The following is a 57671-nucleotide window of genomic DNA, read 5'->3' on the forward strand; positions in this document are numbered from 1 at the left end:
CACGCCATGGGCAGCCTGTTCTTATTCTATAAAGTATTGCTTCGACAAAATTTCTCAAATTAGATTTGAAATAGATATCAAAATTTCGGAAAATAGAAAGTAACTTAGACCAGTGTTGATCATTCAGTGATCCTAGACAAAATAATGGACAGCACATCCCTCTAAAGATAACGTAACTTTAATCTTTGGAGATTCAAGAAATGGCTAAACGTTTTAGTCCCGAATTTAAACAGCAAGCGATTGATTATGCACTTTCAAACTCACACGAGTCTGTAGCTGCAATCGCCCAGAAATTAGGTGTGGGTTATTCAACATTAGATAAATGGATTCGTGAAACCAATCCGGCAGGTTCAAGCAAACGTCAACTTTCACCAGAACAACAGCGGATCGTGGAATTAGAGAAAGAAGTCAAACAGCTCAAGGAAGCCAATGACATCTTAAAAAAAGCGCATGTGTACTTTCTAACAGATCATGCCAAGAAAAGTACACGGTAATTCAAGATCTAGATATGAATGAAGTCACCGTATCTTCTGCCTGTAAATACCTAGGTGTCAGCACTTCAGGCTATTATGCCTGGCGAAAACATCAAGCCAATACGGCACAGAAATATAATGACTTAAAAGCCGTATATTGGCAGCATCATGCACGATTGGGTGCACCTTCATTAGTACATGACATGCATGATTTAGGTTACAACATGAGCGAACGTACTATTGGAAGGATCCTAAAAAAGCTTGGTTTACGTAGCAGGATTGCACGTAAATACAAGCATACGACTGATTCAACCCATCGTTTGCCTACAGCACCCAACTTGTTGGATCGCCAATTTACAGCTACTCAGCCTAATAAAGTCTGGACAACAGACATTACCTATATCCGCACTAAAGAAGGTTGGTTGTATTTATGTGTGATGCTAGATTTATTTAGCCGTCGTATCGTGGGGTGGCAAACCAGCCATCGAATAGACCGCCAGTTGGTGTGTGATACGTTTAACTATGCAATGGCTCGTCAGGGTTATCCAACTGGTGTTATGGTTCATTCGGACCAAGGCTCACAGTACTGTAGTCGTGATTTTAGAGCGCTGTTACTGAAAAATGATTGTACTCAGAGTATGTCTAGACGTGGAAACTGTTGGGATAATGCAGTGACTGAAAGCTTCTTTCATACATTAAAAGGTCATGTGGTACATGGCAGTGTGTTTTCGACTCGAAAAGAAGCGAATGCTGTCTTGTTTGACTATATTGAAATTTATTACAATCGAGTCAGAAGACATTCTGCAAACGGCTGGTTAAGTCCAGAAGCCTTTGAACAGAAATATATTAAAAGTTTAGAGGGGCTGGTTGTCCACGATACTGTCTAGGATCACAGCATTGTACGAGGCATAGCGAGAAGTAAATTTGGTTTGGCGATTAAATTTTACTTTCTCGCTATTTTTTTGAACAGAAAATGTCAACAGACCCTAATAAAATTTCAGATAACTTTAAAGATAATTATTTCAATTCAGCACTACTTTCGGCTAGATATTTAAAAAAATCATTTACTAAAAATGACGAACCATCTGATAAATTTAAAAATATTATTCATGAAATACTATATAAGACCAATAGAGTTAATCGCGATTCAAAACTTATCGAAGTTATTGGTAGATTATGCATTCCTACTAGACTAAGAGCACATATAGATTCTATTATCACATATAATTTTGATGACTTAATCGAGCAAAAACTAAACTTACATCATCATGTAATTCCAAATGAATTAGAAACTTATAGTATAAAAGAGCTACCCATTTACCATGTACACGGATTTATCCCTGAGAATCCTAATAGCTATGATGATTATGTTGGAAATGAAATAGTATTCTCTGAAGATGGATATCATAAGATGTATTCAGATTCATATCACTGGTCGAACTTAGTTCAATTAACCCATCTTAGAGAAAAAAGTTGCTTAATGATTGGGCTATCAATGGATGATCCTAATTTAAGACGTCTTCTAGACATCGTTTCTAATCCATCTGTAGAAAGTAAACATTACGCTATACTTCAAAGAGTTAAAGAAATTTCTTTAATCAATGATACATCAACTAATGAAGAGATCAATTTAGCTAGAAATTTTTTACTAAGTCATCATCAACTACAAGAGGCAATATTCAAAGATTTAGGTGTAAATATTATTTGGTACGAAGAATACTCAGAAATCCCTGAAATCTTAGAAATGTTATTACATTAAATTTACTACCCTCACCCCAGCCCTCTCCCACAGGGAGAGGGAGCGCCATTTGATTTAGTGTCTGCATGGATTTCACAATGGAATTCCCTCTCCTCTCAGGAGAGGGTTAGGGAGAGGTGCTTTTATCCAATTAAAAAACCCTCTTCCCCCGCCTTCTCCCACAGGGAGAAGGAGCTTTCATCCTTTATTCACTTGCAATTCAATGCACACTTGCCATAAGTGTTCTAAAACCACATCCGTCCGCCCCAACACATCATGATTCCAATACCTTACAACGGTTAAACCCAATGCCTCTAAAAACTTGGTTCGTTCATCATCATATTCCACAGCATCATCCGCTCCATGCTGACTACCATCCAACTCAATCACTAAACCAATTTCATGACAGTAAAAATCTACAATATACGGCACAATCACGTGCTGACGACGGAACTTCAGATTCATAAAACGCTTGGCACGGAGTATTTGCCACATCATATTTTCAGCATCGGTGGCGGTGTGGCGCATGGTTTTGGAGAATTGTAATAGTTGGGGATCGAGCTTTTTATTCATAGGCTTATGTTTTTATTATTTTCTTTAGATTAGCAAATTTTATAACCTCTCCCTAGCCCTCTCCTAAAAGGAGAGGGAACGTTCATTATTAAATTAATTGATGGCATCTAATCAGTTACGACTCCCTCTGGGAGAGGATTAGGGAGAGGTGAATCTTAAAATAGCCCTCACCCTTGCGCACTCAGAATATATTCTGAGGATGCTCATCTCCCAAAGGGAAAAATCTTAAAGTATCCCATGCCTTAAAAACATCTCTAATCCACTCACTTTCTTGATATATTTTAACCGTTCCTTTTCTACTTTAATCTGCTGCTTTATGGCCAAAGTATCTTCATCAATCTGCTTATACAGGTCAGCAATTTGAACTTTCCCTTTCGCCTTTTTTACTGCAATTCTGGTTTTCGATGACCAAACTAACCTATTGATCAATGTATCAATTTGACCTTGTAATGTCTGACTTTGCGCATCTAACGCCAGTTGATAAAGCTTCATTTGCTCTGCAGTTAAACTCTTTTGCGAAGGATCTCGGTCTTGTTCAATCTGAAGCTGCATTTTCAATAAAGCAAATAAATCCTGCTTTTCATAAGCCTGATTGGCATGCTGCAACAACTCTGTCTTTTTTATTTTCTTGACATCATTCGCTTCACGGTCAGGATGAATGGCCGCAGCAATTTTTAAATACACGGTTTTCAATGACTGCTCTGCCAGCATTGCAGCCTGCGCTTGTTTTTCCTGCTGACGTTTTAATCTGGCTTGCTCACGTACGTGTTGAAAATGTTTACTATCCCATTCTTCAAATATATCTGTGTCGGCCTGATCGAAACCATTTTGATCTTCGGAAAACTCTTCTGGTGCATTGGTCTTTTTCTGATTTTTTCTGAGTTGGACATGTTCATTGAGCTGCTGATAGTAACTATCAATTTCATTGACCTTATGCGCTTCCTGCACCGACATTGCCTGTGAATCTTTTAAGTAAGCCGCCAGGGATTGAATTTTTTCATCCAGTACGACGATCTCGGCCTTGGAAAATTCTGCCTCATGCAGATGCTGCCACAATTGTTCAAGCTGCTCGAACAAAACACCATGCAATTCATGATAGACCGGTATGAAATTTTGCTGTGTATATTGTCGAATCTCTTCTTCAGCCTGCTGCCACTGTGCCAGCTCAAGCTTCTGCTGTTCAATTCTATCAATCAGGCGATCCAGCTTTTTCTGCTGTGTCGAAAGCGCTGTGAATGGCTGAATCATGGTTTTTAAATTGAAAGACATGATATTCAAAATAAGCAGGACAGATTATTAAGTTTAACGGTTTTATGAGACAGGTGTATGCCAGTTATCGACACAAATATACACCTTATGCAAATAAATTTTGTTTAATATCAAACAATATAACAATAACTTAATTTGTGACTGTGCTGAAAGGAGATTCAGATGGCAACTCAGGCAGATTTAATCTTTAATCAGGAACTCGCTGCATGGGTACAAGCGCTAGGATCTGTGTTTGCAATTTTTGTCGCCATTAGTGTGCCCTTATATTTAAATCATTTGGCACAAAATCGTGATAATGCCTTACAAGACATGCAAAAACAAAAATTCTTTGTCACGATGCTGCCGACACTTTATCGTATTCGCCGTTATAGTGCTGACTTCATTAAACAAATGCAGTTACATCAGCAAAGTACTCAAAATATCTTACATACGCTAGAAACTGAATATCTGGAATTAATTCCGGTCTTTTCTAAAGAACTGCATATATTTGTACATAGTCAAATTTATGACCCAAACCTGAATCAATTGGCATTTGAACTGTTTCATTCCGAGGAAATTCTGCAACAACATTTATTACAGCCTAAAAACCAGAAACAGCTCAAGCATCAAGCTTTACTGACCCAACATAGCCAGTATATTCATGATGCGAGCCATCAGTTAATTAAACAGATTGAAAAGAGCCATCACCTACAACCTTAAATTGCCTTTTCAGGCCATCAATGTGTAGGCGAATGGCGCAAACAAAATGATTATTCCACAATGACACGACCATTTAATGGCTGTACCGGACGGTTATTCGGATGCCCCATTAATTTGGAAAATTCAGCGATCTGTTTGGCTGAAGCCTGCTGGATCTCTTTTAGAATCAGCCAGCGCACACCTTCTGAGCAAGGTGGCGTGGTCAAAGAACCACTAAAGCGATAATAATCCAGATTTTTAGGCAGCAACTGATTGACAGGCTGTGGTGTTTTTAACACGACTTTTTCCCCCCGCTTTTTCGGCAAACGCTTCCACATCTGTTTTAGCATCTGGCTGTCCTGCCCCTGCTCAAACATCATGCCAACCACTGCCAGCTCACCATCAGCATTGGCATGGACAAAATGAATCTCTAAAGGATAACTTTTACCTTGAATCAGGTTCTCACTCGGACTATGCAAATGGAACTGTTTCAGTTCAAAACGCTCCCCATCCAGCTCCAGCTCACCACCTTCGGCAAAGTCCACCTGAATGGTATGACCTTTATTTTCAATGGCGTGAATCATGGTGTTATAACTAAATTTCAGCGGTTCCAGTTGTGCTTTTACCGTCCGCTCAATATTAATTGGCGACTGATTCGCACCATCACAGGCAGTATATTTCTGGCTTAAATTCGACCATTGTTCAGGCTGCATATAGCCCCAATTGGCATCTGCATAGCCTGCCGTACTCAAACCAAGCACTGTTAAAAATGTGAATATTTTTTTCACAATATTGTCCCTCTTAGAACCGTAATCAATAATTTTTCATTTAGAAAACAAATTTTTAGGCTTATGACTGCCTCATTTTTCAGAGCACAAACTACAGATTTTTACTTAATTTTGGTGAATCAATTACAAATTTCCAAACACTTAAGTCTATGAAAAGATAGAGTATTTATAAATTATTATTTAAATTTCAATAAGATAATCATTTTAGTGTGTTAAATCAACTTAGAATAAAGTGTGAGCTGAATCACAATTAAAGTGGTGAATATTTATGCAATATCTACATGAAACTTCTAGTTAGCTCATAAATAAATCTGATTATAAATTCGCTCTATTTTTCAATAATATATTTTATATTCAAAAGCTTACATAAAAACAGCAGTAAATAAACCTGCCACATTGCTAGACTCAGCTCAACACGTTATATAGGAACAGCTTAATGGATTGGGTCTCGATCTTTATTCATGATACGACTTGGAGCTTTGCATCAGAGATTTTGCTGCGTTGTATAGTCATGTATATCATGATTATCCTGTTTTTACGGCTGACCGGAAAACGTGGTGTACGACAGCTTTCCATCTTTGAAGTCGCGATCATTCTCGCCCTGGGCTCAATTGCCGGTGACCCGATGTTTACCGAAGATGTTCCCCTGATTCAGGCAGTTCTGGTGATGTCGGTGATTATCCTGATGTATCGCCTGACCACTTGGCTGATGATGAAATACCAATGGTTTGAAGACCTACTGGAAGGTAAACCGATTTATATTGTGGAAGATGGCCTGCTGGTCATTGAAGAAATTAAAAAAGGCAAAATGTCACATGATGAATTCTTTGCCGAAATGCGCCAGCAAGGCGTAGAACATCTGGGTCAGGTGCGTACCGGTTTACTGGAAACAGACGGTAAGTTCAGTATCCTGTTTTTCAAATCGGATGAGGTTCAGCCTGGGCTGCCACTATTTCCTAAAACCTGTTCGATCGTGGAGCAGGTGAAAGCAGACCGTTTATATGCCTGTATTTATTGCGGTCAGGTTCAAAACCTCTCCACAGCTGCACAACAATGTCCTCGCTGCAAATCAGCACAGTGGGCTGAAGCGATTAATTGTTTACGCATCACTTGAATTAAAGCTGATTCAGCCGTTGTAAATGCGTGAAAATTTCAGGTAGCTGCTGGATTTTATATTGGATTTCTTCGGCATCAGGATGAAAGCCCTGCATCCACAAGGCATGCATTCCGGCATTTTTTGCCCCTTGTATATCATTGATTGGATGATCGCCAATATATAAACAATGTTCAGGCAAGACGCCTAAACGTTGTGCAGTAATCTGGAAAATTTCTGGCTGTGGTTTGTTAAAACCCACTAAACCCGAACTGATGATTTCCTCGAAATAATCGGCAATGCCTAAACCTCGAATGGTATTTAAACGGGTGTCATGTCCACCATTCGAAACAATTGCCAATTGATAGCCTTGAGATTTTAATTGCTCTAGCACCTGCTTGACATCCGGTATTTCTACAGCGCAGCGACCAAACTGGCTAAACCAGAACTGTGCCAGCTCATCTATGCTGGGTGGATTTAACCAGGATAGCTCTCCTGTAATAATGCATAAGCTGCCGATGCACCAATACTGCCATGCGTTAGCAATTCCTTTTTAGGATAACCGCCATTATCGATGCGTCTTACAATCTCGATAATTTTTTCTGGTTCGACCTGTGCAAATGCAGACGCATAATATTCTGCCAGATAGCAGCTATAAGCTTGGGCCGTTAGATCACGATGGGTCAAGGTGTTGTCGAGGTCAAATAATACAGCTTGAATAGGCATAATTTTCAAAACGAAATGCTGAAACTTTCATTCATGGTAACAGCCCGAAACTTATTAGATCAGACATAAAATTGCTAAGTTTTGTTGTTTTAAGCATAAAAAAAGCGATGCCGAAGCACCGCTTTTAGCTTGTTATAAAATTAGAACTTGTATTCTAGACCTGTGCCAAGTACAGGCTGTTTAGTCTCTAATGAACCTTGTTCAAGCGTTAGATAACCAGCATAACCATATGCTTTGACTTGTTTAGAGAAAGCATAGTCTGCACCAACAAGAATTTGTTGAGCTTCAAAATCTGCTTTAGCAGTAGTGAATTCAGTGGTACTTTGACTATATTGACCTTTTACTGTCCAAGCTTTTGCATTTGGAAGGTTGTATTCCGCACCAATTAACCAAGCGTGTTGATCATCAATCAATGCAGCAGCAGCGTCATTACCTGCAACGGCTTCAACTTCGGAAGTTTGATAAAGTGCTTTAAGTGCTAAACTATTATCGAGGTTGATACGGCCGATTGCACGAATTGTATTTGCTGCTGCAAATGCACTGCCTGCCGCTCCTCCTGTAACTTCTGGAGCAGAAGCATTTACAAAGCCACGACCTGCGAAGTTCGATGGAATTGCTTTATCGTAACCAATACCTAAAACAACAGGTTTACTGTCATACACTACAGATGCTGACCATGCATCACCTAAACCACGACCTGCAACTTTAGCACCACCTTTAGAAGAGCTAATGCCACCAGCTTCACCTGTTGCTAATAGTGCAGTTGCTTTTAGTTTACCTTCACCGACTGCAAAGGCAGGCGCTTCATAGACTACAACATTATCAATACGGTTTTCGCCAGTAAAAATACCTGCAACATCTGCTTTATTGGCTACATAGTTATTGAAAGTATCAACTACTGAAGAAAGCTGTTTTACTGGCGTATCAATTTTACCCAGCTTTACTGTACCTAATTTTTCATCTTTTAGACCAACTAAAAGATTACGCGGTACAAAGGTATCAGTACTACCACCATTATCTACATAGAAGGTAAATTCAGCTTGATACAGTGCACTTAAACGGTCAGTTAGTTTTTCATCGCCTTTAAGACCAATAAATGAGTTGTTGCTGTTCAGTTCGACAACATCCCGATCAGACGCAGGTGACGCATTATCTTCAGGTAAGTAATCTACTGTCGCATCAATCTCACCATAGAAGGTTGGTGCTGCAAAAGTAGTCCCCGCCAAAAGGCTGAATGCGATTGCTGTTGCTAACTTAGTTTTCATCAAAAAGAATCCTTTAATTTATTTTGTAACAAATCATACACACGGTGCTTATATTACAAAATTATTAAAATTATATTTATATATTCCTTTTAGTACTTTAGGCTAATATTTAACCAAACGATTGATTATTTAGAAATTTTACACTTTTTCCTCAGCTTTCATCCATCGGAATATTGGCATCAGGCAGAAAAAGGCAATGATTAGGATACAATTTAAATAGGTTTGATAGCCCAATCTATCTCCTAAAATTCCACTGAGGCTATAAAGTCCACCACTGATCGTCGCCATAATTGAGACTTGAAAAGTAAAATCAGTCCCGGCCAGGTGCTTACGGCTGTATTGCATAATGAGCGTCAGCATCACCACCAACAACATGGCTGAAACCAGATCTTCTGCTGCATTAATAGTATAAATCAGCCAGTTTTCGACTTTAAGCTGGGCTTCATATTGTGCTGCCAGCCAGGCATAGGCCATTAAGCTCAGTATTTTGAGAATCGAAAAAGACATCAAACAAGAGCGACGCGAAAAAAACTTCAGGCAATAACCTGCCAAACCGGCCCCGATCAAGGCGGCACCTGCACCCAGCATGGTCACATATACGCCGATCTGGCTGAAACTCAGACCGAGATCGACCATTAAAGGCTTCAGCAAAGGGCCAGACAGCCCATCTGCAACTTTAAATGTCAGCAAGACCAGCAGCCAGCAACGCAAGCCTGGATGTGTATAAAAATACTGAAAATAGGCTTTGATTTTTATTTTACTGGAAGCGGTAATTTGCTCAGATGCGATCGAGCGATGCTGTGGCTCTTTAAATTTTAAAACAGGCAGTGTGTTTATAAAAACCAGTGCAGCCAAAAGCAAAAAAGTGCTTTGCCACTGCAACAGATCTAAAAACAGTAAAATCGCACCACCACCGACAATGAAACCCAAACGTGATCCAATCACCTGAAAAGTATTGCCCCAGTGCTGCTGTTCATTTTTCAGAATATTGACTGCCAGTGCGTCGGTGGCAATATCCTGTGTCGCCCCCACCCCATTCATAAATAATAACGCAATAAAAAAGGCCAATAGATAAACCGGCTGATCTAAAGCCTGAATGGGCAAAAAGGACAAGGCGATCAGCACTGCCACCGAGAGCAATTGCAGCGGAATAATCCAGCTTCGATAATGCCCTGTAGCTTTAGAGCCATAACGATCGACCAATGGCGCCCAAAACACCTTGATTGACCAAGGCAGCATGAGCAGGCCAAAACTACCGATCTGTGCCAGCGACACTCCTTCTGCCCGTAAGATCACCGGCAAAGCATGGGTCATAAATCCGACTGGCAATCCTTGCGCCCAATACAGGGAAAACAACACAATGTAAGTATTCCGCATATTCGGCATGCTGGGTCCTTAATAGGCAAAAGAAGCAGAAATCATTCAACAAGCTGGACATTTTGCCAATGAAAAAACCAAAGTAAAAGCCTAATATCATTAAAAATAAAGAAAAATATGTGTCAGGAAGAGAATTTAAGCATGACCAAAAAGCACTTTCCAGAATTACCTCCCTTGGTGCCCAGTCGAGGCAATCGACTCAGCCGTTATTTTTTTAAACGGATCTTTTTAGTGCAGGGCTGGCAGCTTGAAGGTGAGTTTCCCAATTTACCAAAAGCCGTTGCGATTATTTCTCCACATACGTCCAATATTGATGCCTGGTATGGTTTTATTGCACTCTTAGCTATCGGGTTAAAGGTCACTATTTTTGGTAAAAACAGCCTGTTCCATACCCCATTAAAGCCCTTACTTGAATGGATTGGGGTGATTCCGGTGGTTCGGGATAGTCCACAAGGTCATACCCAGCAGATCGTGGAAATCATCAAGCGAAAACCCCAGATTTGGGTCGGCATGGCACCCGAAGGTTCACGTAAAGCGCCAGAAAAAATCCGCAGTGGTTTTTATCATATTGCCGATCAAGCCGGCCTGCCTATTGTCATGCTGGCTTTTGATTATGATATTAAAACCATTCATATTCTGGGTGTCTATCAGCCGACGGGCGATTATGAACATGATCTGGTGCAGATTTATGCACATTATCAAGGCAAGATTTCGGCAAAAAATCCAGACTGGATTGCCAGGCCTTTACAAAAGCTGTTGAAAAAAGACTAGGCAAAATCCTGTTTTTTTGCTCTGATAGCCTATATTTTGATGATTTAGTGATCATTTCCTACAATGAAATTAGTGTCTTATGCTCTGATTGGCTGTCTTGGCCTCAGTCTGGCTGCATGTGATAAAGCCAGTAAAACCACACCGACTCCTACACCACTTCAGGCCCGCGAACCCGTGATTGCAATTGCACTTGGCGGCGGCGGTGCGAAAGGCTTCGCCCATATTGGCGTGATTAAGGTACTGGAGTCACACGGCATTAAACCGAAAATTGTCACAGGCACAAGTGCCGGCAGTTTTGTCGGCAGTCTATATGCCAGCGGCAAATCACCGTATCAGTTGCAGCAAATTGCCTTGAATTTTAAGGAATCGGACATCCGTGATTTAACCTTGAATCGGCAAGGGATTATTGCCGGACAAAAGTTACAGGATTTCGTCAACAAAAATGTGGCGAATAAACCGATTGAGCAGTTCCCGATACGGTTTGCTGCGGTGGCGACCCGCCTGGATACGGGACGCAAGGCAGACTTTATTAAAGGCAATGCCGGACAGGCGGTGCGCGCCTCTTGCAGTATTCCCAATGTATTTGTCCCGGCCACCATTGGCGGTCTGAAATATGTCGATGGTGGACTGGTCAGCCCGATTCCAGTCAAAACTGCCAAGGATATGGGTGCCGATCTGGTCATTGCTGTCGATATTTCTGCTCGTCCGGATGCTAGTAAAGCCCTGAATATGTGGGGTGTGCTGGATCAAACCCTGAATATTATGGGACAGCAAAGTATTCATGAAGAACTCAGTCAGGCCAATGTGGTAATCCAGCCTAAAGTTGGCCATATTGGCACCCTGGATTTAAAGGCCAGCAATCAAACCATTCTGGAGGGTGAAAAAGCAGCACAGTTAAAAATCCGGGCCATCCAGAAAATGATTACTGATTTCAAACAGTCCCCTGCTGCATTTAAAGCACCACGTGCTGCGAAATTCTAAGGTACGAATTTTTTATATTCATCTGAACCGGCATCTGTTACATTGGGCTTAATCACATAATGATGATTAATTAAACACTTAGCGATATAGGTCACGATATGGAATTTGTTATTGAACCCTGGCACTGGTTTGTATTAGGCGTTTTGCTGATTCTTTCGGAATTGCTTCTACCCGCTTTTGCTGCCCTGTGGTTTGGTATCGGCGCCATTTTAGTGGGCATTTTATACTGGATGTTCCCGATGATGGGACTGACCACCCAGATCCTGACCTGGATTGCTCTATCCATCCTCTGTACGCTGGCATGGTTTAAATTTATCAAGCCACTTTCGATTGATAAAACCAAAGCTGGTCTGTCTCGTGAAGCGACGATTGGCCAGATTGGTATGGTCATTCAAACCAATCTGGAAAATGAACAAATCAGAGTACGTTTCCCGATGCCGGTTTTAGGCTCAGATGAATGGGAATGTCGTACTCTGGATCAGGTTCAGGTCGGTGACCGTGTTCGCGTCGTGGATATTCTGGGGAATGATCTGGTGGTTCAACCCCACAGCACACATTATCAAAATGAAAAAGGTGAATAAGATATGTCTGGTGGAACTATAATTGTTATCGCATTTTTGGCCTTTGTGGCGATTACGATTTTTAAAGGGGTACGTATTGTCCCGCAAGGTTATAAATGGATCGCACAACGCTTGGGCAAATACCATACGACGCTGAATCCGGGTCTGAATTTTGTCATTCCGTATATTGATGAAGTGGCTTATAAAGTCACCACCAAAGATATTGTGCTGGATATTCCTTCACAGGAAGTGATTACCCGCGATAATGCCGTGTTACTCATGAATGCGGTGGCCTATATCAACCTGACCACACCTGAAAAAGCGGTCTACGGCATTGAAAACTATTCTTGGGCAATTCAAAACCTGGTACAAACCTCATTACGTTCGATTGTCGGTGAAATGGATCTGGATGATGCACTATCATCACGTGATCATATTAAAGCACGTTTAAAATCCAGTATTTCCGATGATATCTCGGACTGGGGTATTACCCTGAAAACAGTTGAAATTCAGGACATTAAACCGTCAGTCACCATGCAAACCGCGATGGAAGAACAGGCCGCTGCTGAACGTCAACGTCGTGCGACCGTGACCAAAGCTGATGGTGAAAAACAGGCTGCCATTCTGGAAGCGGATGGTCGTCTGGAAGCATCGCGCCGTGATGCAGAAGCACAGGTGGTTCTGGCTGAATCTTCACAACGTGCGATTGATATGGTGACTTCGGCAATTGGTAGTAATGAGATTCCGGTTGCCTATTTACTCGGTGAGCAATATATCAAGGCCATGCAAGATATGGCCAAATCACCGAATGCCAAAACGGTGGTCTTGCCTGCAGACGTGCTGAACACGATTCGAGGCGTGATGGGTCGTCCGCCTCAGTAAAAATTTTCATTTTCAAATCCATAGGCAGCGTATTCGCTGCCTATTTTTCGTTTAAACACGAAAATCTCAGCAAAGATTTGGAATTTATGCTTAAATTTCGCGTTATTTTTTGAAATCCTTTGGGCTTTGATGCCAGATCTGTGTTTCGCCACAGCATTTATCATCAACATAAGTCCTTATTCGATTACTGTCCAACTCGAAAATGGATACCGTATGAGCTCCCTAAATCCAACGTTAATTACCTTTCTTTTTTATATTGTCGCCATGGTGGTGATCGGCCTGATGGCTTATCGTGCGACCACAAACTTTTCCGATTACATTTTAGGGGGCCGTCGTTTAGGTAGTTTTGTTACTGCACTTTCCGCTGGAGCTTCCGATATGAGTGGCTGGCTGCTGATGGGCCTGCCCGGTGCAATTTATCTTTCTGGTTTGTCGGAAATGTGGATTGCCATTGGCCTGATTATTGGTGCCTGGTTAAACTGGTTGCTGGTGGCTGGCCGTTTACGGGTACATACGGAAGTTCAGCACAATGCCCTGACCCTTCCAGATTATTTTTCCAATCGTTTTAACGACCAGAAGAAAATTTTACGTATTGTATCGGCTTTTGTGATTCTGATTTTCTTTGCGATTTACTGTGCCTCAGGCATGGTAGCAGGTGCGCGCCTGTTCGAAAGCATGTTTGAAATGTCCTACACGACGGCGCTCTGGATCAGTGCCATTGCCACCATCAGTTATGTATTTATTGGCGGTTTTCTGGCAGTTAGCTGGACCGATACCATTCAGGCCGGCCTGATGATCTTTGCGCTGTTGCTCACGCCAATTGTGACCCTATTGACCTTCTCTGATATGTCTCAGGTCACTCTGGCGCTTGAAACGGCACGTCCACAGGCCATGAATCTGGTCGGTGACTTAAGTACGGTGGCTATCCTGTCGCTACTGGCATGGGGCTTGGGTTATTTTGGTCAGCCACATATTCTGGTGCGCTTTATGGCGGCAGATTCAGTCAAGTCAATTCCAAATGCACGCCGTATTGGTATGACCTGGATGATCCTGTGCTTAGCTGGTGCCGTGGCTGCCGGTTTCTTTGGTATTGCTTATTTCCAGCAACATCCGGAACTGGCCAGTATGGTGAATGCCAATCCTGAAACTGTATTTATGGAATTGACCAAAATTCTGTTCAACCCATGGATTGCCGGTATTGTCCTGGCTGCGATTTTGGCTGCGGTAATGAGTACTTTAAGCTGTCAGCTTCTAGTCTGCTCAAGTACGCTGACAGAGGATTTTTATAAATCCTTCCTGCGCAAAAATGCATCTCAAAAAGAACTGGTTTGGGTTGGCCGTTTTATGGTGCTGCTGATTGCCCTGCTGGCAATCTGGATGGCGGGTAATCCTGAATCGAAAGTGCTGGGTCTGGTCGCTTATGCCTGGGCCGGTTTTGGTGCTGCATTTGGCCCGCTGATCATTCTGTCCCTGTTCTGGAAACGCATGACTTTGAATGGTGCCTTGGCAGGTATGATTATGGGTGCAGTGATGGTGATTTTATGGAAAAACCTGTTCGCAGCAACAGGTGTCTATGAAATTATCCCGGGCTTTATCTGCTCATTCATTGCCATCATTGTAGTGAGCTTGATGGGTAAAGTACCTACGGCTGAAATTACCGATCGTTTTGAACAGGCTGAACGTCTGTATAACGAAACCAAATAAAATTAACGATCAAAAAAAGCGGACTTTAAAGTCCGCTTTTTTAATACCTGAACAATCACTCAAAATAAAAACAATGAACAGATTCAAGCATTTTAATTTTTACGCTGAAGTAAAAACTGGGTGATAGAGATCAGCTCTGCCGCCTGATCATCAAAATGAGCAAGTGCGGCTAAGGCCTGATCATGCAATTGCTGTGCATAGGCTTTGGCCTGTTCCAGCCCCATCAAGGCAGGATATGTCGATTTTTCTACCTGCTCATCCTTGCCAGCTGTTTTACCCAACACTTCGGTATCAGAAATAATATCCAGAATATCGTCCTGCACCTGGAAGGCCAGACCAATCGCCTGTCCAAACTCACGCAGCTTTGGAATCGCCAGATCTGTACCTTCAAAGATTGTGACCGCCGCCATCATGATCGCAGCACTCATCAAGGCACCGGTTTTATTACGATGAATGGTTTCTAATACGTCCTGATCAATTTTTTTGCCTTCGGACTGCAAATCCAACACCTGACCATTGACCATTTTCGAAGAGGCTGTGGCCAGAATCTGCATTTGTTTTAGCACAATCGAAGCATCTACCGCAGGACCTTGATCAAACAGACGACTGCCTAAAATTTCAAAGGCCATCGACTGTAGAATATCACCTGCCAAAAGCGCGGTATCTTCACCATAAGCCACATGACAGGTCGGCTGACCACGGCGCAGCAAATCATTGTCCATACACGGCAGATCATCATGTGCCAGTGAATAACAATGGATAAATTCAATCGCAACCGCCGCACGGCGTACCGCCGCGGTATTCTGATTCGGTTTTAGTGCTGCTGTGGCATAGCATAATGCTGGACGAACACGCTTCCCTCCCAGCATCACGGCATGATGCACCGCCGACTTTAAAGGTTCAGGAATGGCAAAGGCATCTAGGGCTGTCAGTAAATCTTGTTGAATACGATGTTGTGCTTGAGTCAATGCATGGATTGATACGTCAGTAATAGATGACACATTTGCCTCGAATACATAGTCCGGAAGGATGAAAATAACAAGTTTGAGCCACTTGTCCTGATAAGCACTATTGTACCTACAATCGCCTTGAATTTTCAGCTTTATCTGTGGATTGATTTAAAGCAGCAATAGATATCAAAATATGTTCCTCCACTAAAAAACCACTGCCGCGACAGCGCTACTGTCCCAGAGTTGAAGTGCTTGGATTTATCAAGTGCCTGTGGCAGAGATGCCACACATTGCCCATCACCACAGGACGTTGTGTATGGGCAATAAGAGACCTTTGCCTACCTTGGGTCTTTCCAAAGTAGGATTTCACCTGCACAAATCCATTTAAACTTTTAAAGGAAAGATGAGGCTGGACAATATCTACCTCTAAATATAAACAAGTTTAGATATTTAAACGTATTCTCTGATAGCTTTTATTACTTCCTACCATGCCAACGATAGCTGAGTCAAAATTTTGGCCAGTAATGGTCACAACAGTAATTTTCTCAGGCTAAATAATGGGTCGGCAAATCAAACTAGAGCAAAACATCTTCAGGAACGCGTACCCAACCTTCCATCAACACACGTGCACTGCGACTCATGATGGCTTTCTTCACTTTCCACTCTCCATTTTCCTGGCTTGCTTGTGCACCGACTCTTAAAGTCCCCGAAGGATGGCCAAAACGCACGGCTTCACGCTCTACACCGCCTGCCACCCGATTCACCAGAGTCCCCGGAATGGCTGCCGCCGTACCAATGGCCACCGCAGCTGTGCCCATCATGGCATGATGCAGTTTCCCCATAGACAAGGCGCGAACCAGAATATCGGCATCTGCTTCGGCAATAACCTTGCCACTTGATGAGGTATAAGTTTTGGATGGCGCTACAAAAGCGATTTTTGGGGTGTGCTGACGGTTAGCTGCTTCGCTAATATCCTGAATCAATCCCATCTGCTTCGCAGCATAAGCACGAATGGTTTCAAACTTTGCCAGCGCTGCCGCATCATTATTCATATGATCCTGAAGCTCGGTGCCGTTATACCCCAAATCTCCCGCATTCAAGAACACGGTGGGAATGCCGGCATTAATCATGGTGACTTCAAAACTGCCAATATTGGGAACTTCCAGCGTATCGACCAGATTGCCTGTCGGAAACATCGAACCGCCTTCGCCATCATCATCGGCAGGATCTAAAAACTCGATCTGTACTTCGGCTGCCGGAAAAGTCACGCCATCCAGTTCAAAATCGCCCAACTCCTGAACTTGACCATTTCGCATTGGTACATGCGCAATAATGGTTTTTTGAATATTGGCCTGCCAGATGCGGACTGTACACAGCCCATTTTCCGGAATACGTGATCTATCAATCAGAGCATTAGAAATGGCAAAAGCTCCCACTGCTGCGGTGAGATTACCGCAATTACCACTCCAGTCCACAAAAGGACGGTCAATTGACACCTGACCAAATAAATAATCTACATCATGATCGGCCTGCTGGCTTTTTGACAGAATCACGGTCTTGCTGGTACTGGAACTGGCGCCGCCCATACCATCGATCTGTTTAGCATAAGGATCTGGGCTACCAATCACGCGCAGCAGAAGCTGATCACGAATCCGGCCGGCCTGTTGTGCTTCTGCGGGCAAATCATCCAGCTTAAAAAAAACGCCTTTACTGGTGCCTCCACGCATATAGGTTGCAGGAATCTTGATTTGGGCTGCAAAACTCATGAATTGTTTCATCCTTTGGCTTGTCTTTGTTTTGGTAAAAGTTATGGAATACTTATGAGAAGAGTATAATCGCTTTAAAGCCAAGGAAGTTCAGTGCTCCGACCTAAGTATAAAAAATCAGCATTCGTATCAGAGCAAAAAAACAGGAAACTCATCAGTTACAATGTCAATAAAATTAATATATTGATTCAGTTATCTTTTATTTAATTTATTTTTATAATTTTTTATTATAAATCTGATAATAATATTTCATTCAAAGTCTTGCACTAGGTTTCTGAACTTTGTTCCATTACAATCTTTATACTTATTTTTTCCATTGTCGGGCTGAACACTTTGAATAACGAGTCTTCACAACTTCAGCGTGGCTTAAAGAACCGTCATATTCAGTTGATCGCCATGGGCGGTGCAATTGGCACAGGCTTATTCTTAGGTTCCGCACAGGTGATCCAATCTGCGGGTCCTTCTATTATTTTGGGCTATGCCATTGGTGGCTTGATTGCATTTTTAATCATGCGTCAATTGGGTGAGATGATTGTTCATGAACCTGTCGCAGGTTCATTCAGCCATTTTGCTTATAAATACTGGGGCAAGTTCCCCGGTTTCCTTGCGGGCTGGAACTACTGGATTTTATATATCCTGGTGGCCATGACCGAACTTACTGCCGTTGCGAAATATATTAACTATTGGTGGCCTTTTATTCCAGCTTGGGCATCGGTACTGTTTTTCTTTATCGTGATTACCCTGGTCAACCTCGGCAATGTGAAATTCTACGGTGAATCAGAATTTTGGCTTTCAATCATTAAAGTGACTGCGGTCGTTTCCATGATTGTCTTTGGCTTGTACCTGATCCTGACTGCAGATGCATCATCAGCTGCATCGTTTAGCAACTTATGGACTGCAGGTGGCTTCTTCCCGAATGGCTTTGAAGGTTTATTCTTCATGCTGGCCTTCCTGATGTTTGCCTTTGGTGGTATCGAACTGATTGGTATGGCAGCAGCAGAAGCTGAAAATCCAGAGAAAACCATTCCGAAAGCGATTAATCAGGTGGTTTTCCGTATTCTGATTTTCTATGTCGGTGCATTAACGATTCTGTTGTCGCTGGTGCCTTGGAATCAGCTGGAACTGGGTGGCCTGGATAAAAGTCCGTTTGTGATGATTTTCAGTCAATTGGGTATTGGCTGGGCTGCACACTTACTGAACTTTATTATTCTGACAGCAGCACTGTCAGTTTATAACAGCGGTATGTATGCCAATAGCCGGATGCTGTATGGTTTAGCACAGCAAGGAAATGCCCCGAAAGTCTTCATGAAAGTGAATAAGCAAGGTACGCCAATTCCTGCTGTATTGTTCTCTGCCGCGCTGATTTTCGGTTGTGTACTACTCAACTACTTCGTGCCTGAAGATGCCTTAAGTCATCTGATTTACATCGTAGTCGGTGCATTGGTATTGAACTGGGCCATGATTACGCTGACCCATCTGAAATTTATTCAGAGTATGAAAAAGCTCGGACAGAAAACATCGTTCCCTGCGCTGTGGTCACCTGCAAGCAACATCTTGGTACTGGGCTTTATTGCAACTATTCTTTACATTATGTGGACACAAGGATTCCAGGAATCGGTCTATATGATTCCTGTCTGGATTGTGATCATGTTAGGCCTGTTTAAGTTGCTTAAACCGAAAAATAGCTAATCACGTTATTTAAATGAGATTTGAAAAAGTTATTGCTCCAGCAATAACTTTTTTTTTGCTTTATTTTGCAGTACATTAACCGTTCTTTGCGCCCTTAGCTTAACTGGATAGAGCAGTTGCCTCCTAAGTGACCGGCGTGGGTTCGAGTCCCGCAGGGCGCACCATCCTTTCAAAATGTGATCTATACTTCAAAAAATTAGCGTTAATCTTCATATTTTTAGAATATTTTTTATACAAAAAGTCATTTTTTCTTCATTATTTTATTTCTTTTACTTTCAAATACTTATTTCAAAATGAGGCTATTTTTTGGTGTAAAAACTCTATTTTGGTGCTTTTTTAGACTAATTAGTTTTTTCTAGAGCATTTACTCTTATTTTAATTGTGGTATTTTTGGCACATGGAGTAACAAATGATTACGGTTTATTAACCGTTATCTCCAAAAAATCAAATAAGTGCAAACAACAACGCTAGATATAAATTTGTACCTCAAGGAAAGACGTAAATGAAATTAAAAACATTAACTACTGCAATGATTTTAGCAACGTTACCAATGACAGGCGCATTTGCTGCAGCTATGGATCGTTCGGGACAATCTATCGCAGCGTTTTTACAACCAGGTAATTACTTTGAGGCAGGCATTTCTGTATTAGACCCTTCGGTATCTGGTACTAGTTCAACTGCTTTAGGGGGCCAACCAACCGGTGATATGGCAAGCGACTACTACTTCCCATCAGCAGCTTTAAAGTTCCAAGTTACTGATAATTTTTCTTTTGGTCTTCTTTATGACCAACCATTTGGGGCTGAAGCAGAATATTCAGCACCAAATTCTGTTGGTAGCGCATTTTCATTTGGCGGAGAAGGTACAGCAGCAGAAGTAACAACTGAAAACTTAACTGCCATTTTTGGTTTTCAACCAACGGAAAACTGGAACATCTATGCTGGCCCTGTTTATCAAACAGCGAAAGGAAAAGTAACACTACGTGGTACAGCCTATAATGCTTTAGGTACAACACTTGCGTATGACGCAGATATGAAAAAAGATGGTGCTACAGGTTGGTTAGCAGGCCTCGCTTTTCAAATCCCTGAAATTGCCTTAAAAGCATCTTTAACTTATCGTTCAGATATTGAGCATGAATTGGCAACTAGAGAAACACTAGCTGGTGCTGATCCTTTTAATGCAACTAGAAATGCAGTTTTCGGCTTAACTTATCAAGGCGCATTGGCTCAAATTCCAGCGACAGTTCCATCACCAACTAGAGAGCAAATGGCAGCGGGTATAGCAGGACAAGCTCGTGATGCTATCAGTGAATTTACACCAGGCAAAACATCTGTAACCACGCCTCAATCTGTAAATCTTGATTTCCAAACTGGCATCATGGCAGACACTGTGGCATTTGCGAATGTTCGTTGGGTAGATTGGAAAGGTTTTGCTATTAGACCAAATGAATTTGGTCAAGTGTTAGATGCATTATCTACCTTACCGGGTCAATCTGCCTTGGAAGGTGGAAATCTTGTTGAATATAATGAAGAGCAATGGTCAGCTACTGTAGGCGTAGGTCGTAAATTTAACGATAAATGGGCAGGTAATGTTTCTGTAGGTTGGGACTCAGGTGCTGGTAATCCTGTAACTACACTTGGCCCAACAGAAGGTTACTGGAATGTAGGCCTTGGTTTACAATTTAGCCCAGCGCCTAACTACTTTATTGCTGGCGGTGTGAAGTACTTCTGGCTAGGTGATGCTCAAGCTTTAACAGTTGCTAATCCAAATGTAGGTAACTTTGAAGATAACCACGCTTTAGGTTATGGCTTAAAAATGGGTTACCGCTTCTAAGTTCTCCTAAAATAAAAAACCACCTTCGGGTGGTTTTTTATTGTCTCATTCTATTTTTATACACTTGCATATTATTCGATTATTTTACCATCAATTAAAATTAATAATTTTTTAGTTCTTTTGCACTATTTTAAACAATTTAAATTTCATATTTTTCATAAACTTAAATTAAAAAATATAGTATAAATACTCTAAGCAACCCCTTTCCTTAACCGCTTTAGTTCATTTCTTCGGCAAAGCTGAGCATTTACTCTTTTTAAATTTATGTTACTTTTCCAGCACATTTTTGTTACAGATGGCATCAGGGAACGTACCATGAAGCTTAATAAAGTTTATTTAGCTATTTTACTTAGCACTTTACCTCTTTCTGCTGTTCAGGCAGCAGGCCTAGATCGTTCTGGTCAGTCTATTTCTGCCTTTTTACAACCGGGGAATTATGCAGAAGCAGGTATTTCTGTCTTAGATCCAACGGTAAAAGGTTCTTCTACAGTCACTAGTTTAGAGGGCGAGAAAATCAGTGATATGGGTGAAGACTATTATTTCCCTTCTGCAGCAATTAAAGTACAAGCGACTGATAAAATTTCACTTGGTTTAATTTATGATCAACCTTTTGGCGCAGATGCAAAGTATTCTTCAATTGCAGGTTCATTTGGTGATGGAGTAGAAGGTACTTCAGTTGAAGTAGATACTCATAATTTAACTGCATTAATTGGCTATCAACCTACAGAAAACTGGAATTTTTATGCAGGTCCAGTATGGCAAACTGTTGAAGCCGATATTTCATTACGTGGTGCAGCTTATAAAGCATTAAGTGGGTATAACATTAAAATTGAACAGGAAGAAGCTTGGGGTTGGCTGGCAGGTTTTGCTTATCAAATTCCTGAAATTGCTTTAAAAGCTTCTGTTACATATCGCTCCGAAATTAAACATGATGCTAAAAGTAAAGAAACTTCAACATTATATGCTCCAGCAGGTACCTTACTCCCGGTAACTGTTGATCTCAGAAATATCAATAGTGATGTTGAAGCAATAACTCCACAATCAGTAAATATTGATCTTCAAACAGGTATTGCACAAAATACTTTAGCATTCGCCAACTTACGTTGGGTGCATTGGGATAATTTCGCAGTTAGCCCACAATTACTGTCGCATCCTATAATTAATCAAAACTTAATTGACTATTCTGATGATCAATATTCAGCAACTGTGGGTCTAGGTCATAAATTTAATAATAAATGGTCAGGTACAGCAGCTGTCGGATACGATTCTGGTGCAGGTAATCCTGTCACGACTCTTGGTCCAACTGAAGGTTACTGGAGCGTGGGCTTAGGTGGTCAATACAGCCCTGCTGAAAACTATTTTATTCAAGCCGGTGTTAAATACTTCTGGCTAGGTGATGCTAAAGCAAAACGTGGTACAGATATCGTGGGTGATTTTGAAGATAATTATGCACTCGGTTATGGCATGAAAATCGGTTATCGCTTCTAATAAATCGATCTCATAAAGAAAGGGCGCTATAAGCGCCCTTTCTTTTATTCCAATGTACTTAAAAGATTAAGCCGGAATGTCACGCACTGAAGCATTACGAATCGCTTCTTTTAATGCTTCATAGCCACGAATTGGCGGGAATTGCGGAAATTCCGCAATGACATTTTCAGGTGCATCAAACAGGAAACCAGCATCTGCTTCGCCCAGCATGGTTGTATCGTTATAAGAATCCCCTGCTGCAATGACACGGAAGTTCAAACCATGTAACGCTTTCACTGCTTGACGTTTTTGATCTGGCTGACGCAATTTATAAGCAGAGATCATGCCTGCTTCATCCGTTTCTAATTTATGGCAAAAAATAGTCGGCCAATCCAGTTGCTTCATGAGTGGATGTGCAAATTCATAGAAAGTATCTGAAAGAATAATCAATTGAAAATGCGTACTGACCCATTTTACAAATTCTTTTGCTCCTGGGAAAGGCCCCATTTCTGCAATCACTTCCTGAATATCGTTCAAGCCCAAACCGTGCTGTTTTAAAATATTCAGACGTTGGGTCATCAGTACATCATAGTCAGGAATGTCACGAGTCGTCGCTTCAAGCTCTTTAATACCGGTTTTTTTGGCAAAGTTAATCCAGATTTCTGGAACCAACACGCCTTCTAAATCTAGACATACGACTTCCATGAACATTCCCTCTAAGTTGTATTGAAAAAATTTTGCACTATCATAGCTGAAGCAACAGATTTTGTACTGTACTTTTTTAAATCTATTTTTTTCATAAGTATTTATTTTTTAGTGATAAGTCAATTAAATCAATTCTATTAAAATAGAGGTGAAATTAATTAATATAGGCCATGTCCTTTCCAAGCCTATATCGCCAGGATTCTCATGACCATCATTCCTACTATTGATCGTATTGATGCACTTGCATCTGAATATGCAGATAAATCGCCCAATGAAATTTTGGCACTTGCACTGAGCCAGCAAGGTGAAATTGCGATTTCATTTTCTGGTGCTGAAGATATTGTATTGATTGATATGGCATCGCATCTCGGTAAACCGTTCCGGGTATTCAGTCTGGATACTGGCCGTCTACATGCAGAGACGTATCAGTTTATTGAACGGGTACGTAAGCATTACAACATCGAGATTGAAATCTGCTTCCCTGAAACGGATGCAGTACAAAATTTAGTGACCACCAAAGGTTTATTCAGTTTCTTTGAAGATGGCCATCAGGAATGTTGCGGTATACGCAAGGTTCAACCGCTACGTAAAAAACTGGCGACGCTGGATGGCTGGATTACTGGTCAGCGCAAAGACCAAAGTCCGGGTACACGCAATGAAATTCCTGTGGTTCAGGCAGATCCAGGTTTTTCCGGTCCGGGTAAGCAGCTGATCAAATACAATCCTCTGGCCAACTGGTCCAGTGCAGATGTCTGGAGTTATATCCGCATGATGGAAGTGCCTTATAATGCGCTGCATGAAAAAGGTTTTGTTTCAATCGGCTGTGAACCCTGTACCCGCCCTGTCCTGCCGAATCAGCATGAACGTGAAGGCCGCTGGTGGTGGGAAGAAGCCACGCATAAAGAATGTGGTCTGCATGCCGGCAACTTGCAAAAATGATCTAGCATAACCATCGACTCGTCGGTGGTTTTTTCATAAACCAATCATCTACAGAAAAATCAGTACCTTTCCGTGGCAAAATCGCTATACTTTGTAATGTCAATATTAATAATTCTAACAAGGTTGTTCGGATCAGAGCAGCTGAAGAAAGTGCAGTGAGGCAATCTACGCTATGCGTCCATTACATCCAATTGATTTTATTTTCTTAACTTTAGAGAAACGGCAGCAGCCTATGCATGTAGGTGGGCTATTTTTATTCCAAATTCCCGAAAATGCACCAGCTTCCTTTATTCAGGATCTCGTCACTGATATTCAAAACTCCAAATCATCGCCGATTCCACCTTTTAATAATTATTTAAACGGCCTGTTTTGGGATGAAGACCAAGAATTTGATTTAGATCACCATTTTCGTCATATTGCCCTGCCGAAACCGGGTCGTATCCGTGAATTGCTCACTTATATTTCACAAGAACATAGTGCGCTGATTGATCGTGCCAAGCCTTTATGGACCTGTCATATTATTGAAGGGATTGAAGGTAATCGTTTTGCCATGTATTTCAAGATCCATCATGCGATGGTGGACGGAATCGCCGGCATGCGTCTGGTCGAAAAATCGCTGTCGCATGATCCGAATGCCAAGAGTATTGTACCGCCTTGGTGTGTGGAAGGGCCACGCGCCAAACGCCTTAAAGCACCTAAAGTCAATGCTTTTAAAAATGTCCTGCAAACCATTAAAGGCCAACTAGAATGCGCACCACGCGTCGCTTATGAGCTGTCTCAGACCGTCATGAAGGATATGGGGCGCAATCCGGATTATGTGTCCAGTTTTCAGGCACCAAGTTGTATTCTGAACCAACGTGTCAGTGCTTCGCGTCGTTTTGCGGCACAATCCTTTGAATTTTCACGTTTACGGCATATTTCTAAAGCATTGGGCGTCACGATTAATGACATGGTACTGGCCATCTGTTCAGGTGCACTACGTGAATATTTACTATCACAAAACGCTTTACCGAAAAAACCATTAATTGCTATGGTTCCGGCCTCGGTTCGAAGTGATGATTCGGATGTTTCCAATCGCATTACCATGATTCTGGCCAATCTGGGCACCCATAAAGAAGATCCTCTGGAACGTCTCAAAATTGTACGTGGCAGTGTACTGAGTGCCAAGGAACGTTTTAAACGCATGAATGCCAATCAGATTTTAAATTATAGTGCCTTTGTCTATGGTGCAGCCGGTCTGAACATTGCATCGGGTTTAATGCCGACGCGCCAGGCATTTAATGTGATTATTTCCAATGTACCCGGCCCTCAGGAACCGCTATATTGGAATGGTGCACGTCTCGAAGCGCTTTATCCAGCCTCAATTGTACTAGATGGGCAGGCTTTAAACATTACCATGACCAGCTATCTGGACAAACTGGAAGTCGGCTTAACCGCATGCCGTAATGCCCTGCCGAAAATGCAGAATCTGCTGACGCATCTTGAAGAAGAAATCCAGCGTTTTGAACGAATTGTAGATGGTGAACCTGTCCCAAAGTTACAGGCGGTGAGCTAGCCGCAGATCAATAAATAGAATATATAAACTGAAAAAAGTGTTGATCATTTTTGCCAGTCCTAGCGCACATAATTAAGGGGCTCATAGAGCCCCTTGGTTTTATTTTTTAACATCGTTTTAAATTTATTTTATATTTTTGGGATGATGCATCCATTTTTGATTGCCTAGAATTTATTTCAATCTGCACAAGATTCTGTATCGGTAGCATCAGCTTTTGATCGTACGACACTGTTGTAATAATTGATGGCAGGCATTGCGAATCATGCTGGCGGTAATCTGGACTTCATTACCGCGCTCATCAACAATATATCCTGCATGTACAGTCTTTGGTTCTAATACGTGTTTTAGGCCTTTATTAATTACTGCTTTACTCATATTCATAACACACTCCTTTTGCTAAGCCTGAAACTGGGAGAAACGGCTTTGGCTAATTCATGCATCTAGTATTGTAAATAACAGCACCAATGTAAAATTTCAGATGTAACAAGTGTTTAACGATATTCTGTTACAATTTCAGCTGAGAATGATATCGTATTGCTCTTGCGTATACAGATTTTCTACTTGGAACTTAATCACGCGATTAATGAAATGCTCTAGATCAGCGACTGCTGGGGCCTCTACTGTTAGTAAACGATCAATTACAGCGGGATGCGCGACAACAGTAAAGCCACTCTGCGACTCATAAGCACGTGCATAACGCAGAATTTCTCTGAATATTTCGTAACATACTGACTCGGCTGTTTTGACATAACCACGTCCCTGACAAGTCGGACAGGATTCACAGAGTAAATGTTCCAGTGACTCACGGGTGCGTTTCCGGGTCATTTCCACCAGACCCAGTTCAGATACCTGAGTAATCTTGGTTTTAGCATGGTCACGTTCCAACATGCGCTCAAACTGTTTCATCACTTCTTCACGATGCTGCGCTTCCTGCATATCAATGAAATCAATGATGATAATTCCACCCAGATTACGCAGACGCAACTGACGTGCAATGACCTGAGTCGCTTCCATATTGGTTTTAAAAACAGTGTCTTCCAGTGAGCGACCACCAACATAAGAACCGGTATTGACGTCAATGGTGGCCATGGCTTCGGTCTGATCAATCATCAGATAACCGCCCGATTTCAATGCGACACGAGTTTGCAACGCCTTTTGCAGATCTTCTTCAACATTATATAAGTCAAAAATTGGACGCTCGCCCGGGTAGTGCAGTAAGCGGTCTCGCATATTCGGCACAAATTCTTCGACAAACTCTTGCAGCTTGGCGTGAATTTCACGTGAATCGACGTAGATTTTTGCAGTTTCTTCATTGGCCAGATCACGAATGATCCGTTGTGGTAAAGGCAATTCTTCAAAAATCAGGGAGGGAACTGCAATAATCTTCTGCTTACGCTGGATATATTCCCAAAGCTTGGCCAGATAAGCCATATCTTGGGCAATGGCTGCTTCTTCAATACCTTCAGCAGCGGTACGTACAATCACTGAGCCTGGCAGCTTATGCTCGGCCTGAATCCGCTCAATAATCGAACGTAAACGATTGCGCTCTTCCTCAGATTCAATTCGCTGCGACACCCCAATATGATTGCCATAAGGCATCAGCACCAGATAACGCGAAGGAATAGACAGATCCGTGGAAAGACGAGCACCTTTGGTGCCCAGCATATCTTTCATCACCTGAACCGTGAGGATTTGACCGGGCTGAAGCAGTTCAAAGACATTTGGGGTGGGCTGCTGGCGCGGCCAGACCATATCATTGATATGCAAAAATGCCGTTCTGGACAGACCAATATCCACAAACGCAGCCTGCATACCCGGCAAGACCCGTACCACTTTGCCTTTATAGACATTACCGACCAAGCCACGCTTGGCTGTACGCTCGACAAACAGTTCATTGACCGTGCCGTTTTCAATCAACGCGACCCGACATTCCATCGGCGTGACGTTAATCAATAACTCGTCAGACATAATTACACTCAAAACATTATAAAAATTCTTTTTATCAGCAGTTAATTTAGTGCCTTAACTGTCTGTAATAACTGTACGGTTTCATAGAGCGGCAAGCCGACCACATTGGAATAGCTGCCTTGTATTTTTGGAATATAACGTGCTGCAATTCCTTGAATCGCATAAGCCCCGGCTTTCCCCAGCGGCTCACCTGTGGCCCAGTAACTTTCCATGTCTGCGGCACTCAGGATTTGAAATTCGACCTGCGTACGTACCACTATACTGTATTTTTCATCTTTTGTACGAACACAGACACCGCTATAGACATCATGCCACCGACCGGAGATTTTTGTCCACATTTCAATGGCATGTTGCTTGGATTCTGGTTTACCCAAAATCTCACTATCGACCCCCAGACTGGTATCCGCAGCAATGATGATTGCATCTGGATAACGCTCGGCCACTGCATCAGCCTTGGCTCGTGCCAGACGTTCAACATAAGCCGCGACGGATTCACCTTCACGCACAGATTCATCGATATCCGGACTGTAGATATCAAAGCTCAGTCCGAGCTGCTGTAATAACTCACAACGCCGAGGTGAGCTGGAAGCGAGAATTATATGCGCCATTTTTTCAACATATAATAGAGGACAGGCCAAACCAGAATACTGGTCAGCATTGGAATCCAGTGCCGGGCAAAAGAAAATTGCACGCCTGCCACAATCTGGGCAAAAAAGATCATCAGCAAATGCGCAACAATTGCCAGCCCCGTAATCACCCAGAGATTATTAAAGGTCAGGATACGGCGTTCACGAGTCAGGAATCGGGCTAAAAAGGCAATAATAATAAAGCTGAGGGCATTCAGACCTAAAGGTGCGTCCAGCAGCAAATCAATAAAAATACCGGTACCAAAGGCAAACCAGATCCCACACCAGGTCGGCTGACACAACACCCAGAATAGCATCACCATCAGCATGAACAGCGGACGCCAGCCCGAGAGGGTATAAGAAAGTGGATAGACCATCAAAATCGAAGCCACGATCACCGAAATGACGATGGCAAATAAGGGATCACGATGCTTTCTGGATTTCATCTTAGCGATTGACATGCGGTTGCTCCATCGCCAATGAATCGGAAAATAACACCACCACATGATGACCACCGGCCAGCTGCGCGGCTGGCGTTACATCAATCTGGGCAAATTCACCTGAATTATGTCGTTGTACTTTGGACACCTGCCCCACCAGATAACCTGCCGGAAAATGTTGGCCCAAGCCGGAACTATAGACTTTTTCCCCGACCTTGATATTGGCACTGGTCGGTACATATTCCATTTTCAAACGTCCCAGATCACCCGTCCCCGAGACAATGGCACGCATTCCGGTATGTTCCAGACGCACTGACAATGAATGTTCTTTATCAGACAACAGCATGACCCGGCTACTATGCGGATAGACATTAATAATCTGTCCCATAATCCCCTTGTCATCCAGTACCGTTTGCCCGACTTTCAGCTCGTTATTTGAACCCCGGTTGATCACAATGATATGTCTTAAAGGATCGGCATCGGTGCCAATCACTTCCGCAATTTCAATACGCCCGTCAATGATCAGTGGTGTATCGAGCAGACCGCGCAAACGGGTATTTTCAGCAGAAAGTTCAGAGATTTTTTGTAAGCGAACTTGCGCCTGCAACAACTCAGCCTGCATCGCGGTATTTTCCCGACGCAACTGAACTTCAGACTTGGTTTGTTGATTCAACCACTCTCGCGACAATACCGGATAACTGGCCACAGCATAAATAGGATTATAGGCCGCGTACAGGACATCCCTTGCAGGTTGTACAACATGTGGCATGCGCCAATCAAAGAAAAGCACCACCAAGCATGTTACCAATGCAATGATAAAAGAGCGAAAAGATGGCGGTTGTCGAGAAAACAGATGTGCTTGCACCCGCCGAATCCTTTTCTTAGCCTACGAATAACATGTCATGATTTGGATTGTCGAAAAATTCGAGTACCTTGCCACCACCACGGGTTACACATGAGAGTGGATCTTCTGCCACCACAACCGGCAGGCCGGTTTCTTTGGCCAGCAGCTTGTCTAGATTACGCAGCAATGCACCACCACCGGTTAACACGATACCGCGTTCAGCAATATCCGAAGAAAGCTCAGGAGGTGTGTGTTCTAGTGCTGATTTCACCGCAGACACAATGTTTTGCAAAGGATCTGAAATGGCTTGAGTCACTTCGTCTGAGTTAACCACAATCGCACGTGGTACACCTTCTGCAAGATTACGGCCACGAACTTCAATTTCAAGCGGTTTAGCACCTTCATCTGGCAAGGCCATGCCCACTTCTTTTTTGATCACTTCTGCCGTGGTTTCACCAATCACACAGCCATGCGCCTTACGCACATAGTTAATGATCTGCTCATCAAAGACATCACCGCCAATCCGTAAAGAATCTGCATAGACACAACCCTGCAGGGAAATGATCGCAATTTCAGTGGTACCACCACCGACATCGACCACCATTGAACCACAGGCCTGCTCAACTGGCATACCTGCACCAATGGCCGCTGCCATCGGTTCTTCGATTAAACGGACATCACGTGCACCAGCATTAAATACCGCTTCACGAATAGCACGACGTTCAACCAGCGTCGATTTACATGGTACACACACCACCACACGCGGTGCCGGAGTAAACAGACGGTTTTCATGTACTTTGCGAATGAACTGATTCAGCATGGTTTCAGTGACTTCAAAATCCGCAATCACCCCATCTTTCATGGGGCGGATTGCTGAGATATTGGCTGGGGTACGACCTAGCATTTGTTTCGCTTCAAGACCTACAGCGGCAACAATTTTATGTGAACCACTATGACGGATAGCTACAACCGTGGGTTCATTTAATATAATGCCTCGTCCTGGCGCATAAATAAGTGTATTTGCAGTACCTAAATCAATGGCAAGATCTGGCGAAAACAAGCCTATTAGTCGTTTTAGAATCACGGGGACGTTCTCAATTAAACTTTATATGGACGCAAGGTGGCAACTTTAACTAAATGTGATGATTTGGACAAGTCAATCGCTTATCATAACGCATGATAATTTGAATTTTTTTAATACTGATTAGGTAATATTATGTCTACATCGGATGCACAGCATTCTGCAGATTTAAGTGCAGAAACAGTTTCAGCCATTGCCCACCTTGCAAGGTTATCTCTCAATGATACGCAATCTGCTGAATATGCTCAAAGTTTAAATAAGATTTTAGGCATGATGGACACATTGAAAGGCATCAATACCGACGGAATTGAACCGCTGAAGAGCCCTTTCGACCATCCTCAGCCACTACGTGAAGATGTGGTCTCAGAAAGCAATCATCGCGAGCAATACCAAGCAGTTGCACCTGCTGTTCAGGATGGTCTATACCTCGTACCGCGCGTGATTGAGTAATTACTACCCAGTTCATTCTTTTTATTAAATTAAACGTAAAGAATTATTTCTCATGACAGATTTACATCGCTTATCCATTCGTGAACTCAGTGAAGGTCTGGCAAATGCCCAGTTTTCATCTCGCGAATTGACTGAACATTACTTAAAGCGTATTGCAAAAATTGATGCTCAAGTAAAATCATATGTAACCGTTACGCCTGAATTGGCATTGGCAGAAGCTGATGCGGCTGACACACTGCGTAAGGCAGGTGGTGCAAATGTGTTAACAGGCGTACCAATCGCGCATAAAGACATTTTCTGTACTCAAGGCATCAAAACCACTGCCGGTTCTAAAATACTGGACAATTTTATCTCTCCTTATGACGCCACCGTTGTCGCGAAAGGCAAAGCTTCGGGCCTGGTGACTTTGGGTAAATTGAACATGGACGAATTCGCCATGGGTTCGACCTCTGAAAACTCATATTACGGCGCAACGGCTAACCCTTGGAATTTAGACCATGTCCCTGGCGGTTCTTCAGGTGGTTCAGCAGCAGCTGTTGCAGCGGATCTGGCACCCTTTGCTACCGGTACTGACACCGGTGGCTCTATTCGTCAACCTGCGTCATTCTGTGGCCTGACAGGACTTAAACCGACCTATGGCCGTGTGTCGCGCTTCGGTATGATTGCCTATGCATCATCTTTAGACCAAGGCGGCCCGATGGCACGCTCGGCGGAAGACTGTGCCTACCTGATGAACGTGATGGCCGGTCATGATGCCAAAGATTCAACATCGATGAATCAAACCGTAGATAACTATGTGGCGAACCTGAATGATACATCCGTCAAAGGTTTACGCATTGGTATTCCAAAACAGTACTTTAATGTTGCCGGCCTAGCTGAAGATGTTAAAGCACGTGTCGAAGAATCATTGAAAAAGTTAGAAGACCTGGGCGCTACGCTGGTTGAGATCGACCTCAACATGACCGAAAGCTACGTTCCGACTTACTACCTGATCGCACCTGCTGAAGCATCCTCTAACTTACAACGCTTTGACGGTGTGCGTTATGGCTACCGCTGTGAAAATCCAGTGGACTTGATGGACTTGTACAAACGTTCACGTTCAGAAGGTTTTGGTGCAGAAGTGCAACGTCGTATCCTGATTGGCACATATGCGTTATCCGCGGGTTACTACGATGCATATTATGTGAAAGCACAAAAAGTACGTCGCCTGATCCAGCAAGATTTCCTTAAAGCCTTTGAATCTGTCGATGTGATTGCTGCGCCATCTGCGCCAACGACTGCCTATAAAATTGGTGCGGATTTGACTCCGGTTGAAATGTACCTGGGCGATATTTATACACTTGCAGTGAACCTGGCAGGTCTTCCTGCGATTAACGCGCCTGTTGGTTTTGACCAGAACAACTTGCCAGTTGGCTTACAGTTGATTGGGAATTACTGGTCAGAATCGCAATTATTGTCTGTGGTACACCAGTATCAGCAAGCAACTGATTGGCATACACAACGCGCGGCAATTGCTGAGGAGAATGCATAATGGCTCAAGCTCAAAACAATTCTACAAAAGCGGCTAAACCAAAATCTAACCTGATTGAGGGTTGGGAAGTCGTTATTGGTATCGAGATTCACACTCAGCTTGCCACCAATACCAAAATTTTCTCAGGTTCATCGACTGTTTTCGGTAATGATCCAAACACCCAAGCCAGCCTGGTTGATTTGGCCATGCCGGGCGTATTGCCGGTATTGAATAAAGAAGTGGTGGATCTTGCGATTCGCTTTGGTTTGGGTATCGATGCCTATATTGATCAGGCCTCCGTATTTGCGCGTAAAAACTATTTCTACCCGGATTCGCCAAAAGGCTACCAGATTAGCCAGATGGACAATCCGATTGTGGGCTTGGGTCATATCGACATCCAGCTTGAAGATGGCACGGTTAAACGGATTGGCGTAACCCGTGCGCACCTTGAGGAAGATGCGGGTAAATCGATTCATGACCAGTTTGAAGGCATGTCCGGTATCGACTTGAACCGTGCCGGTACGCCACTGCTTGAAATCGTTTCTGAACCAGATATGCGTTCGGTTGAAGAAGCGGTTGCTTATATTAAAGCGATTCATACGCTGGTGCGCTGGTTAGGCATTTCTGACGGCAACATGGCGGAAGGTTCGTTCCGTTGTGACTGTAACGTGTCTTTACGTCGTCCGGGTCAACCCTTCGGTACGCGTTGCGAATTGAAAAACCTCAACTCATTCCGTTTCATTGAACAGGCGATCAATGTTGAAATTGAACGTCAAATGGAAATTCTGGAATGGGACGGCACCATTGATCAGGAAACGCGTTTATTCGATCCTGTGAAGATGGAAACGCGTTCAATGCGTTCAAAAGAAGAAGCCAACGATTACCGTTACTTCCCTGACCCTGACTTGTTGCCTGTGGTGATTGCGGATGAACAAATCGAAGCAATCAAAGCCACCATGCCTGAGCTGCCTGCGGCACGTCGTGCGCGTTTTGTGGCGGACTTTGGCGTGACTGAGTACGATGCTCACGTTCTAACGCTTACTCGTGAAATGTCAGAGTTTTATGAAGAAGTCGTGAAAGCTGCTGGCGGCGCTGCACAAGGTAAGATTGCTGCAAACTGGGTGATGGGCGAATTCTCAGGGGCGCTCAACAAAGCAGGCCTAGATCTTCAAGATTCTCCTGTTTCTGCGGAGAAACTGGGCGGCATGATCGCACGTATTGTCGATAACACCATTAGCGGTAAGATCGCGAAACAAGTGTTCGGCTTTATGTGGGAAGAAGGCAAAACTGCGGACGAGATTATTGCTGAAAAAGGCTTGAAACAGGAAACTGATACAGGCGCGATTGAAGCAATTATTAAGGAAGTGCTTGCCGCCAACGAGAAGATGGTTGAAGAGTACAAATCTGGTAAAGAAAAAGCTTTCAACGGTCTGGTTGGTCAAGTGATGAAAGCGTCTAAGGGTAAAGCCAACCCTGCGCAAGTGAATGAGTTGATGAAGAAATTGATTGGTTGATCTGATCTTTCTTTAAAAGAAAACCCGCTTTAGAGCGGGTTTTCTTTTTATTTATCACTTATAATTAAGGTAATAATTTTTTCGAGAACTAAAATAATGCAAAGAGGTATTATTATTCCTCCAGCCTTAATGAAATGTGATGTAGAAAAAAATAGTGTCTTTATTGAAAGGTCATATAACACTCAAGAATTACAATACTTTTCTTTGTATTGGGACAAAATAGCGATACCTGAACAACGAGCTATAAAATTAGGACTTCCTTTCGAACAGGATTATGTTGAAGCAGGGATTTTAGAGCTTGTTAAGTCCCCATTTAACTCAGGCGAAATGGCAAATATACTTCAAAAATCTCATACATATGTGGCTAATATAAAACTTCAAGATCCTGAAAATGATTGGACTCTCGTAAATATGCTCGACTCCAAAGACAATGATCCAATTCAATATAGTAATAAAGATGTTTTAAAAGTTGAGCTAAGAAAATTATTACCTGTTCCGCGAAAAGATATAGCTATTCACGATTTATTAGATTTCAAAACACAAAGAAATGCTGAATTGATAGCATTACATAATTCTTTAGATGAGATATATGAAAAAATATTAAATAGCGAAGATAAAGACTTAAGAAGGAAAAAAGAATTTTATGATCTAAAAGTAGCAATTCATAACTTAGACAGAACTCTCACTGAACGTTTTCGCTTTACCTCTCGAGTCGATCATTCAGTAAGTTTAGAATTTAATGAAAGTGTATTAGCTGAAATGATAAAAACTGGGATTATTGATATTGCTTCAACTACATTTCCTGTTTTAACTATTGCTAATACATTAAGATCAATGCTCAAGTTTAAATTTTCAAAAGAATGGACTTTAAAATCTGCTGAAGGCAATTTAAAACTCGATTACTTAGTTAGAGCTAAGCAAAATAATATTATTTGAGTTGGGTAATTTTTATGGCCATCAAAAAAGTAACCTCAATCGCCAAACTCGAAGACTTAGGACGCATTCAGCTGTCTAAATCCTTTTTCATGCGTGATTTCCTTTATAGCGAAATCGCCAATTGGTACGGTGTACCCAACTTCCCAGATCATCCTGACATCGCCATTCGTACAGGAACAGAACTCTGCCAACAACTGCTCGAGCCACTACAACAAAAGTTTGGACGTATTGCCATTCGTTCAGCTTATCGCTCACCAAGCGTGAATCAACTCGGCAATGAAAAAGGACATAACTGCGCAACTAATGAGAAAAACTTTGCCAGTCATATTTGGGACTATCCCGATGTAAAAGGCTATGGTGCGACGGCGTGTATCGTTATTCCATCATTCTTAGAATTGTATGAAAAAGACCAAAGTAATTGGCAACAACTTGCTTATTGGATTCATAACAATTTGAACTATAGCCATCTACAATTTTTCCCAAAACTCTGTGCATTTAACATTGGTTGGCATGAACAGTCTGCACGGGACATTTATAGTTATATCCAGCCAAAAGGCTATTTATTACGGGGTAAAGCGGTGAATAAAGAATTTGAAAAGTTTTATCCTGATTTGATTTAATCCCCCTAAATCCCCCTTTGAAAAGGGGGACTTTGTCACGTAATCAAATTGATACACGTAGTTCCCTCTCCTTTTTTAAAGGATGAGCGTTATAACGCGCAAGAGGGAGAGGATTATTAAAAGACTCCCTCTCCTGAGCAAGTTTTAAAGCACTACTTTAAAATGCAGCGCAAGCGGTTACTAGCAAGATTTTTATTATTTATACTATAAAATCAGAAATATCCAAGCAAAACAAAAATGACACCTGAACTATTACTTACCATCATTCAAACCCTCATCGGATTATTTGCTCTGGTCATTATCATTTTACTGATAATGATCAAATGGCGTAAACGACTATCCGCAGCTCAGCCTGTACCATATAGAAAACAGCGCGGTTTGGGCTTAGCAGATGGGCTTGAATTTATTTTCTATCCTATTTACTGGCTGATTAAAATCATTATCGCTATTTTCAAATAAAACCAGCTTACCCTCTTACAACCCCAACTTATTCAGCAAATCTGGTGTCAAAAAAGTCTGTGCCACACGATTTAAATCGATATAACGCAGCACACCTTTAAGCTGATTATTGATTTCAGGATTCTTTAAAATTTCCTCACCTGTGGTTTTACCCAAAGCCTGAAAACTATCGCCCACAGCCTGTAAACCTTCAGCTTGAATCACCGCCTTGGTCTGTGCTGAACATTGCTCCACTAAAATGCGCTGCAACACCGTCCCTAGATTCTTGTCTAATACTTCCTTTTGAGTTGCGGTTACATTGCTAAAAGCCTTTAAATCGGGATGATTGCCCAATGCCACAAATGTCCATTGCAAGACCGTGGTTTTATCAGTGGCTGTAGTGGACTTCATCAAACAGTCACTCAGCTGATCGACCGTTGGGCCAGCCATCGTAACCTGTGCTGCTCCCAACAATGTTGCACCTAGAAAAAATAAACGAATACGAGAAGAATTTTTTAAACTCATCACCACTTCCTTTTAATATGACATCAGCATTTTGGCGCTGAAAATAGTTTCTTTGTATCATGTAAAAAGGAAATATACTGATAGAACTCTGTAAAACCTGAACTGGATTTAAAATTAATTCAGATGAAAAATTTCATCCCATCATGCTATTCATTAGATGGTGATATTGATCGAGTAAACTTAGCGTTATTATTCAAATTCAAACAATAAAAATAATCATGATGACTGCAAACACCTTCAACAGCATCCTTCCTTGGAGACTGGTTGTGTTCTTTAGCTTGACCGTATTGTTATTGATCCATCCTGTTTTTCGAAGATGGATGTTCGAATCGCGCGACCTGCCCAGCAAACGCAGTCGGATCTCATCCTCTATATCCGACCTGATTGAACTGATTTTTTATCCCATCTTCTGGTGAATCAAAATCATCATACGGATTCTGGATTAAATGCGTTTAATTCAGTGCTTATTTGATCTGTCTCAACATATTCTTCGCCCCACTATGATTATAGTTATTAGACAGATTCTGTAGCACACGCTTGGCCTGAGTTTTAGCATTCGGGAAACGGTTGGCATAGGCCGGAATCCCGTTCAAACAGCGAGCAACCAGCATACCAGATTCGGTATAAACCCGAGTTCCCTCAGTCCCCTGCAATTTGCCATAATTGTAGGCACGCTGCGCATTATTGCAGGCATTATTCAGGTTCTTGCCACTATTAATATCACGGCGTGCTGCCACATAGAGCTTCATCTGCTGCTGTTGGGGTGTTTCTACCACTGAAGCTCTCACGGGGACTACCCTCGTCGCGATCTGTTTTTTCTCTAACTCTTTTCTTTCTAATTCCTTTCTCTCTAATTCTTTCCTTTCCTGCTCTTTACGCGCTGATTCTTTAAGTTCATTCGTGCTCTTCGTTACAGGCGTTTTTATCGATGCAGCAGTCTTTTTCTGGGTAGCGACAGTGTTCTTATTTGCAGCAAGGTAAAAGTTTCTTGCCTCAGTCGCACTCATCAACTTGGTCAGCAATCGAACGCTACGGTTCTGGCTGGTTTTATCGACCTGTCGTTCAGAAACCGGCTCGATCGAGACGATCCAGCTTTCAGCCAGGCCATCCATACGACACTGATAGGCGCCGCTTCCCTGTACCACACCTCGGTTTGTACTCAGGCGTTTGCGTTGGGCAAGATCTGCCACGGCATTAAAATTACTTCTATACAATAGGGAAAATTTACCGCCTTGTTCATGACAATATTGCGTCAGGATCGAACGCGGATACATGGCCTGAGTGCTGTTATTTTTCTGTGCTTGCCCCCAAAGATAAATATAATCTTTTGCACTGCCATCACGTTGATTCAAAGCCCGCTTGGCGATTAGCTCTTCCGGACTGGCAAAAGGATGTAAAACCCCTGATTTCAGCCGACTCACGCTATTACATCCCGCCAAGCCTATTGCCCCTATTATTAGAATTATTACGTTTAGCTTCACAGCAAATATCTCAACCCCAAATTCCCGTATAACATAGCCTAAATAGCAGCAAACAACAAACACAAGATGTTGATAAGTATCAAATTTAAAAGATAAAAAGGAGGCACATCATTCACAACCCTATACATTATGCCAAGCCTCAGCCTATAAAAATTGAGATAAGCATCCTTCTGGCGCGTAGTTAAAGGATAAATAACAGCGGGATTGAATCAGAAATAAATAGAACACCACATAAAAAGCCGAAGAAAGATAGCAATCTTTCTTCGGCAGCTTATTCAAGATAATGGTACAGATCTTTATTATCATGTGTAAAAAATTACTTTTTACCCTCTATAGCATTGTCTGAACAAGATCAGCATCAGAATAATTTCCTCAACGTACACTTCTTATTTTTATACGTTAAACCGCTGGAAATTAAACTCCATCTTCGCTGGTCATTAAGATTCTAATCAGGAAAACCAGACCTGAATACCCCTATATTGGGATATTTTGCTCCTATTTGATCTGATCTAACCAACGGTCAGATCAAGCTTTTCGATTAGATATTAACGTCGATTTAGATATAAAAAGCCAAAGATAAAATCATTTGGCTTTTACAATCTAATGGGTAACTTAGAAAAAATTAATCCAGATGGGATTCAAATGCTTTTAAACGTTTATAGATCGACATCAGCTCAATAATGGTCGGCCACGATAAAATCAGATATTGGAAGGACTCACGTACTTTTCCAAATACATTCAGGATTTGCATCATCAAACCCAGGGTGATCGTTCCTGCTGCAATACTCGGAAACAGGATAAATAATCCATAGATATTGTCTAACTGTAAGTACCAGATCCGGACCAGGTTGAAATAGGCATAGTGAAAATACAGACGGAAATAATTCCAGCGTACCCGGCTAAACAGTTCTTGCAGTGTCAGCGGATGAGCCCGATCAGCATGATCCTCTCCGTACACCAGTTCTTTACGGTAAGCAGCCTCGACTTTCTGGTTATTAAACTCCAGTCCTGGCAGTTTCATCCCGACCACCATCAAAATGACGGTACCCAATACGGCCCATCCAATAGAAGCCCACATTAAAGCATGCGGTATTTCTCCCACAATTGGCAGAACCTTTACATGACTTGAAAGCTGGTACAGGATAGGCAGAAACGCCATCAATAACATCAATGCTTCAATCAGGGAAACACTCAGCTGTTCCGTGGTTTTGGCAAAGCGCATGGTATCTTCCTGAATACGCTGGGATGCGCCTTCAATATGACGCAATTGTTCCCAATGTGCCGTGTAATAGTTATTCATCGCGGTACGCCAGCGGAACACATAATGGCTGACGAAAAACATATTAAATACGGCCAAAGTGACGTAAATCATGGCGATATAGATAAAGGTTAAAGCTTCTTGATAGAGAAGTGAAACATCTCCGCCACCGCTGCCTAGCATTTTCTGGATCTGGTCATAAAACGGGCTATACCATTCATTTAAAACGACATTGACCTGTACTCCAAACCAGATATTAAACAGGATAAAAGCCGAGCCCCAGACTGACCAACGCTGCCATGGATGTTGTGCTTTCCACGTCCAGAAGAGAGCAAATATGGCAGTGGCAAGAAAAAACCAAAGGTAGAACCAGAGAAACTTGGCTGACCAGAAACGACTGATACCGATAGCGAGACTTTCCTCAGAATAGCCTTCAGGGAAACCCAAATAGACTCCCCATCCTGATCCGCCAGTATGCCAAAGCACAAGATTAAGGATAAACCACAAAATCAGGCTGCTAAAAAACCAGACAGGTTGCGGAAAAAATGACTTGAACATGCTGACCGAGTTCTCCTTCTATATTTGGGTCATCCAAATGACGCCTAGTTTATTCTTATTTTAGACTTTTACTGTTATAAAGCATTAATTTTCAATTTAGTTTAAAAAATAACATAGCGATGCATAGTCCCTTATAAAATTTATTTTTATAGATTTTCAAAACGTATTTTTCTCTTAATGAGTCTTTTTATTCTTGATCAGCCTATCTAAAGCTCCAGAGGCAATCAGGCACATGAATCATCAAGTTTTTGCCTTATGTATTTTTAAATCCTGTACATCAGTACGGCCTATCTGTTTTATTACAAACGAATATAGCTTCTTAAGGTTCTATAAATAGAATAAAATCAAATACTCAATAATGGTTTTATAGATGTTTAGATAAAAGGTTTTGCTGCTACTGAAGTAAATAAATCATTGACCCAGTTCTCATTTTTCGCAGAAATAGTTAAATTTTCAAAAATCATGCTATGATTTAACTCTCGAAAAGTAATCTTATTTTGGAATAAAACTATGGAAAGTTCGGTAATTGAATTACTTAAACCATTGACCTTAGAAAAGGAAAATTGCACCCCGATTATTTTTGAGGCAGGCACTGTTTTGAAAGTGGTCATGCAGACTCCCACCAGTCTTTTGGTCAGTAATGATGATGACTTTAACTTCACAATTCCTTTAAAAGATGAAAATGAGCTGTGGAGAGAGCTCTAAGCACTTTCTCCATTTTGAACAGACGGGTTGTATCTGTGCCAGCTGCTGAATTGATATGATACGGCCCTCAACTAAGCTTCCTTTTGAATGTAAGTTATCGTTATTTTATTCCCTTCTTAAAATTCATTTCTCTTCTTTTCTGAGAAGTCCTTAGCAGTCTAAGCGGGATATGATTCGTACAAAAAATAACTTTATAGTTGAAAATCCACCTATTTTTTGGCCTGGACTAAATAATTTTCACCCGTTTTTCCCCTTTTATGTAAGTTCCAGTACTTAAAGGATCTTCTTTCCTTACACACCTTTTTCTTTAGCTTAACTTCACCTAAGCTCAACTTCTTGATTTTGAAACTTGAATATTCTAGCTATTTATGACCAGTAAATTAAAAAATATCAGTCTATATGAGTGACTTTTTATACCAAATGATAAAATTAAAAATCTAATAATGAGAAAAATTTAAATCTGTAAAACTAATTTCAAAAACCCTTAAACATCGTCTAATTTGTTATATCCGATCTAAAGAAAATTATAGAGCAATAAATTATTATCCTGTAACATTCTAATAGCCCCCATATCTTCATGACCTTTTATATATTTAAAAAATAATAATTTCAACAGCTTGTCTTCTATTTTTTTCACTCCAAGAATAGGGTTAATTATTTTCATCCAAAAAATTCATTTTAAATAAAATTAACTTATATTATCTACATTTAAAATATATCAAATTTTAAAAAAAAATACCAAATTATAGCGATTAAAATTTCAAACAACTCAAGCAATCACATTGAATATTATGGCTTAAATAAAAAATAATCCTAAATAAAAATCAATTAATAAAAAACAGTCAGAGCATTATCTTTAAAATTTATTAAGAATAATATCTTTTACATTAAAAATATTTCCAAATTTTACAAAGTAACTGTACTTGTTAAAAATGTTTCTTTTCTACACTTAAATCCAGTCTGTTAAATGAAATATGCTATAAATTTATTAGATTAAAAATTAATCAGGCAGTTTTAGATTTTAAATTAATTTTATTTCAAATACTTAGGTAGAGTTTATGTCCGCTCAACACTCTGATCAAGATGTAGAAGATTCACTTATAGTGCCTTCTCCTCTATTAGCTCAAGTGATTTTAACTCAACTCAATCCAGTTATTTATTCTCATAAACTTATTTTATTTCTTGATATTGATGGAACTATTTCTGAATTCCATCCTGATCCAACAAAAAATATAATTAAAGATGAAACCTTAAATACCTTGAAAGAGCTACAACAATATATTGAGTTGGTATTAATCACTGGACGTTCTATTGCACAAGCTCAAAAACTTATTTATCCCTTTGACTGGAATATTGCCGGCTCACATGGTCTGGAATTAAACTATCAATCGCATTTAAGTCATTTAATTGATTTAAATTCTGAGCAATTTGAATTATTAAAAAATTATATTACTGAACATAGCGCTCAGCTTCCTCAGATTCGAATAGAAAAGAAAGACTATTCGGTCGCACTGCATTTTCGTGAACATCCACATTTAGAAGATCTGGTGCATACATTTGCATTGGATTGTCTGACCCACTTTCAAGCATTTGAACTGAAGGCCGGGAAGTTTGTATTTGAGCTGGTACCCAAAGGTGCAAACAAAGGTTCAGCCATTCAACACATTCACCAGCAAGCTCATTTAAGTGATCATTACCCTATTTTTATCGGTGATGACCTGACCGATGAAGCTGGCTTTCAGGTGATTAATAGCTTAAAAGGCTGCTCCATTAAAGTCGGCACGGGCAACACCGTAGCACAACATCGGCTCGAAAACGTAACACAAGTACAAGCTTTTTTAACGGAGCTTTTAGCATTATTTAAAGCACAACAACAACAATTATTGGAGAAATCACATGTCAAAACTCATTGTGTTATCAAATCGTGTGAATCTACCTAACCCAGACAATACACAGGCAGGTGGATTAGCGGTAGCTTTGCAGGATGCTTTGCAGGATATTGGCGGCATTTGGGTCGGCTGGAATGGTTCCAGAGTCGATCATGGCAAAGAGCAGAAGTTTCAAATCCTCAAACATCAGAATGTTGAATATCATACGAGTCCTTTGACTGAGCCCCAATATCAGGGTTTTTATTGTGGTTTTGCCAATAATGCCTTATGGCCGCTGATGCATGATCAGCATCAACTTGTGGATTATCAGCCGCAGGATTTCAAAACCTATAAGGATGTCAATTTACGCTTTGCCAAGCATCTGAAACAGGTCGCCTCTCCCCATGACATCATCTGGATTCATGATTACCATTTTTTAAGTGTGGCGCATTACTGTCGAAAACTGGGTATGCGTAACCGTATTGGTTTCTTCCTGCATATTCCTTTTCCTGAACTGAAACTCTGGCAGACTTTACCAGCCTATCAGGATCTGGCGCATCATCTGGCTCACTTCGATGTACTCGGATTTCAAACCCCACGCGATCAGAAAAACTGTATCCAGTTTCTGGAACAGACCTTAAAAATCAAGCATCGTCATGATGAAATCCTGAATTATCAGTCAAGACGGATTTATGTGAAATGCTATCCAATTGGCGTGCATCCAGTTCAACTGCAAAATCAGGCGGCTGATAGCCAGCTTAGCAAATTGCCTTTTGATCTCGAGACAGTCCGTCCTTATAAACGCATTATTTCGGTCGATCGGATTGATTATAGTAAGGGCTTGCTTGAGAAAATCGGATCCTTGCAAAGCTTGCTGGAAGATCAGCCCGAATTTAAACATCAGTTTCAGCAACTGCAAATTGCCTGCCCATGCCGACTGGATGTCAAAACCTATAAAAACCTGTATGAGCAATTCCAGTCTGCCGTGCAGGAACTCAATACCCAGCATGGCACAGCAGACTGGCAACCTTTCGATTGCAGTTATGAAACCTTAGGTCATGAAGCCTTAATGCAACTGTATCGTAAGGCAGATATTTGCTGGGTAAATTCGATCCGGGATGGTATGAATCTGGTGGCGAAAGAATATATTGCGGCGCAGAATCCACTCGATCCGGGTGTTTTGATTCTGTCTAAATATGCCGGTGCTGCTGAACAAATGAAAGAAGCCTTACTGGTCGATCCTTATGAGCATGACAGTATGTCCAAAGCCTTGAAAAAAGCGCTGCGCATGTCTAAATCGGAGCGTTTAGAACGTTATCGTTATTTAAGCCAAGGCTTGAAAAACTTCGATATTATTCGCTGGCGAGATCAATTTATCACTGACTTGAAAAAATCACAGAGTGTACGAATCTATCGTCCGGTGGCTAGCGGAATTTCTACCCAGTTCAGTGTGCATGCTTAAATACACACCTGAAAAAAACACCAGCATTATGCTGGTGTTTCATTTTGTAGCGGAGAGATAAGCTCTTCGGCTGCTTGTGCATCTTTTGGATCTGCAGTCAGATGATTCAGGATCACAATACTGAATAGACCTATCGCAATCACACTAAACACCAGACTCAAGCCAATAATTTCACTGCCGAAACCGACCAATGCCGGTCCGATCAGTGAACCTGTGTATGCAAATACCGATACATAGGATAATGCCACATGTGAAGCCAAGGTTTTTTGACGGCCTGCACGTGAAAACATTAACGGTACAATATTAGCACTGCCCAGACCGAGAATGGCATAGCCCAGCAACACTACTTGCCAGACTGGTGCAAAGACCACAGTCAATAAACCGGTTGCAGCCAAAATTGCACTCAGTAGAATGGTATTTTTTTCACCAAACTGTTGAATAATGAGATGTCCGCTGAAACGGCCCAATACCATCAAGGCCGCAAAGAAGCTATAAGCCAAACCAGTTTGAGCCGCTGGCAAATTGAACTGGCTGGCAAGATAAATCCCGCTCCAGTCCATCGCTGCGCCTTCGGACAGGAACGCCACAAAACAGATCAAACCGATGCCTAGAATCGCCCAGGTGGGTGCTGCTTTTGTCGCTGACTGTTCTGATGAGGAGGTTTCCTCTAGCACTGTTTTTGGCTCAATCCCCAAGCTAAAAGGAATAGCCAATATTGCAATCAATAGCAAAATCGCACTGACAATAACTGCGCCAGTTAAAGGCGCTAGACCGAATCCCATTAACGTGGTCATTCCCAGCACACCGGCCAGACCACCGAGGCTACATACGCCATGGAAACCCGACATTAAACTTTTAGCAAGTTTTTTCTCAACCTGTGCGGCCTGAATATTGACTGTCACCCCCAAAGCACCAGCACTGGCCCCAAAGAAAAACAGGCTGATCGCCATCATCAAATGATTCGGGCTATACGCCAAAGCAGGCAAAATAAACAAAAATGCTATTAACACCACAGCTAGAACCGCACGGCAACCTAATGTATTGGCGAGTCGGCCTGCCAGTGGCATCGTCAGCATGGATCCAATTCCGGCACAGAGTAATAACAGACCAAAGTCTGCATGATTGAGTAACAGGCGCTGCTGTGCATAGGGAATTAAAGGTGCCCAAGCTGCGGTACTAAAACCCAAGCTAAAGAAGCACAATGCAGTCGCTATTTTCTGCCATAGATGGGGTGATGGAGACTGAATTCGAGAAAGCAGAGTTTGATTAAACATTGTATTACCTAAAAAGAAGGCTCAGGCATCCATTACCGATCATCCATAGAAAAACCCCACTGACTTATAGCTGAAATGTATAAGTAGGCGGGGCTTAATTTGCGTGAATTATAAACAGAATAATTTTAAATGGAATAGCTTTTAGGCGCTAATTTCGAGATTTTTTACAAGTGGCTGATTGTATAAAATTTATAATTTTGTAATTTTATTTGCATAGGCTGATCGGTTTTTCAGCGGCTTCTTTAAGCTCCAGATTTTGCAGAAAATGTGCGAAACCGGCTGCAATTTTTGAGCTAAGCCGACTGCTGGTGGTCACTCTGAGCTGATTCGACCAGATAATCTTTGCCCCGACATGTTCTAGGCGATGGATGAAATCGACATCTTCATGACAGTCCAGTTGCTGAAAGCCGTTTACCTGTAGATAAGACGCGGCTTTAAAACATAGATTTGCCCCATGAATATGACGGTGATCCATCTTGTCCTGATAATGACTCAGATAAGTCTGACGGGCTAATGTGCTTAAATGCCCCCATTCATCCAGATCGACCACCCCACAAATCACATCCGCCGGTTGGTGCTGCAACATGACCTGAAACCAGTCACGCTGTACAAAAGAATCGGCATCGGTACAACAAATCCAGTCACAACCCTGCTCGATCATGTGCTGAACGCCTAGATGACGTGCCTTTCCTACATTTTTAAAATGACAACTGATCGTCTGGATTCCCGACTGCTGAACTTTGCTTGCAGTAGAATCGGTGCAACTGTCTAAAACCACCAGAATCTTGATCTCGGGCAGAACTGCTAATTTTCCCACATGCTGAAAGAAGTAAAGTCGTGCATATTTTAATGCTTTCAGGCAACGTTCAATATAGGCTTCTTCATTACAGGCCGGAATCACCACCGCAATTTTCTTCATTTCAAGCCCTCCAGCTCTGCCACAGATTGCGCAGAATTCAGCCACAGATCGACCAGAAAGTCTGAATCCTGTACGCTGAGATTATGCTTATATTTTAACTGGGCTTTTAATTGTCGATGTACCTCTTCACCATTTAAGCTAAATCCTGCAATCGGCGCGCGCCAATGACAACTCAAGATACATCCACCGGGTTCGAGTGCAGTATGCAACCATGCCAGCACCTGTTGTAATGCGGCCGGATCTAAATAATATAGAATCTCACTAACCACAATGAGCTGAAATTTCTGTTGCGGCAAATGATCTGGCACAATCCGCTGTAGTACCTGTACATGCGGATAAGCATGTAAACGCTGCCGAGCCAATTGAATAGCAGTTTCGTTGGCATCCAGACACATTAAAGTTGCTGTTCGCTGTGCCAGTTCCTGACTGAAGATGCCATTACTACAACCAATTTCAATCGCGGAGTCAAACTGCAAACGCGGCAAGACCGCCAGACAAATCTGCCGTTTGCGCTGTTCATACCAGCGTTGTTCATAGTGCCAGGGATCTCCCTGATTCAGCGCATACAAGGCATCAAAATATTCCTGATCATAGGCTACTTTACTATTCATACAGATACACCTCCCAGGGTTGTAAAATACGCTGTAATGCCTGCTCTGGCAGAATGGGTGCCTGTTCTATGCTAGGGTCAAGCTCGATCTGACTCTTAAAACACCGCGCAGCTCGAGACTTATAGTGCAATTCTCGATCAGTCAATTTGAGTTGATGAGCGATGGTCCAGGGAATTCTGGTATCTCCAGGTGTGGCCCAATGCCAGGCCCAAATCAGGACCTGAATACAGGATAAGTGCCGTTCGGTTGCTAGCTGTTGGGTGACCTGCCCTGTAATTTCATGATCTGGATGTCCATCATGCACAAAGGTGGTAATGAGCACATCATTGGGCTGCAAATAAGATTGCAAATGCTGTTTCAGCAGTTCTCGCTGTTCTGCGACCTGGCCATCCTGAATATCCAGCGCAATCCGCAGAATATTCTGCTTCAATGCTAACTCTTCCAAAGCTGCTCGCGTTTCAGCAGGACGAATCTGGTTCAACTCTTCCGGGTTATACAAAATCGAGTCTGGATGGCTGGCGGTACCATTGGTAACGGCAAAAAGTACAATCTGATATCCCAATGTGTCCAGACGCTGAATCAGACCGCCACAACCCAAAATTTCATCATCCGGATGCGGGGCAATAATGCAGACTCGGGCATCTGATGGAATAATGCTGGGAATATCGAATTCCGGCATCTGTTGCAAAATCTGGCAAGAGCGCCATTCTTCAAGCCGTGTACCTTCGCCATGGATGACACGGTCTTCGACAATCTCGTGTCTTATAATGTCCATAACTCTTCCTCCTGCACACTCAATTCACCAATCCGTTCCAGATCAAAGGCGGCATGGCTCTGACGAATAAACACCGGCAGATCGGCTGCAAGTCGGGCAAAATGTGGCTGCTCGCAATACGGTGCAGCGCCAAGGGCCTTACCCACCTGAGTCAGCACGTTTAAAGCGGTCGCTTCAACCTGAGCACGCAAGGCCTGAATCTGTAATTGATGGGGAAATTTAGGCTGCTGATCAATTAAATCTGCGACTTGATAAAACAAAGCCTGTGTCGCTAAAAGCTTCCGACTGATTTCGCCGAGATACATGGCCTTATAGGCATGCGGTTTTAACAAGACAGCCTGTTTTAAATATTCAGCCAAACGCACGGTTGCGCCGTACCAGCAGGCAGCCACGCCGGCAGCGCCATGCCAGAAGCCCGCCCGATCCAGATAAGCATTCGGCGCTGCAACTTTTTTAGCATTAACCTGATTCAGTTCAAGTCGGGCAGTCAAGGTATGCTGCATGCCCACCGCCTGCCAAATGTCCGTATGATGCTGAATACCTGCTTGTTGCAGATCAAGAATCAGCAACTGTGATCGTTGCTGCTCATCACGATAAGTCAGCAGACCATATTGCACCCAGACCGAGGCAGAACACCAAGGCTTTATTCCTGTAAGTTTTCCGGCGTCTAATGTTAAAGGGCTTGGCCCGCCTTCTGCCGCCCAGACTGCCCATAGACCTTTTTGCTCTAGCGGAATATTCAGTTCATGCAAAATGGCCAAGGCATCCAGATGTGATTCAAACAGTTTGCCCAGACTCAGATTGCTTGCGGAAACCTGACTAAGCATCCGCCAGCGTTTTAAGGTGTTTCCAGAAGCGGGATAAGGAATCTGATCGGAAATCGATACCAGTTCCATCAGGGTCTTAGGAATTTTTTCTTCTAGCTCCAGCGGAGAATTTTCAAATCTTTGTAATATTGAACCGAGGTTCATGCAGGCTCTTCCTCATCAAATACGGCACTATTGTTATGTTTTAAAGTCAGTTAATGGGAAAGTTTTCGCATTTGTTTTAACCGTGTGGTCAGGCCTAATACCTTACGGCGTGCCATGATTTCTTCTTCATTGAAACAAAGTTGCTGCATCAGTTCAGCTAAAGGCAAATGGTTATGCTCAATCAGATAGATGTCCTGTTCTCGATTCCATTTGGCTTGCTGTACCTGTGCCAATAACTTTTTGGCATCCGGTCTTACCATATTATTTATCCATTTTGAAACCAGAAGGATAGAAGCCAAGGCTCCTATCCTCTAGTCGTTTAGGCAGGAATGCTTTCTGCAACCAGTTCACGCGCCCAGACACGATGGTTCATGATCAAAGTCTTGAAGCTGTCTTGTACCGCGTCAAACTGTTCATGCGCCAAAGTCCCTTCATCCCTGATCAGGCGCAGATCTTCAATCAGCTTGGCTTTATCGCCCAGGAAGATAATCGGTTTCAGGTGCTTATACGCTTCCAGCAGATAATGAGTCGCCACACCATCTTTCATCACCACATCATAATTATCACCATCAGTAATCACCACGGCATCATAGGCAATCGATGGCTCGGCTTTTTGCATACCGTCAGAAGGAATTACCTCGCCTTGCTGACCCAGTACCGGACCCGGTTTCGGGGTCAGTACATCGACCACAGCACCCTCTGATTCTGCCCAGGCTTGAACGGCTTTGATACTGGCCTCATTGGCTTTATCGTGTACCAGTAGCGCGATTTTCCGTGCCTTAATATCTTCGGGTTTAAAGGCCTCGAAAGATAAACGCGGTGAAACCTTTACCTCTGGCAATGTTGCCGCTTTTTTCTCTGCCGGAATTTCAATGCCCAATTGATCCGCGACTTGTTGTGCCAAGTCCAAGTCGATGTTACACAGCACTTCCAGTACTTCACGCTCACGAATATATTTGCGTTCTACCTTGCTCAGTTCGAAGACATAGGCATCGACAATATGTTTTTGCTCATGGGGTGCCTGGCTGCGATAGAAAAGACGAGGTTGACTGAAATGATCACTAAAAGATTCACTGCGCTGACGGATCTTGTGACCATCAATACGTTCCTGATAGCTTTCAAAACCACCATCTTGTGCTGCTGGCGGAGCTTCAGCCGGCCAGTGATCATCAATCGAGTTTGGTTCATAACTGGCTTGACCGGTATGTACAATACGCTGATGTAACCCGTCACGCTGATTATTGTGGAACGGACAAACCGGCTTGTTGATTGGAATCTGGTGGAAGTTTGGACCACCTAAACGGCTGAGCTGGGTATCGGTATAGGAGAACAGACGTGCTTGTAATAAGGGATCATTGGTAAAATCTAGTCCCGGCACAATATGTCCCGGACAGAATGCTACCTGCTCGGTTTCACCAAAGAAATAATCGACATTACGGTTCAGCACCATTCTGCCAATCGGCGTCACCGGCACAAGTTCTTCCGGAATAATTTTGGTTGGATCCAGCAAATCGAAATCATATTTCATTTCATCTTCTTCTGGAACGACCTGTACACCGAGCTCCCATTCTGGATAATTCCCGGATGCAATCGCTTCGTATAAGTCACGACGATGGAAATCCGGGTCTTTACCCGCCAGTTTTTGTGCTTCATCCCAGACCAGTTGGGCGAGACCCTGTTTTGGCGTCCAGTGAAATTTCACAAAAACCGCTTTATTTTCGGCATTGATCAACCGGAAGCTATGCACCCCAAAGCCTTGAATGGCTCTTAAATTACGCGGAATACCCCGATCTGACATGGCCCACATCACCGCATGCGCTGATTCAGGCACTAAAGAAACAAAATCCCAGAACGTATCATGTGCTGATGCACCGGTTGGAATTTCAGTTTGTGGCTCAGGCTTCACCGCATGTACAAAATCCGGGAACTTGATCCCGTCCTGAATAAAGAATACCGGCGCATCATTCGCCACCAGGTCAAAATTACCTTCTTCAGTATAGAATTTGGTCGCAAAACCGCGAATATCGCGTACAGTATCTGCCGAACCACGCGGCCCCTGTACCGTAGAAAAACGTACAAATACCGGCGTTTGTACACTGGTATTGGTCAGAAAGCCTGCTTTGGTCAGTTTTTCATTGCCTGGATAAGCTTCAAAAAAACCATGTGCACCGACACCACGCGCATGCACAATACGCTCCGGAATACGTTCGTGGTCAAAATGGGTGATCTTTTCACGCAGAATAAAATCTTCCATTAAGGTCGCACCACGAACACCTGCTTTAAGACTGTTCTGGTTATCTGAGATTTTAACGCCCTGATTGGTGGTGAGTGTCTGCTCGGTTGCATCGCTACGATATACGTCAAGCTGCTCACTCTTTTTATTGGTATTTTGCTTATCTAAACCATTTTTGCCTGTGGCTGGACTATTCGCCTTAATTTTCATGATGTTTTCCTTGCTGAGATTGAGTTTAGTGCAGATATTTTTGTCTATCTCAAAGTCGCTTGAGCTTATATGTCTCGCATGGGTTGGCCAATAACATGATTCCCGCAAACCCAGTTGCTACAGCCAATTCTGTCTCAAGTCAGCACTTCATCTCTGTGTTCTGTCTCGTAGGATTTTGCTTTCTGGGATATTGTTATTGACCGCGCCTGTGTCCTAACATAACTGCATTTAGGAAAGAGGTTTATTATTCTTTGTTGTGCCTTGTTTAATTAAGGCAGCGTTGTGTTATTTTTTTATAAACCCCCTCTTTTTTTATGATCTTTGCACACAGCCATCTCATTCATTTAAAAGAGATATAAAATTTTAGTCATGCTATGTTGCAATAAAAGTTCTTCAGGCAAGATGTGATAGTGCATACAAATCCGTCATCATGAATCAGTGCAATATTTCCATTCTGAAATAGCTAAGGCTTTTTTCAACGTTCTAAATCTGTTGGGATAATTATCGCTAGGTTGATAAAGAGAAATAAAGTTTATTAAATTGAAAAGTTACAATCCTCTCTGCAGGCTATACATAATGACTAAACTTCCTGCCTGTCTATTGATCTAATATCTATAACTTATAAACACTTAAATCTTTCAGCTTGTTCATATTGATAATGGAAATTAAGTTTCAATTCGGGAGTCATTATCAAGATCAAACCCTCGTTTGACTCAAACTTCGAATACATCTGACTTTATTTTAATACACAGCATGTTGTTAAATTTTAAGGAGTAAGAGCATGGCCTCTTCTAAAAAAGAATCTAAAGCAATGAAAATTGATATCGGAATTTCGCATGATGATCGTGCCAAGATTGTCGACGGTTTATCCCGACTATTGGCGGACAGCTATACCCTGTATTTGATGACCCATAATTTCCACTGGAATGTCACCGGCCCCCAATTCAATAGCCTGCATAATATGTTTATGACCCAATACACCGAGCAGTGGAATGCGCTGGATGTGATTGCTGAACGTATCCGGGCCTTGGGTTTTGCAGCACCTGGCACCTATAAACAGTTTGTAAAACTGACCTCTATTAAAGAGGTTGAAGGGGTGCCAAAAGCTGAAGAAATGCTGCGCCTACTGGTCGATGCCCATGAGACCGTAGCACGTACCGCCAGAAGTATTTTTGCAGTGATTGAAGACGCCAATGATCAACCAACAGCGGATATTTTGACCCAGCGACTAGATGTACATGAAAAAACTGCCTGGATGCTCAGAAGTAGTCTGGATCAATAAAGCATGATTAATCGCATTTAAGAGCAAGCGGATGAGCGGGATGACACGAGGATTTTTCTGAGCCGATTAGAACAATCCCAAAGATATGACCTTTAAAATGAAGCACTAAAAACTTGGAGGATGTATGCAGTCGTGTACATCCTCTTCTCATCACCAGGTTTTAAGAATTGAGGCTTTTAGGCATTCAGGCATTCAGGCATTCAGGCATTCAGGCATTCAGGCATTCAGGCATTCAGGCATTCAGGCATTCAGGCATGAAAATAATTCAGCGGCAGTTTTAAATAGGAAATACCATTGGCCTCTGCTTCAGGAAATTGACCGCCACGTATATTGATTTGAATCGCCGGTAAAATCAGTTTTGGCATACCTAATTGGGCATCGCGCTGCTGGCGCATTTCAATAAATTCAGCTTTTGCCATCCCCCTGTGGATATGGATATTATGCTGCTTCTGGGTCTGAATATCGGTTTCACAGACAAAGTGATCACGGCTTTCCGGTAAATAGTCATGGCACAGAAATACCCGGGTATCATCCGGCAATTGATACAGTTTTTGTACCGAATCGAATAGCGTTGCCGCACTGCCTTTGGGAAAATCACAACGTGCAGTGCCATAATCTGGCATAAACAAGGTATCACCGATAAAGACTGCATTCCCGACCACATAACTCAGACAGGCCGGTGTATGTCCCGGCGTCGGAATGTTATAGGCCGGTAGTGAACCAATATTGAATTTTTCATGATCCGCAAACAGATAATCAAAAGGCTGCGCCAGATTGAACTGTTTCATATCCAGATGATAGATCGCGCCAAAGACTTCCTGCACAATAGAAATATGCTGGCTCATGGCAATCTTGCCGCCCAACTGTGAATGCAGATATTGTGCTGCGGTCAAATGATCTGCATGCACATGGGTTTCCAGAATCCACTCAACCTCAAAGTTCTGCTGTCGTATATAGGCAATAATTCGATCCGCATGTCTGGTCGATGTACTGGCAGAAGCGGCATCATAATCCAGCACACTATCAATCACCGCACATTTTCCAGTGGCCGGATCACCCACCACATAGCTAAAAGTATGGCTATCTTCATGAAAAAAATCTTGAATTACGGCGCTATGACTCATGATGATGCTCCTGACCATTGACGATGTAGATAAACCCCTGCCAGCATGGCCATAATAAAATAAGTAGCCTGATAGTGGCCTAAACCAATGAGTGTCAGACTGGGTGCCGGACAGATACCGGCAATTCCCCAGCCGATACCAAATAAAAGACTGCCGCTCATCAGTTTAGAATCAATTTTCTGATTAGTCGGTAACTGGATCGGCTCATGAAATACAGTTTTAGCTACCGGATTTCGCGTGGCTTTCTGAAAAGGAATAAAGGCGACCATAATCGCGCCCAGCATCACAAAGGCCAGACTCGGATCCCAGTCGCCAAAAACATCCAGAAAATCCAGAACCTTTTCAGGATTGGCCATACCGGAAATCATCAAGCCAACTGAGAATAAACCACCCCATAAAAATGCCAGCAGATTTTTCATTTTAGCGCACTCCAATCAGGTGACGAATCACATAAACTGTCATAAATCCAGCCCACATAAATACGGCTGTAGCCAAGATTGAACGTCTAGATAAACGGCTGATGCCACAAATCCCATGGCCACTGGTACATCCCGAGCCTAAACGGGTGCCAAAACCGACCAGTAAACCTGCAATGATCATCATCCAGGGACTGGTATTCAGTTCGATTTCAGGTTGTATACATCGTCCATAAGCAAATGGAATGATGATGAGACCCAATAAAAACCACAGAGCTGGCGTCTTGAAAATGCTTTTAGGATTAAGTACCTGTCCAATCAGACCACTAATGCCCGCGATCCGGCCATGAATATACAGATAGCCGACCACTGAAACACCAAGAAGTAAACCACCGAGAAAAGCGCTCAGGAAGTCATGCATCATATTTCACTTTCATCACTATATATTTTGATATTATATTTAATTAAATATTATTCAAGTTCTAGTCTGTTTAACTTATTTGATGGAAGATGATTATAGGCTCAAATCCAATGCATGCTAAGCTCTCTGGTTTCAGCCCTAGTCAGCTGTGACTAATAAAGAAATAATCTGGATCGGATCAATCTAATATTTGAAATATTGTCTAAGTTTCAATTGGATGAACCGTATGGGAATCACTTTCAATCCGGCCATCGACCAGATTAATGGTTCGATCACAGGTGGCGGATAGGCGCGGGTCATGTGTCACCAGCAGAACGGCGCAGTCGCGTTCACGATGCACTTTACGAAACAGCTCAAACATGTCGGCGGCGGTCTGCGTATCCAGATTACCGGTAGGCTCATCGGCCAGAAGTAAGGCTGGCTCTGTAATCAAAGCCCGCGCAATCGCAATCCGCTGTTGCTGCCCACCGGAAAGCTCGTTCGGTTTACGATCAGCAAACTTTTCCAGCCCCACTGCAGCCAGCAAATCCCGTGCCCGTTGTAAGCCTTGCTGTCCGGGTTTGCCTCGCGTCATCATCAAGGGCATTAAAATATTATCCAGTGCAGTAAATGCCTGAATCAGGTGATGGAACTGAAATACAAATCCAATACTATTGCCACGTAACGCAGTCCGGCCACGATCATCCATGGCACTGGTCGGCTGTCCCAGCAAATACAGCTCGCCACTACTCGGCTGATCCAGCAATCCCAGAATATTCAATAGCGTACTTTTTCCGGAGCCAGAAGGCCCAATCAGAGCAGCAAAATCCTGGCGTTCAATACACAGATCAATACCATGCAAGACCTCAATTTCATTGGGCTGACCAATATTATAAGATTTGTGCAGCGCTTCTAAACGCAGGACTTCTTGAGATGGTTCAGACATGACGAATCGCCTCCACCGGATCGAGTGCCGCTGCCCGGCGTGATGGTACTGCAGCGGCCAATACCCCTGTTAATGTCGCCAACAATAAAGCCAGAAGTACCAGCTCGATCGAAATCGGGATATAAAATAATCCGGGGCCAAAATTATTAAATACCCAGACCAGACCATAACTGGCTGCACTGCCAACGACCGAACCCAGCAGACCAAATATGGCCCCCTGAAACAGGAAAATTCTTAAAATTTGTGACTGGGTGGCGCCTGTCGCACGCAAAATACCAATTTCCCGGGTGCGCTGTACCACGCTGACGGACATGACACTGGCAATGCCAAAAGCCACTGAAATGGCAACAAAAACAATAATCATATTGGTAGACAGGCTCTGTGCAGTAATCGCATTCATCAGCTGTGCATTGGTTGAAATCCAGCTTTCAGCCTTTAATGAGGTCAGGCGCCCCACTTGGGCCGCAATTTCATCAGCCTCAAAAATATCGTTAATGGTCAGATCAATGACAGTTACACCACCGGGCAGGCCGAGTAAAGACTGTGCCTGTTTCAAGTCCAGATAAACATAACGCGCATCCAGTTCACGCACGCCCAGTTCAAATATGCCGGCAATATTTACCAAGGCACTGTTTTGCTGACCGGTATCCAGTCGCAATTTGCTACCGACCTGAACCCCCAGATCTTTGGCCAACTGACTGCCGATCAGTACATCGTCCGCGCCAACACGTAATTGACCACTGGTTAAATATTCTTTCAATGGAATGATCTGCTGATAACGCTCCAGATCCATTCCGACCAAGGCCACGGATTCAATCGCATCACCGCGTTGTACAAAGGCCGGCCCGGAGACCACAGGCGACACAGCAGTTAATATCGGCAACTGATCCAGTGTTTCGGTAATCTGCTGCCAATTATTGATGGAACGCAGTCGTTGTGCGCGTTTATCTTCCTGTAACAATTGCACCGTCCCGGCAGGCGGCGGCACAATCCGGTTGACTTCATCGGGTGAGAGCAGACGGATATGTGCCTGTGTACCTAATGTACGTTCGACAATATTGGCCTGTAGCCCCTGAATCAGGGCCGTGATAAACACAATCACCGCCACACCAACGGCGACGCCCACCGTGATCATAATGGACTGCGCGCGACCTTCGCGCAAAAAACTGATCGCGATTTTCCATTCGATCCAAAGCCGCTCGAAAAAGTTTTTCAATCGAATTTCACCGGTAATTCATTCTTGCTATCGGTCGCGTCAGTCGAGCTCATCAATGAGCTATCTTGTGGCTTGAGACGGACTCTCGCACCCTCTTCCAGTAACGATTCGGCATTGGCCAGCACCTGATCACCCTCACTCAAACCTGAAGTTACTTCTGACATGGCCAGACCCCGTAAACCTAAAGTCACCGGTTGGCGCTGGATTTTTCTATCACGTACCAACACGACCACTGCCTTATTGCCTTTAATATTGCTAAGCGCATCGTTCGGAATAGCCAGTGCCCGCTCCCGTTTATCTGTCTCGACATTGACCGATACGGTCATGTCCTGACGCAGAAAATCTGGCACCGGGTTGACGGTTAATCTGACCTCTACCGTGCCCCGCTGCGGATCAATGCTCGGTGCAATAAAGTTAATGCGGGCCGGAAAAGACTGATCCGGATAAGCATCGCTAATCACGGTGGCATTTTGCCCTAAGGCCAGTTGCGGTAAATTCCGTTCATCGAGTGGCACCCGGATTTCTGTATTGCCCGTTAAGGCAATGGTAAATAAGGTTTGTCCTGGTTGAACCAGATCGCCTGGCTCGACATCCCGTGTCAGTACTGTACCTGCGACCGCAGCCCGAATTCTGGTTTTTGCCAGTTGCGCCTGCGCCACTGCCAGCTGTTCCCGAAGCGATGCTTCTTCAACTTGTCCCGTAGACAATGCCGCTGCTTTTAGACGAACGGTTTCATAATTGTTGCGGGCAACTCTTTCTGCCTCTAAGGCCTGTTCTATTTCTTCAGCCGACAGGATACCCGCTTCGGCATTACGTCTCCGTGCTGCTTCACGACTGGCCTGTTCCAGTTGTGCTTTGGCACTGGCCAGTTCTGCTGTCGCCTGTGGTCGTCTGCTGGTGGCCAATTCAGTCAGTGCCAGTTCAGCCTGTCGTACTTGGGCCAGTAATTCATCCGATTTCAGCACCACCAAGAGATCACCAGGTTTCACCTGATCTCCTTCCGTGACCCGCCGCTCAAGTACTACGCCACTAATTTCACTGCCCACCTGAGCACGCGAGACTGTCGCCACGCGTCCGGTGGCCACTACATTTTGTATCAGCGGCATGGTGTTCAAGGTATAGCTTGGTAGAACCGGCCCCTGCCACCAGCGGAACAGAGCAAAACCGACTGCCAGTAACAATAAGATGATGAGCAAAATTTTATAGCGGGCAGCGCGCAACTGAGAATCT

General features: G+C 42.8%; 55 protein-coding genes, 1 tRNA gene and 1 pseudogene. 24 read left to right on the forward strand and 33 right to left on the reverse strand.

The genetic code is table 11. The annotated features are described in order from the left end of the window. Positions 1-157: transposase (locus tag FTU42_RS12375; RefSeq protein ID WP_180083478.1), on the reverse strand; the 157-nt coding region annotated here is incomplete at its 3' end. 43 nt (positions 158-200) lie between these two features. Between FTU42_RS12375 and FTU42_RS12380 the strand changes: the two genes are divergently transcribed. Continuing rightward, positions 201-1360 (forward strand): IS3 family transposase gene (locus FTU42_RS12380; protein WP_180075227.1). Its coding sequence is split into 2 segments (ribosomal slippage): positions 201-435 and positions 435-1360, totalling 1161 coding nucleotides; the frame shifts between segments, so codons are not numbered across the junction. A gap of 86 nt (positions 1361-1446) precedes the next feature. After that, positions 1447-2232, forward strand: coding sequence for an SIR2 family protein (locus FTU42_RS12385; RefSeq protein ID WP_180075228.1), 786 nt, complete (start codon positions 1447-1449; stop codon positions 2230-2232). A 177-nt stretch (positions 2233-2409) separates the two neighbouring features. Here the strand turns inward: FTU42_RS12385 and FTU42_RS12390 are convergent, their stop codons facing one another. Then, positions 2410-2784: an endonuclease domain-containing protein gene (locus tag FTU42_RS12390; RefSeq protein WP_180075229.1), complete on the reverse strand. Its 375-nt coding sequence runs from the start codon at positions 2782-2784 to the stop codon at positions 2410-2412. A gap of 225 nt (positions 2785-3009) precedes the next feature. After that, entirely contained in the window at positions 3010-4053 is a 1044-nt protein-coding gene (locus FTU42_RS12395; protein WP_180075230.1) for a molecular chaperone DnaJ, read from the reverse strand. A 162-nt stretch (positions 4054-4215) separates the two neighbouring features. On the opposite strand from FTU42_RS12395, the gene FTU42_RS12400 reads away from it, so the two are divergent. Then, positions 4216-4752 carry a hypothetical protein gene (locus FTU42_RS12400; RefSeq protein WP_005172068.1) on the forward strand — a complete coding sequence of 179 codons (537 nt, stop codon included), beginning with the start codon at positions 4216-4218 and terminating at the stop codon, positions 4750-4752. A 50-nt stretch (positions 4753-4802) separates the two neighbouring features. On the opposite strand, the gene FTU42_RS12405 is transcribed toward FTU42_RS12400, so the two are convergent. After that, the gene (locus FTU42_RS12405; protein ID WP_180075231.1) at positions 4803-5519 is read right to left on the reverse strand and encodes a carbonic anhydrase family protein; all 717 of its coding nucleotides are present in this window, start codon (positions 5517-5519) and stop codon (positions 4803-4805) included. 436 nt (positions 5520-5955) lie between these two features. On the opposite strand from FTU42_RS12405, the gene FTU42_RS12410 reads away from it, so the two are divergent. Continuing rightward, positions 5956-6633 (forward strand): DUF421 domain-containing protein, encoded by a 678-nt coding sequence (locus tag FTU42_RS12410; RefSeq protein ID WP_180075232.1) that lies wholly within the window; start codon positions 5956-5958, stop codon positions 6631-6633. A gap of 1 nt (position 6634) precedes the next feature. Here the strand turns inward: FTU42_RS12410 and FTU42_RS12415 are convergent. From FTU42_RS12415 to FTU42_RS12425, 3 genes and pseudogenes are all read right to left on the reverse strand, one after another. Next, positions 6635-7338: pseudogene (locus FTU42_RS12415) on the reverse strand (HAD family hydrolase). 140 nt (positions 7339-7478) lie between these two features. Continuing rightward, positions 7479-8603, reverse strand: coding sequence for a porin (locus FTU42_RS12420; RefSeq protein ID WP_159138432.1), 1125 nt, complete (start codon positions 8601-8603; stop codon positions 7479-7481). Between the two features lie 138 nt (positions 8604-8741). After that, positions 8742-9989 carry an MFS transporter gene (locus FTU42_RS12425; protein WP_171509120.1) on the reverse strand — a complete coding sequence of 416 codons (1248 nt, stop codon included), beginning with the start codon at positions 9987-9989 and terminating at the stop codon, positions 8742-8744. A gap of 132 nt (positions 9990-10121) precedes the next feature. Between FTU42_RS12425 and FTU42_RS12430 the strand changes: the two genes are divergently transcribed. The 5 genes from FTU42_RS12430 to putP all read left to right on the forward strand — a co-directional run bounded on the left by FTU42_RS12430 (position 10122) and on the right by putP (position 14878). Further along, positions 10122-10751, forward strand: coding sequence for a 1-acyl-sn-glycerol-3-phosphate acyltransferase (locus FTU42_RS12430; protein WP_180071928.1), 630 nt, complete (start codon positions 10122-10124; stop codon positions 10749-10751). 63 nt (positions 10752-10814) lie between these two features. Further along, positions 10815-11732: a patatin-like phospholipase family protein gene (locus FTU42_RS12435; RefSeq protein ID WP_005096202.1), complete on the forward strand. Its 918-nt coding sequence runs from the start codon at positions 10815-10817 to the stop codon at positions 11730-11732. Positions 11733-11830: 98 nt separating this feature from the next. Further along, entirely contained in the window at positions 11831-12313 is a 483-nt protein-coding gene (locus FTU42_RS12440) for an NfeD family protein (RefSeq protein WP_005096200.1), read from the forward strand. Between the two features lie 3 nt (positions 12314-12316). Next, positions 12317-13174 (forward strand): SPFH domain-containing protein, encoded by an 858-nt coding sequence (locus tag FTU42_RS12445; RefSeq protein ID WP_005096199.1) that lies wholly within the window; start codon positions 12317-12319, stop codon positions 13172-13174. 213 nt (positions 13175-13387) lie between these two features. Next, a complete protein-coding gene (gene putP, locus FTU42_RS12450) occupies positions 13388-14878 on the forward strand; it encodes a sodium/proline symporter PutP (protein WP_159138434.1) in 1491 nt (496 codons plus the stop codon). Between the two features lie 92 nt (positions 14879-14970). Here the strand turns inward: putP and FTU42_RS12455 are convergent, their stop codons facing one another. Then, the gene (locus FTU42_RS12455) at positions 14971-15879 is read right to left on the reverse strand and encodes a polyprenyl synthetase family protein (protein ID WP_005096193.1); all 909 of its coding nucleotides are present in this window, start codon (positions 15877-15879) and stop codon (positions 14971-14973) included. A gap of 524 nt (positions 15880-16403) precedes the next feature. After that, positions 16404-17594 carry a 2-methylaconitate cis-trans isomerase PrpF gene (gene prpF / locus FTU42_RS12460; protein WP_180075233.1) on the reverse strand — a complete coding sequence of 397 codons (1191 nt, stop codon included), beginning with the start codon at positions 17592-17594 and terminating at the stop codon, positions 16404-16406. A gap of 333 nt (positions 17595-17927) precedes the next feature. On the opposite strand from prpF, the gene FTU42_RS12465 reads away from it, so the two are divergent. From FTU42_RS12465 to FTU42_RS12480, 4 genes are all read left to right on the forward strand, one after another. Further along, positions 17928-19283, forward strand: coding sequence for an amino acid permease (locus FTU42_RS12465; RefSeq protein WP_159138436.1), 1356 nt, complete (start codon positions 17928-17930; stop codon positions 19281-19283). 88 nt (positions 19284-19371) lie between these two features. Then, positions 19372-19447: transfer RNA gene (locus FTU42_RS12470), tRNA-Arg, on the forward strand. A gap of 338 nt (positions 19448-19785) precedes the next feature. Beyond that, complete coding sequence (locus tag FTU42_RS12475; protein ID WP_159138437.1) at positions 19786-21114, forward strand: OmpP1/FadL family transporter; 1329 nt, start codon at positions 19786-19788, stop codon at positions 21112-21114. A gap of 315 nt (positions 21115-21429) precedes the next feature. Next, on the forward strand, positions 21430-22602 hold the full coding sequence (locus tag FTU42_RS12480) for an outer membrane protein transport protein (protein ID WP_159138438.1): 1173 nt from the start codon (positions 21430-21432) through the stop codon (positions 22600-22602). Positions 22603-22668: 66 nt separating this feature from the next. Here FTU42_RS12480 and thrH read toward each other — a convergent pair whose 3' ends face one another. After that, positions 22669-23286 carry a bifunctional phosphoserine phosphatase/homoserine phosphotransferase ThrH gene (thrH, locus tag FTU42_RS12485; RefSeq protein WP_159138439.1) on the reverse strand — a complete coding sequence of 206 codons (618 nt, stop codon included), beginning with the start codon at positions 23284-23286 and terminating at the stop codon, positions 22669-22671. Positions 23287-23490: 204 nt separating this feature from the next. Between thrH and FTU42_RS12490 the strand changes: the two genes are divergently transcribed. Together FTU42_RS12490 and FTU42_RS12495 are read left to right on the forward strand one after the other, a co-directional pair. After that, positions 23491-24225: a phosphoadenylyl-sulfate reductase gene (locus tag FTU42_RS12490; protein WP_159138440.1), complete on the forward strand. Its 735-nt coding sequence runs from the start codon at positions 23491-23493 to the stop codon at positions 24223-24225. A gap of 172 nt (positions 24226-24397) precedes the next feature. Beyond that, positions 24398-25780 carry a wax ester/triacylglycerol synthase family O-acyltransferase gene (locus tag FTU42_RS12495; RefSeq protein ID WP_005096186.1) on the forward strand — a complete coding sequence of 461 codons (1383 nt, stop codon included), beginning with the start codon at positions 24398-24400 and terminating at the stop codon, positions 25778-25780. A 207-nt stretch (positions 25781-25987) separates the two neighbouring features. On the opposite strand, the gene FTU42_RS12500 is transcribed toward FTU42_RS12495, so the two are convergent. The 6 genes from FTU42_RS12500 to FTU42_RS12525 form a co-directional block, all read right to left on the reverse strand. Beyond that, positions 25988-26161, reverse strand: coding sequence for a PA1571 family protein (locus FTU42_RS12500; protein WP_005096185.1), 174 nt, complete (start codon positions 26159-26161; stop codon positions 25988-25990). A gap of 132 nt (positions 26162-26293) precedes the next feature. After that, positions 26294-27748 carry a ribonuclease G gene (gene rng, locus FTU42_RS12505; RefSeq protein WP_005096179.1) on the reverse strand — a complete coding sequence of 485 codons (1455 nt, stop codon included), beginning with the start codon at positions 27746-27748 and terminating at the stop codon, positions 26294-26296. A gap of 41 nt (positions 27749-27789) precedes the next feature. Then, a complete protein-coding gene (locus FTU42_RS12510; RefSeq protein WP_005096178.1) occupies positions 27790-28356 on the reverse strand; it encodes a Maf-like protein in 567 nt (188 codons plus the stop codon). Continuing rightward, complete coding sequence (mreD, locus tag FTU42_RS12515; RefSeq protein ID WP_005096176.1) at positions 28344-28835, reverse strand: rod shape-determining protein MreD; 492 nt, start codon at positions 28833-28835, stop codon at positions 28344-28346. Before mreD ends, FTU42_RS12510 begins: the two co-directional genes overlap by 13 nt. Beyond that, positions 28822-29679: a rod shape-determining protein MreC gene (mreC, locus tag FTU42_RS12520; RefSeq protein ID WP_005096172.1), complete on the reverse strand. Its 858-nt coding sequence runs from the start codon at positions 29677-29679 to the stop codon at positions 28822-28824. The genes mreD and mreC overlap by 14 nt, the downstream gene beginning before the upstream one ends. Before the next feature lie 16 nt (positions 29680-29695). Continuing rightward, on the reverse strand, positions 29696-30742 hold the full coding sequence (locus tag FTU42_RS12525; RefSeq protein ID WP_004279360.1) for a rod shape-determining protein: 1047 nt from the start codon (positions 30740-30742) through the stop codon (positions 29696-29698). 132 nt (positions 30743-30874) lie between these two features. Here FTU42_RS12525 and gatC point away from each other — a divergent pair, with 132 nt between their 5' ends. The 6 genes from gatC (at position 30875) to FTU42_RS12555 (ending at position 36228) form a co-directional block, all read left to right on the forward strand. Further along, positions 30875-31189 carry an Asp-tRNA(Asn)/Glu-tRNA(Gln) amidotransferase subunit GatC gene (gene gatC / locus FTU42_RS12530; RefSeq protein WP_005096170.1) on the forward strand — a complete coding sequence of 105 codons (315 nt, stop codon included), beginning with the start codon at positions 30875-30877 and terminating at the stop codon, positions 31187-31189. Between the two features lie 52 nt (positions 31190-31241). Next, positions 31242-32720 (forward strand): Asp-tRNA(Asn)/Glu-tRNA(Gln) amidotransferase subunit GatA, encoded by a 1479-nt coding sequence (gatA, locus tag FTU42_RS12535; protein WP_159138441.1) that lies wholly within the window; start codon positions 31242-31244, stop codon positions 32718-32720. After that, complete coding sequence (gene gatB / locus FTU42_RS12540; RefSeq protein ID WP_159138442.1) at positions 32720-34213, forward strand: Asp-tRNA(Asn)/Glu-tRNA(Gln) amidotransferase subunit GatB; 1494 nt, start codon at positions 32720-32722, stop codon at positions 34211-34213. The genes gatA and gatB overlap by 1 nt, the downstream gene beginning before the upstream one ends. A gap of 96 nt (positions 34214-34309) precedes the next feature. After that, on the forward strand, positions 34310-35149 hold the full coding sequence (locus FTU42_RS12545) for a DUF6236 family protein (RefSeq protein ID WP_100357576.1): 840 nt from the start codon (positions 34310-34312) through the stop codon (positions 35147-35149). A 14-nt stretch (positions 35150-35163) separates the two neighbouring features. Further along, positions 35164-35769 carry a hypothetical protein gene (locus FTU42_RS12550; RefSeq protein WP_100357577.1) on the forward strand — a complete coding sequence of 202 codons (606 nt, stop codon included), beginning with the start codon at positions 35164-35166 and terminating at the stop codon, positions 35767-35769. Positions 35770-36006: 237 nt separating this feature from the next. Then, positions 36007-36228, forward strand: a complete 222-nt coding sequence (locus FTU42_RS12555; protein WP_180041197.1) for a hypothetical protein — start codon at positions 36007-36009, stop codon at positions 36226-36228. A 15-nt stretch (positions 36229-36243) separates the two neighbouring features. On the opposite strand, the gene FTU42_RS12560 is transcribed toward FTU42_RS12555, so the two are convergent. The 4 genes from FTU42_RS12560 to FTU42_RS12575 form a co-directional block, all read right to left on the reverse strand. After that, positions 36244-36732, reverse strand: coding sequence for a hypothetical protein (locus FTU42_RS12560; RefSeq protein WP_159138444.1), 489 nt, complete (start codon positions 36730-36732; stop codon positions 36244-36246). A gap of 464 nt (positions 36733-37196) precedes the next feature. Next, positions 37197-38153: a hypothetical protein gene (locus FTU42_RS12565; RefSeq protein WP_005172121.1), complete on the reverse strand. Its 957-nt coding sequence runs from the start codon at positions 38151-38153 to the stop codon at positions 37197-37199. Positions 38154-38835: 682 nt separating this feature from the next. Continuing rightward, complete coding sequence (gene sbmA, locus FTU42_RS12570; protein WP_005096155.1) at positions 38836-40029, reverse strand: peptide antibiotic transporter SbmA; 1194 nt, start codon at positions 40027-40029, stop codon at positions 38836-38838. 374 nt (positions 40030-40403) lie between these two features. Further along, positions 40404-40640, reverse strand: coding sequence for a hypothetical protein (locus tag FTU42_RS12575; protein ID WP_171294222.1), 237 nt, complete (start codon positions 40638-40640; stop codon positions 40404-40406). Positions 40641-41792: 1152 nt separating this feature from the next. On the opposite strand from FTU42_RS12575, the gene otsB reads away from it, so the two are divergent. Further along, on the forward strand, positions 41793-42674 hold the full coding sequence (gene otsB, locus FTU42_RS12580) for a trehalose-phosphatase (protein ID WP_100534448.1): 882 nt from the start codon (positions 41793-41795) through the stop codon (positions 42672-42674). Then, positions 42631-44064 (forward strand): trehalose-6-phosphate synthase, encoded by a 1434-nt coding sequence (locus FTU42_RS12585; protein WP_005096146.1) that lies wholly within the window; start codon positions 42631-42633, stop codon positions 44062-44064. Before otsB ends, FTU42_RS12585 begins: the two co-directional genes overlap by 44 nt. 26 nt (positions 44065-44090) lie before the next feature. On the opposite strand, the gene FTU42_RS12590 is transcribed toward FTU42_RS12585, so the two are convergent. The 7 genes from FTU42_RS12590 to katE all read right to left on the reverse strand — a co-directional run bounded on the left by FTU42_RS12590 (position 44091) and on the right by katE (position 51057). Further along, on the reverse strand, positions 44091-45338 hold the full coding sequence (locus FTU42_RS12590; RefSeq protein ID WP_180075234.1) for an MFS transporter: 1248 nt from the start codon (positions 45336-45338) through the stop codon (positions 44091-44093). A 205-nt stretch (positions 45339-45543) separates the two neighbouring features. Next, a complete protein-coding gene (locus FTU42_RS12595; protein ID WP_159138446.1) occupies positions 45544-46257 on the reverse strand; it encodes a glycosyltransferase family 2 protein in 714 nt (237 codons plus the stop codon). Beyond that, positions 46254-46868: a class I SAM-dependent methyltransferase gene (locus FTU42_RS12600; RefSeq protein ID WP_100328866.1), complete on the reverse strand. Its 615-nt coding sequence runs from the start codon at positions 46866-46868 to the stop codon at positions 46254-46256. The genes FTU42_RS12595 and FTU42_RS12600 overlap by 4 nt, the downstream gene beginning before the upstream one ends. Beyond that, on the reverse strand, positions 46861-47643 hold the full coding sequence (locus FTU42_RS12605; protein ID WP_005172141.1) for a PIG-L deacetylase family protein: 783 nt from the start codon (positions 47641-47643) through the stop codon (positions 46861-46863). Before FTU42_RS12605 ends, FTU42_RS12600 begins: the two co-directional genes overlap by 8 nt. After that, positions 47631-48614, reverse strand: coding sequence for an acyl-CoA dehydrogenase (locus FTU42_RS12610; RefSeq protein ID WP_100328867.1), 984 nt, complete (start codon positions 48612-48614; stop codon positions 47631-47633). The genes FTU42_RS12605 and FTU42_RS12610 overlap by 13 nt, the downstream gene beginning before the upstream one ends. 50 nt (positions 48615-48664) lie before the next feature. Beyond that, the gene (locus FTU42_RS12615; protein ID WP_005096139.1) at positions 48665-48874 is read right to left on the reverse strand and encodes a hypothetical protein; all 210 of its coding nucleotides are present in this window, start codon (positions 48872-48874) and stop codon (positions 48665-48667) included. 59 nt (positions 48875-48933) lie between these two features. Next, positions 48934-51057 (reverse strand): catalase HPII, encoded by a 2124-nt coding sequence (gene katE, locus FTU42_RS12620; protein ID WP_159138447.1) that lies wholly within the window; start codon positions 51055-51057, stop codon positions 48934-48936. Between the two features lie 781 nt (positions 51058-51838). Here katE and FTU42_RS12625 point away from each other — a divergent pair. Further along, positions 51839-52339: a Dps family protein gene (locus FTU42_RS12625; protein WP_005096135.1), complete on the forward strand. Its 501-nt coding sequence runs from the start codon at positions 51839-51841 to the stop codon at positions 52337-52339. Between the two features lie 248 nt (positions 52340-52587). Here FTU42_RS12625 and FTU42_RS12630 read toward each other — a convergent pair whose 3' ends face one another. The 6 genes from FTU42_RS12630 to FTU42_RS12655 form a co-directional block, all read right to left on the reverse strand. Continuing rightward, positions 52588-53463: an MBL fold metallo-hydrolase gene (locus FTU42_RS12630; protein ID WP_005172150.1), complete on the reverse strand. Its 876-nt coding sequence runs from the start codon at positions 53461-53463 to the stop codon at positions 52588-52590. After that, a complete protein-coding gene (locus tag FTU42_RS12635) occupies positions 53460-53882 on the reverse strand; it encodes a YeeE/YedE family protein (RefSeq protein WP_005096132.1) in 423 nt (140 codons plus the stop codon). Before FTU42_RS12635 ends, FTU42_RS12630 begins: the two co-directional genes overlap by 4 nt. 1 nt (position 53883) lies before the next feature. Then, positions 53884-54300: a YeeE/YedE family protein gene (locus FTU42_RS12640; RefSeq protein WP_100357595.1), complete on the reverse strand. Its 417-nt coding sequence runs from the start codon at positions 54298-54300 to the stop codon at positions 53884-53886. A gap of 202 nt (positions 54301-54502) precedes the next feature. Beyond that, the gene (locus FTU42_RS12645) at positions 54503-55225 is read right to left on the reverse strand and encodes an ABC transporter ATP-binding protein (RefSeq protein ID WP_159138448.1); all 723 of its coding nucleotides are present in this window, start codon (positions 55223-55225) and stop codon (positions 54503-54505) included. Continuing rightward, positions 55218-56441 (reverse strand): ABC transporter permease, encoded by a 1224-nt coding sequence (locus FTU42_RS12650; RefSeq protein WP_074383142.1) that lies wholly within the window; start codon positions 56439-56441, stop codon positions 55218-55220. The genes FTU42_RS12645 and FTU42_RS12650 overlap by 8 nt, the downstream gene beginning before the upstream one ends. Further along, positions 56438-57661 (reverse strand): efflux RND transporter periplasmic adaptor subunit, encoded by a 1224-nt coding sequence (locus tag FTU42_RS12655; protein ID WP_100354856.1) that lies wholly within the window; start codon positions 57659-57661, stop codon positions 56438-56440. Before FTU42_RS12655 ends, FTU42_RS12650 begins: the two co-directional genes overlap by 4 nt. Between the last annotated feature and the right edge of the window lie 10 nt (positions 57662-57671).

This window comes from Acinetobacter sp. YH12102 (genome assembly GCF_013419125.1).
Lineage (GTDB): Bacteria > Pseudomonadota > Gammaproteobacteria > Pseudomonadales > Moraxellaceae > Acinetobacter > Acinetobacter pseudolwoffii.

Bases quoted from the DNA above. Each gene is read 5' to 3' on its own strand.
- FTU42_RS12385 (WP_180075228.1), top strand. From the start codon at position 1,447: ATGTCAACAGACCCTAATAAAATTTCAGATAACTTTAAAGATAATTAT.
- FTU42_RS12390 (WP_180075229.1), bottom strand. From the start codon at position 2,784: ATGAATAAAAAGCTCGATCCCCAACTATTACAATTCTCCAAAACCATG.
- FTU42_RS12395 (WP_180075230.1), bottom strand. From the start codon at position 4,053: ATGTCTTTCAATTTAAAAACCATGATTCAGCCATTCACAGCGCTTTCG.
- FTU42_RS12400 (WP_005172068.1), top strand. From the start codon at position 4,216: ATGGCAACTCAGGCAGATTTAATCTTTAATCAGGAACTCGCTGCATGG.
- FTU42_RS12410 (WP_180075232.1), top strand. From the start codon at position 5,956: ATGGATTGGGTCTCGATCTTTATTCATGATACGACTTGGAGCTTTGCA.
- FTU42_RS12420 (WP_159138432.1), bottom strand. From the start codon at position 8,603: ATGAAAACTAAGTTAGCAACAGCAATCGCATTCAGCCTTTTGGCGGGG.
- FTU42_RS12425 (WP_171509120.1), bottom strand. From the start codon at position 9,989: ATGCCGAATATGCGGAATACTTACATTGTGTTGTTTTCCCTGTATTGG.
- FTU42_RS12430 (WP_180071928.1), top strand. From the start codon at position 10,122: ATGACCAAAAAGCACTTTCCAGAATTACCTCCCTTGGTGCCCAGTCGA.
- FTU42_RS12435 (WP_005096202.1), top strand. From the start codon at position 10,815: ATGAAATTAGTGTCTTATGCTCTGATTGGCTGTCTTGGCCTCAGTCTG.
- FTU42_RS12440 (WP_005096200.1), top strand. From the start codon at position 11,831: ATGGAATTTGTTATTGAACCCTGGCACTGGTTTGTATTAGGCGTTTTG.
- FTU42_RS12445 (WP_005096199.1), top strand. From the start codon at position 12,317: ATGTCTGGTGGAACTATAATTGTTATCGCATTTTTGGCCTTTGTGGCG.
- putP (WP_159138434.1), top strand. From the start codon at position 13,388: ATGAGCTCCCTAAATCCAACGTTAATTACCTTTCTTTTTTATATTGTC.
- prpF (WP_180075233.1), bottom strand. From the start codon at position 17,594: ATGAGTTTTGCAGCCCAAATCAAGATTCCTGCAACCTATATGCGTGGA.
- FTU42_RS12475 (WP_159138437.1), top strand. From the start codon at position 19,786: ATGAAATTAAAAACATTAACTACTGCAATGATTTTAGCAACGTTACCA.
- FTU42_RS12480 (WP_159138438.1), top strand. From the start codon at position 21,430: ATGAAGCTTAATAAAGTTTATTTAGCTATTTTACTTAGCACTTTACCT.
- thrH (WP_159138439.1), bottom strand. From the start codon at position 23,286: ATGGAAGTCGTATGTCTAGATTTAGAAGGCGTGTTGGTTCCAGAAATC.
- FTU42_RS12490 (WP_159138440.1), top strand. From the start codon at position 23,491: ATGACCATCATTCCTACTATTGATCGTATTGATGCACTTGCATCTGAA.
- FTU42_RS12495 (WP_005096186.1), top strand. From the start codon at position 24,398: ATGCGTCCATTACATCCAATTGATTTTATTTTCTTAACTTTAGAGAAA.
- FTU42_RS12500 (WP_005096185.1), bottom strand. From the start codon at position 26,161: ATGAATATGAGTAAAGCAGTAATTAATAAAGGCCTAAAACACGTATTA.
- rng (WP_005096179.1), bottom strand. From the start codon at position 27,748: ATGTCTGACGAGTTATTGATTAACGTCACGCCGATGGAATGTCGGGTC.
- FTU42_RS12510 (WP_005096178.1), bottom strand. From the start codon at position 28,356: ATGGCGCATATAATTCTCGCTTCCAGCTCACCTCGGCGTTGTGAGTTA.
- mreD (WP_005096176.1), bottom strand. From the start codon at position 28,835: ATGTCAATCGCTAAGATGAAATCCAGAAAGCATCGTGATCCCTTATTT.
- gatC (WP_005096170.1), top strand. From the start codon at position 30,875: ATGTCTACATCGGATGCACAGCATTCTGCAGATTTAAGTGCAGAAACA.
- gatA (WP_159138441.1), top strand. From the start codon at position 31,242: ATGACAGATTTACATCGCTTATCCATTCGTGAACTCAGTGAAGGTCTG.
- gatB (WP_159138442.1), top strand. From the start codon at position 32,720: ATGGCTCAAGCTCAAAACAATTCTACAAAAGCGGCTAAACCAAAATCT.
- FTU42_RS12545 (WP_100357576.1), top strand. From the start codon at position 34,310: ATGCAAAGAGGTATTATTATTCCTCCAGCCTTAATGAAATGTGATGTA.
- FTU42_RS12550 (WP_100357577.1), top strand. From the start codon at position 35,164: ATGGCCATCAAAAAAGTAACCTCAATCGCCAAACTCGAAGACTTAGGA.
- FTU42_RS12555 (WP_180041197.1), top strand. From the start codon at position 36,007: ATGACACCTGAACTATTACTTACCATCATTCAAACCCTCATCGGATTA.
- FTU42_RS12560 (WP_159138444.1), bottom strand. From the start codon at position 36,732: ATGAGTTTAAAAAATTCTTCTCGTATTCGTTTATTTTTTCTAGGTGCA.
- sbmA (WP_005096155.1), bottom strand. From the start codon at position 40,029: ATGTTCAAGTCATTTTTTCCGCAACCTGTCTGGTTTTTTAGCAGCCTG.
- FTU42_RS12575 (WP_171294222.1), bottom strand. From the start codon at position 40,640: ATGACCACTTTCAAAACAGTGCCTGCCTCAAAAATAATCGGGGTGCAA.
- otsB (WP_100534448.1), top strand. From the start codon at position 41,793: ATGTCCGCTCAACACTCTGATCAAGATGTAGAAGATTCACTTATAGTG.
- FTU42_RS12585 (WP_005096146.1), top strand. From the start codon at position 42,631: ATGTCAAAACTCATTGTGTTATCAAATCGTGTGAATCTACCTAACCCA.
- FTU42_RS12590 (WP_180075234.1), bottom strand. From the start codon at position 45,338: ATGTTTAATCAAACTCTGCTTTCTCGAATTCAGTCTCCATCACCCCAT.
- FTU42_RS12595 (WP_159138446.1), bottom strand. From the start codon at position 46,257: ATGAAGAAAATTGCGGTGGTGATTCCGGCCTGTAATGAAGAAGCCTAT.
- FTU42_RS12600 (WP_100328866.1), bottom strand. From the start codon at position 46,868: ATGAATAGTAAAGTAGCCTATGATCAGGAATATTTTGATGCCTTGTAT.
- FTU42_RS12605 (WP_005172141.1), bottom strand. From the start codon at position 47,643: ATGGACATTATAAGACACGAGATTGTCGAAGACCGTGTCATCCATGGC.
- FTU42_RS12610 (WP_100328867.1), bottom strand. From the start codon at position 48,614: ATGAACCTCGGTTCAATATTACAAAGATTTGAAAATTCTCCGCTGGAG.
- FTU42_RS12615 (WP_005096139.1), bottom strand. From the start codon at position 48,874: ATGGTAAGACCGGATGCCAAAAAGTTATTGGCACAGGTACAGCAAGCC.
- katE (WP_159138447.1), bottom strand. From the start codon at position 51,057: ATGAAAATTAAGGCGAATAGTCCAGCCACAGGCAAAAATGGTTTAGAT.
- FTU42_RS12625 (WP_005096135.1), top strand. From the start codon at position 51,839: ATGGCCTCTTCTAAAAAAGAATCTAAAGCAATGAAAATTGATATCGGA.
- FTU42_RS12630 (WP_005172150.1), bottom strand. From the start codon at position 53,463: ATGAGTCATAGCGCCGTAATTCAAGATTTTTTTCATGAAGATAGCCAT.
- FTU42_RS12635 (WP_005096132.1), bottom strand. From the start codon at position 53,882: ATGAAAAATCTGCTGGCATTTTTATGGGGTGGTTTATTCTCAGTTGGC.
- FTU42_RS12640 (WP_100357595.1), bottom strand. From the start codon at position 54,300: ATGCATGACTTCCTGAGCGCTTTTCTCGGTGGTTTACTTCTTGGTGTT.
- FTU42_RS12645 (WP_159138448.1), bottom strand. From the start codon at position 55,225: ATGTCTGAACCATCTCAAGAAGTCCTGCGTTTAGAAGCGCTGCACAAA.